55 protein-coding genes, 3 tRNA genes and 1 riboswitch (2 of these 59 only partly in view) are annotated in these 55,503 nt (G+C 69.2%); of the genes, 33 read left to right on the plus strand and 25 right to left on the minus strand.

Going from position 1 to position 55,503, the window contains the following annotated elements; translation table 11 throughout:
• From ACIRP2_RS00460 to ACIRP2_RS00470, 3 genes are all read left to right on the plus strand, one after another.
• Positions 1-280: the 3' portion of a hypothetical protein gene (locus ACIRP2_RS00460; protein WP_404245034.1), read on the plus strand. 98 nt of this gene lie to the left of the window's left edge; 280 of the gene's 378 nt are visible here — the last part of the coding sequence; its start codon lies off the left edge, out of view; its stop codon occupies positions 278-280.
• Between the two features lie 20 nt (positions 281-300).
• The gene (locus ACIRP2_RS00465; protein WP_404245036.1) at positions 301-2,649 is read left to right on the plus strand and encodes a hypothetical protein; all 2,349 of its coding nucleotides are present in this window, start codon (positions 301-303) and stop codon (positions 2,647-2,649) included.
• 80 nt (positions 2,650-2,729) lie between these two features.
• Positions 2,730-3,344 carry a hypothetical protein gene (locus ACIRP2_RS00470; protein WP_404245038.1) on the plus strand — a complete coding sequence of 205 codons (615 nt, stop codon included), beginning with the start codon at positions 2,730-2,732 and terminating at the stop codon, positions 3,342-3,344.
• 197 nt (positions 3,345-3,541) lie between these two features.
• Here ACIRP2_RS00470 and ACIRP2_RS00475 read toward each other — a convergent pair.
• Positions 3,542-3,613 (minus strand) — tRNA-Cys (locus tag ACIRP2_RS00475).
• Between the two features lie 421 nt (positions 3,614-4,034).
• On the opposite strand from ACIRP2_RS00475, the gene ACIRP2_RS00480 reads away from it, so the two are divergent.
• The gene (locus ACIRP2_RS00480) at positions 4,035-4,682 is read left to right on the plus strand and encodes a hypothetical protein (RefSeq protein ID WP_404245040.1); all 648 of its coding nucleotides are present in this window, start codon (positions 4,035-4,037) and stop codon (positions 4,680-4,682) included.
• 355 nt (positions 4,683-5,037) lie between these two features.
• Here the strand turns inward: ACIRP2_RS00480 and ACIRP2_RS00485 are convergent, their stop codons facing one another.
• The 3 genes from ACIRP2_RS00485 to ACIRP2_RS00495 all read right to left on the minus strand — a co-directional run bounded on the left by ACIRP2_RS00485 (position 5,038) and on the right by ACIRP2_RS00495 (position 7,643).
• On the minus strand, positions 5,038-5,610 hold the full coding sequence (locus ACIRP2_RS00485; protein WP_404245042.1) for a hypothetical protein: 573 nt from the start codon (positions 5,608-5,610) through the stop codon (positions 5,038-5,040).
• Between the two features lie 3 nt (positions 5,611-5,613).
• On the minus strand, positions 5,614-7,110 hold the full coding sequence (locus ACIRP2_RS00490; protein WP_404245044.1) for a DUF6571 family protein: 1,497 nt from the start codon (positions 7,108-7,110) through the stop codon (positions 5,614-5,616).
• 458 nt (positions 7,111-7,568) lie between these two features.
• A tRNA-Cys gene (locus ACIRP2_RS00495) sits at positions 7,569-7,643 on the minus strand.
• A gap of 209 nt (positions 7,644-7,852) precedes the next feature.
• On the opposite strand from ACIRP2_RS00495, the gene ACIRP2_RS00500 reads away from it, so the two are divergent.
• The 4 genes from ACIRP2_RS00500 (at position 7,853) to ACIRP2_RS00515 (ending at position 11,885) form a co-directional block, all read left to right on the plus strand.
• Positions 7,853-9,325, plus strand: coding sequence for an MFS transporter (locus tag ACIRP2_RS00500; protein ID WP_404245046.1), 1,473 nt, complete (start codon positions 7,853-7,855; stop codon positions 9,323-9,325).
• A 40-nt stretch (positions 9,326-9,365) separates the two neighbouring features.
• Complete coding sequence (locus tag ACIRP2_RS00505; protein WP_026290595.1) at positions 9,366-9,566, plus strand: ribbon-helix-helix protein, CopG family; 201 nt, start codon at positions 9,366-9,368, stop codon at positions 9,564-9,566.
• Positions 9,563-9,952 (plus strand): type II toxin-antitoxin system death-on-curing family toxin, encoded by a 390-nt coding sequence (locus ACIRP2_RS00510; RefSeq protein WP_404245048.1) that lies wholly within the window; start codon positions 9,563-9,565, stop codon positions 9,950-9,952. Before ACIRP2_RS00505 ends, ACIRP2_RS00510 begins: the two co-directional genes overlap by 4 nt.
• A 151-nt stretch (positions 9,953-10,103) precedes the next feature.
• Positions 10,104-11,885: a DEAD/DEAH box helicase gene (locus tag ACIRP2_RS00515; RefSeq protein WP_404245050.1), complete on the plus strand. Its 1,782-nt coding sequence runs from the start codon at positions 10,104-10,106 to the stop codon at positions 11,883-11,885.
• A gap of 251 nt (positions 11,886-12,136) precedes the next feature.
• On the opposite strand, the gene ACIRP2_RS00520 is transcribed toward ACIRP2_RS00515, so the two are convergent.
• On the minus strand, positions 12,137-12,685 hold the full coding sequence (locus tag ACIRP2_RS00520) for a hypothetical protein (RefSeq protein ID WP_404245052.1): 549 nt from the start codon (positions 12,683-12,685) through the stop codon (positions 12,137-12,139).
• Positions 12,686-12,960: 275 nt separating this feature from the next.
• On the opposite strand from ACIRP2_RS00520, the gene ACIRP2_RS00525 reads away from it, so the two are divergent.
• The 4 genes from ACIRP2_RS00525 (at position 12,961) to ACIRP2_RS00540 (ending at position 18,753) form a co-directional block, all read left to right on the plus strand.
• Positions 12,961-14,577: a hypothetical protein gene (locus ACIRP2_RS00525; RefSeq protein ID WP_404245054.1), complete on the plus strand. Its 1,617-nt coding sequence runs from the start codon at positions 12,961-12,963 to the stop codon at positions 14,575-14,577.
• A gap of 341 nt (positions 14,578-14,918) precedes the next feature.
• Entirely contained in the window at positions 14,919-16,853 is a 1,935-nt protein-coding gene (locus ACIRP2_RS00530) for a hypothetical protein (RefSeq protein WP_404245056.1), read from the plus strand.
• 335 nt (positions 16,854-17,188) lie between these two features.
• On the plus strand, positions 17,189-17,830 hold the full coding sequence (locus ACIRP2_RS00535; protein WP_148838225.1) for an IclR family transcriptional regulator: 642 nt from the start codon (positions 17,189-17,191) through the stop codon (positions 17,828-17,830).
• A gap of 134 nt (positions 17,831-17,964) precedes the next feature.
• Positions 17,965-18,753, plus strand: a complete 789-nt coding sequence (locus tag ACIRP2_RS00540) for a S16 family serine protease (RefSeq protein WP_404245058.1) — start codon at positions 17,965-17,967, stop codon at positions 18,751-18,753.
• On the opposite strand, the gene ACIRP2_RS00545 is transcribed toward ACIRP2_RS00540, so the two are convergent.
• The 8 genes from ACIRP2_RS00545 to ACIRP2_RS00580 form a co-directional block, all read right to left on the minus strand.
• Complete coding sequence (locus ACIRP2_RS00545; RefSeq protein WP_404245060.1) at positions 18,692-20,074, minus strand: MFS transporter; 1,383 nt, start codon at positions 20,072-20,074, stop codon at positions 18,692-18,694. The two genes, ACIRP2_RS00540 and ACIRP2_RS00545, sit on opposite strands and share 62 nt — an antisense overlap.
• Complete coding sequence (locus tag ACIRP2_RS00550) at positions 20,071-20,268, minus strand: hypothetical protein (protein ID WP_404245062.1); 198 nt, start codon at positions 20,266-20,268, stop codon at positions 20,071-20,073. The genes ACIRP2_RS00545 and ACIRP2_RS00550 overlap by 4 nt, the downstream gene beginning before the upstream one ends.
• 212 nt (positions 20,269-20,480) lie before the next feature.
• Positions 20,481-21,089 carry a helix-turn-helix domain-containing protein gene (locus ACIRP2_RS00555; RefSeq protein ID WP_404245064.1) on the minus strand — a complete coding sequence of 203 codons (609 nt, stop codon included), beginning with the start codon at positions 21,087-21,089 and terminating at the stop codon, positions 20,481-20,483.
• 86 nt (positions 21,090-21,175) lie between these two features.
• Positions 21,176-22,156, minus strand: coding sequence for a glycine betaine ABC transporter substrate-binding protein (locus ACIRP2_RS00560; protein ID WP_404245066.1), 981 nt, complete (start codon positions 22,154-22,156; stop codon positions 21,176-21,178).
• 2 nt (positions 22,157-22,158) lie between these two features.
• Complete coding sequence (locus ACIRP2_RS00565; protein ID WP_404245068.1) at positions 22,159-23,058, minus strand: ABC transporter permease; 900 nt, start codon at positions 23,056-23,058, stop codon at positions 22,159-22,161.
• A complete protein-coding gene (locus ACIRP2_RS00570; RefSeq protein WP_404247111.1) occupies positions 23,055-24,254 on the minus strand; it encodes an ABC transporter ATP-binding protein in 1,200 nt (399 codons plus the stop codon). The genes ACIRP2_RS00565 and ACIRP2_RS00570 overlap by 4 nt, the downstream gene beginning before the upstream one ends.
• Positions 24,255-24,348: 94 nt before the next feature.
• The gene (locus ACIRP2_RS00575; protein ID WP_404245070.1) at positions 24,349-24,996 is read right to left on the minus strand and encodes an ABC transporter permease; all 648 of its coding nucleotides are present in this window, start codon (positions 24,994-24,996) and stop codon (positions 24,349-24,351) included.
• Between the two features lie 15 nt (positions 24,997-25,011).
• Positions 25,012-25,485: an Lrp/AsnC family transcriptional regulator gene (locus tag ACIRP2_RS00580; protein ID WP_404245072.1), complete on the minus strand. Its 474-nt coding sequence runs from the start codon at positions 25,483-25,485 to the stop codon at positions 25,012-25,014.
• 132 nt (positions 25,486-25,617) lie between these two features.
• Here ACIRP2_RS00580 and hppD point away from each other — a divergent pair, with 132 nt between their 5' ends.
• Complete coding sequence (hppD, locus tag ACIRP2_RS00585; RefSeq protein ID WP_404245074.1) at positions 25,618-26,763, plus strand: 4-hydroxyphenylpyruvate dioxygenase; 1,146 nt, start codon at positions 25,618-25,620, stop codon at positions 26,761-26,763.
• Positions 26,764-26,879: 116 nt separating this feature from the next.
• Here hppD and ACIRP2_RS00590 read toward each other — a convergent pair whose 3' ends face one another.
• A complete protein-coding gene (locus ACIRP2_RS00590) occupies positions 26,880-28,583 on the minus strand; it encodes a tetratricopeptide repeat protein (protein ID WP_404245076.1) in 1,704 nt (567 codons plus the stop codon).
• Between the two features lie 98 nt (positions 28,584-28,681).
• Here ACIRP2_RS00590 and ACIRP2_RS00595 point away from each other — a divergent pair, with 98 nt between their 5' ends.
• Positions 28,682-30,049: an FAD-binding oxidoreductase gene (locus tag ACIRP2_RS00595; RefSeq protein ID WP_404245078.1), complete on the plus strand. Its 1,368-nt coding sequence runs from the start codon at positions 28,682-28,684 to the stop codon at positions 30,047-30,049.
• Between the two features lie 23 nt (positions 30,050-30,072).
• Here ACIRP2_RS00595 and ACIRP2_RS00600 read toward each other — a convergent pair whose 3' ends face one another.
• On the minus strand, positions 30,073-30,549 hold the full coding sequence (locus ACIRP2_RS00600) for an SsgA family sporulation/cell division regulator (protein ID WP_404245080.1): 477 nt from the start codon (positions 30,547-30,549) through the stop codon (positions 30,073-30,075).
• A 212-nt stretch (positions 30,550-30,761) separates the two neighbouring features.
• Between ACIRP2_RS00600 and ACIRP2_RS00605 the strand changes: the two genes are divergently transcribed.
• Both ACIRP2_RS00605 and ACIRP2_RS00610 read left to right on the plus strand, forming a co-directional pair.
• Positions 30,762-32,393: an RDD family protein gene (locus tag ACIRP2_RS00605; RefSeq protein WP_404245082.1), complete on the plus strand. Its 1,632-nt coding sequence runs from the start codon at positions 30,762-30,764 to the stop codon at positions 32,391-32,393.
• A gap of 191 nt (positions 32,394-32,584) precedes the next feature.
• A complete protein-coding gene (locus ACIRP2_RS00610; protein ID WP_404245084.1) occupies positions 32,585-33,304 on the plus strand; it encodes an RDD family protein in 720 nt (239 codons plus the stop codon).
• An 85-nt stretch (positions 33,305-33,389) separates the two neighbouring features.
• Here ACIRP2_RS00610 and ACIRP2_RS00615 read toward each other — a convergent pair whose 3' ends face one another.
• Positions 33,390-33,755 (minus strand): hypothetical protein, encoded by a 366-nt coding sequence (locus tag ACIRP2_RS00615; protein WP_404245086.1) that lies wholly within the window; start codon positions 33,753-33,755, stop codon positions 33,390-33,392.
• A 371-nt stretch (positions 33,756-34,126) separates the two neighbouring features.
• Here ACIRP2_RS00615 and ACIRP2_RS00620 point away from each other — a divergent pair, with 371 nt between their 5' ends.
• Positions 34,127-36,526, plus strand: coding sequence for an immune inhibitor A domain-containing protein (locus ACIRP2_RS00620; RefSeq protein ID WP_404245088.1), 2,400 nt, complete (start codon positions 34,127-34,129; stop codon positions 36,524-36,526).
• A 124-nt stretch (positions 36,527-36,650) separates the two neighbouring features.
• Positions 36,651-36,986 (plus strand): hypothetical protein, encoded by a 336-nt coding sequence (locus ACIRP2_RS00625; protein ID WP_404245090.1) that lies wholly within the window; start codon positions 36,651-36,653, stop codon positions 36,984-36,986.
• A 51-nt stretch (positions 36,987-37,037) separates the two neighbouring features.
• Here ACIRP2_RS00625 and ACIRP2_RS00630 read toward each other — a convergent pair whose 3' ends face one another.
• Positions 37,038-37,622 (minus strand): isochorismatase family protein, encoded by a 585-nt coding sequence (locus ACIRP2_RS00630; protein ID WP_404245092.1) that lies wholly within the window; start codon positions 37,620-37,622, stop codon positions 37,038-37,040.
• A gap of 187 nt (positions 37,623-37,809) precedes the next feature.
• On the minus strand, positions 37,810-39,138 hold the full coding sequence (locus ACIRP2_RS00635) for a nicotinate phosphoribosyltransferase (RefSeq protein ID WP_404245094.1): 1,329 nt from the start codon (positions 39,136-39,138) through the stop codon (positions 37,810-37,812).
• A gap of 78 nt (positions 39,139-39,216) precedes the next feature.
• On the opposite strand from ACIRP2_RS00635, the gene clpS reads away from it, so the two are divergent.
• The 7 genes from clpS to ACIRP2_RS00670 all read left to right on the plus strand — a co-directional run bounded on the left by clpS (position 39,217) and on the right by ACIRP2_RS00670 (position 44,261).
• On the plus strand, positions 39,217-39,531 hold the full coding sequence (clpS, locus tag ACIRP2_RS00640) for an ATP-dependent Clp protease adapter ClpS (protein WP_093900291.1): 315 nt from the start codon (positions 39,217-39,219) through the stop codon (positions 39,529-39,531).
• 50 nt (positions 39,532-39,581) lie between these two features.
• Positions 39,582-40,166, plus strand: a complete 585-nt coding sequence (locus tag ACIRP2_RS00645; protein ID WP_404245097.1) for a DUF2017 domain-containing protein — start codon at positions 39,582-39,584, stop codon at positions 40,164-40,166.
• Positions 40,167-40,661: 495 nt separating this feature from the next.
• Positions 40,662-42,101 (plus strand): amino acid permease, encoded by a 1,440-nt coding sequence (locus ACIRP2_RS00650; RefSeq protein ID WP_404245099.1) that lies wholly within the window; start codon positions 40,662-40,664, stop codon positions 42,099-42,101.
• Positions 42,102-42,224: 123 nt separating this feature from the next.
• Positions 42,225-42,656 carry a Mov34/MPN/PAD-1 family protein gene (locus ACIRP2_RS00655; protein ID WP_404245101.1) on the plus strand — a complete coding sequence of 144 codons (432 nt, stop codon included), beginning with the start codon at positions 42,225-42,227 and terminating at the stop codon, positions 42,654-42,656.
• Between the two features lie 143 nt (positions 42,657-42,799).
• Entirely contained in the window at positions 42,800-42,925 is a 126-nt protein-coding gene (locus ACIRP2_RS00660) for a putative leader peptide (RefSeq protein ID WP_404245103.1), read from the plus strand.
• Positions 42,926-43,032: 107 nt separating this feature from the next.
• Positions 43,033-43,311 carry a MoaD/ThiS family protein gene (locus ACIRP2_RS00665; RefSeq protein ID WP_404245105.1) on the plus strand — a complete coding sequence of 93 codons (279 nt, stop codon included), beginning with the start codon at positions 43,033-43,035 and terminating at the stop codon, positions 43,309-43,311.
• Positions 43,311-44,261: a cysteine synthase gene (locus ACIRP2_RS00670; RefSeq protein ID WP_361451058.1), complete on the plus strand. Its 951-nt coding sequence runs from the start codon at positions 43,311-43,313 to the stop codon at positions 44,259-44,261. The genes ACIRP2_RS00665 and ACIRP2_RS00670 overlap by 1 nt, the downstream gene beginning before the upstream one ends.
• Positions 44,262-44,520: 259 nt before the next feature.
• Here ACIRP2_RS00670 and ACIRP2_RS00675 read toward each other — a convergent pair whose 3' ends face one another.
• Positions 44,521-45,027, minus strand: a complete 507-nt coding sequence (locus ACIRP2_RS00675) for a type II toxin-antitoxin system PemK/MazF family toxin (protein ID WP_404245108.1) — start codon at positions 45,025-45,027, stop codon at positions 44,521-44,523.
• A 177-nt stretch (positions 45,028-45,204) separates the two neighbouring features.
• On the opposite strand from ACIRP2_RS00675, the gene ACIRP2_RS00680 reads away from it, so the two are divergent.
• Positions 45,205-45,957, plus strand: a complete 753-nt coding sequence (locus tag ACIRP2_RS00680; RefSeq protein ID WP_404245110.1) for an MBL fold metallo-hydrolase — start codon at positions 45,205-45,207, stop codon at positions 45,955-45,957.
• A 102-nt stretch (positions 45,958-46,059) separates the two neighbouring features.
• Here the strand turns inward: ACIRP2_RS00680 and ACIRP2_RS00685 are convergent, their stop codons facing one another.
• The gene (locus ACIRP2_RS00685; protein WP_404245112.1) at positions 46,060-47,325 is read right to left on the minus strand and encodes a PTS transporter subunit EIIC; all 1,266 of its coding nucleotides are present in this window, start codon (positions 47,323-47,325) and stop codon (positions 46,060-46,062) included.
• A 259-nt stretch (positions 47,326-47,584) separates the two neighbouring features.
• Positions 47,585-48,898 (minus strand): PTS transporter subunit EIIC, encoded by a 1,314-nt coding sequence (locus tag ACIRP2_RS00690; protein WP_404245114.1) that lies wholly within the window; start codon positions 48,896-48,898, stop codon positions 47,585-47,587.
• Between the two features lie 222 nt (positions 48,899-49,120).
• On the opposite strand from ACIRP2_RS00690, the gene ACIRP2_RS00695 reads away from it, so the two are divergent.
• The 4 genes from ACIRP2_RS00695 to rdgB all read left to right on the plus strand — a co-directional run bounded on the left by ACIRP2_RS00695 (position 49,121) and on the right by rdgB (position 51,424).
• Positions 49,121-49,354 carry a glucose PTS transporter subunit EIIB gene (locus ACIRP2_RS00695; protein ID WP_014156020.1) on the plus strand — a complete coding sequence of 78 codons (234 nt, stop codon included), beginning with the start codon at positions 49,121-49,123 and terminating at the stop codon, positions 49,352-49,354.
• Positions 49,355-49,544: 190 nt separating this feature from the next.
• A complete protein-coding gene (gene rph / locus ACIRP2_RS00700) occupies positions 49,545-50,282 on the plus strand; it encodes a ribonuclease PH (protein WP_404245116.1) in 738 nt (245 codons plus the stop codon).
• A gap of 125 nt (positions 50,283-50,407) precedes the next feature.
• Positions 50,408-50,800 (plus strand): hypothetical protein, encoded by a 393-nt coding sequence (locus ACIRP2_RS00705; RefSeq protein ID WP_404245118.1) that lies wholly within the window; start codon positions 50,408-50,410, stop codon positions 50,798-50,800.
• Positions 50,801-50,821: 21 nt separating this feature from the next.
• Positions 50,822-51,424 carry an RdgB/HAM1 family non-canonical purine NTP pyrophosphatase gene (gene rdgB / locus ACIRP2_RS00710; protein WP_404245120.1) on the plus strand — a complete coding sequence of 201 codons (603 nt, stop codon included), beginning with the start codon at positions 50,822-50,824 and terminating at the stop codon, positions 51,422-51,424.
• Positions 51,425-51,488: 64 nt separating this feature from the next.
• Here the strand turns inward: rdgB and ACIRP2_RS00715 are convergent.
• The 3 genes from ACIRP2_RS00715 to bcp form a co-directional block, all read right to left on the minus strand.
• Positions 51,489-51,572 (minus strand) — tRNA-Leu (locus ACIRP2_RS00715).
• Between the two features lie 134 nt (positions 51,573-51,706).
• Positions 51,707-53,203, minus strand: coding sequence for a glycine betaine/L-proline transporter ProP (gene proP / locus ACIRP2_RS00720; protein ID WP_404245122.1), 1,497 nt, complete (start codon positions 53,201-53,203; stop codon positions 51,707-51,709).
• A 198-nt stretch (positions 53,204-53,401) separates the two neighbouring features.
• Entirely contained in the window at positions 53,402-53,869 is a 468-nt protein-coding gene (bcp, locus tag ACIRP2_RS00725; protein ID WP_376270455.1) for a thioredoxin-dependent thiol peroxidase, read from the minus strand.
• A gap of 128 nt (positions 53,870-53,997) precedes the next feature.
• Here bcp and ACIRP2_RS00730 point away from each other — a divergent pair, with 128 nt between their 5' ends.
• The 3 genes from ACIRP2_RS00730 to ACIRP2_RS00740 all read left to right on the plus strand — a co-directional run bounded on the left by ACIRP2_RS00730 (position 53,998) and on the right by ACIRP2_RS00740 (position 55,196).
• A complete protein-coding gene (locus tag ACIRP2_RS00730) occupies positions 53,998-54,318 on the plus strand; it encodes a DUF3618 domain-containing protein (RefSeq protein ID WP_404245124.1) in 321 nt (106 codons plus the stop codon).
• A gap of 61 nt (positions 54,319-54,379) precedes the next feature.
• Positions 54,380-54,718 carry a co-chaperone GroES gene (locus ACIRP2_RS00735; RefSeq protein ID WP_030923137.1) on the plus strand — a complete coding sequence of 113 codons (339 nt, stop codon included), beginning with the start codon at positions 54,380-54,382 and terminating at the stop codon, positions 54,716-54,718.
• 47 nt (positions 54,719-54,765) lie between these two features.
• Positions 54,766-54,837, plus strand: a riboswitch (guanidine-III (ykkC-III) riboswitch).
• Positions 54,838-54,875: 38 nt separating this feature from the next.
• Positions 54,876-55,196, plus strand: coding sequence for a DMT family transporter (locus ACIRP2_RS00740; protein ID WP_376208069.1), 321 nt, complete (start codon positions 54,876-54,878; stop codon positions 55,194-55,196).
• Here ACIRP2_RS00740 and ACIRP2_RS00745 read toward each other — a convergent pair.
• A protein-coding gene (locus ACIRP2_RS00745) for a transglycosylase domain-containing protein (RefSeq protein WP_404245127.1) crosses the window boundary here: on the minus strand, positions 55,190-55,503 show its final stretch. It continues 2,146 nt past the right edge of the window; the window shows 314 of its 2,460 coding nt (coding positions 2,147-2,460); the start codon falls outside the window, past its right edge; it ends in the stop codon at positions 55,190-55,192. The two genes, ACIRP2_RS00740 and ACIRP2_RS00745, sit on opposite strands and share 7 nt — an antisense overlap.

Genomic DNA, 55,503 nt, shown 5'->3' on the forward strand with positions numbered 1-55,503 from the left:
TGATGCGTACGGTTTGCGCACCCGGCTTTCCAGGGAGGGTGACCGCGCCAGGCCTACCACCTTCGAGGCGGCGATCGCGCTCACCAATGGCAACTTCTCCAGCGGCTCCGCGTTGCTGAAGGTCCACGACCGATGGAACACGCACATGAAGACACTTCTCGACGCCTGCGCGCAGATTTCTAACCATCTCGATTACAGCAAGTCCGCTCATGCGAAGGATGATGTGCAGATCGGTGGCGATCTGATTTCTGTTTCCAAGCTCAACGAGTATCTGAAGTAGTGCGTGGGGGGAACAGGGACATGCTGAAGTTCGAGGACATAGTCGACGCGCCTGTGAGCAAGCTGAAGACGGCGGCTGACGACTGGGCAAAGATGGTCACCGCTCTGGACCGGATGGCCGAGGACGCCCAGGACGGCATGAAGGCCAAGGCGGACAAAGCCGAGTGGGAAGGCGTCAACGCGGGCGTCACCAAGGGGTTCATCGGTAAGACGGCCAATGAGTTCAAGGACGCCGCTGCCGAGGCCAAGGGTGTCAAGCAGATTCTTGAAGATGCTCACGCAGCCATCAAGAAGGCCAAGGACAGCCTGATCAGCATCCGGGACGACGAGGGGCCGGCGGCCGGAATCCATGTCGACGCCAAAGGTAAGGTGACGGCTCGACACCCGTTGGAAAAATCCGGAATTTCGCCCAATCGGGATCCCGATTATTTTGAAATGCTGAGCCAGCAGAAGAAGGCGATCGAGGCATGGCAGAAGAAGATCGACCTCATCGTCGACAACTGCAACGACACCGATGTTGCCTTCAAGAACGCGCTTGAGGCCAATGTTGCCGAGGGCCACGACTTCAGTGCGCCGAAGTACACGAACCTGGATCAGGAGGAGGCGGCACGCGCCGCCGCGCTCGCTGCCAAGGGCCGCGACATCACGCACACCGAGCTGCAGGCGCTCAACGAGCTGCTTCACGACAACGGAAATTCGCGCGAGTTCGCGAAGAACTTCTACGAGAAGCTGGGCCCGGAGAAGTCGCTCGCGTTCTTCGGTCAGCTCTCGACCGATACGTACGAGTACGGAAAGGTCGACAAGGAGCGGCTGAAGGACGTCCAGGCCCTCCAGAAGAACCTGGGTCTCAACCTGGCCACTGCTTCCCACGACAAGAACTTCACCGCCGAGTGGGGTCCGGAGCTGCGCAAGCTCGGCACGGAGCGCATTCCGCTGGCCAAGAACGACTACAACGGACCGTTCGGCTACCAGCTGCTCGGCGGGATCATGCGGTACGGGAACTACGACGCGAAGTTCCTCAACCCGATAGCCGAGCACGTGGCGCAGCTGCACCAGAAGAACCCGGACATGTTCCGGGGGAACAGCCTGGCAGCCATCCCCGGTAGAAACCCCTTCAACCCGTCCGGGGTGAACGGTTCCGGTTTCGACCCGACCGTTTCCATGCTGGAGGCACTCGGTCACAGCCCGGACGCGGCGAAGCACTTCTTCACCGACACGGCGACCGCGTACAACGAGGACGGCACGGTCAACAAGGACGCGATGGCCAACCTCGGCAAGAAGGATGGCAAGGCCATCGACAACTACCTCGACTTCTTCGGCAACGAGAAGTGGCAGAACTTCGGGGACGTCGACACACACACACCGAAGGAGATGGAGAGATCGCTCGGCTTTATGCCGGACGCGCTGGGACACGCGTTGGAGTCGGCGACTCTCGGCTATCCGTACGACAGCCCGCACGAGGGCGTCACGCGGGACGCGGACAACGCCACAGTCATGCGCAGCGTCATGGAGAAGTACGGCGAGGATGCCGGCTTGCTCAAGACGCAGGGGGCGATTTCCGACAGTCTGGGTGTCATGGCAGCCGGGTACATCGACGACATCAACTGGGCTCTGACCAAGGACGATTCATCGAGTGTCTTTGCGCCAGGAAGTGCTTCGGAAGGCCGCCTCGACTTCTCCGATGTGGAAGGGAGAGACACGAGAGGCATCGCACGTAAATTCCTTACCACCTTGGGCCAGCACCCGGACGCATACGCGACCGTCTCCACTGCCGAGCAGATCTACAGCTCCAACATGCTGGAGCACCAAGTGGGTCCGGACGGCAAGATCCACGAGGGGGATGCACGGGCAGTGGTGCGTACGGGCGCGGAAGTGCAGGGCGTGCTCGACCAGTCCCGTGCGGATCAGGTCGCGGCAACGAACGTGAAGATGCACGAGGATTACGAGAAGGCTGTGAATGCACGGTCTGGTTGGATCCAGTTCGGAGCCGGCGTGGGCGTTGCCGCAGGGGTCGCTTTTCTGCCGGAGGTCGCAGCCGCGGGGGTGGCGGCGACCCTCATCGGGTTGGGCACTGATGCGGGCAGCGGACTCGTGGAAAACGTCGTCGGCCAGTTCATCGGGGATCTGTCCGATAATTCTGTGGATGAGCACAAGGAAAAGATGGAGCAGCTCACCCGGGACGAGAAGACCAAGGTGTACAAGGGCGGCGAGTCCATGGCTGAGTCGCCCATGGAGAATTTCTTGGATCGGCATACGACTGATTCTGATGCCGACAAAAAATTCCGTGAGGATCTGAGGGAGTCGATGCTGATCGGATACGGGGTCGGGAACGCCCGTGCGCAGCAGCAGGGTAACGATCCCCAGACGTGAGACCCGATTCGGTGAAGGGCGCAGGAGGGGTGAGGTGTATGAGGGCGGTTCGATCGAGGCGTGTCTGGTGCGTTGTCGGGGTGGTGGCTGTCGGCGTTGGTGTGGCCGGCTGCGGCGGCGAGGAGGAACCCCCGGACTATGTCGGGGCAGGGCAGGTGTGCGGAGGGCTGTTCGCGGGTCCGCTGGCGAAGACGGTTGAGTCCGTCACGGGTGCGACGTCCTTTGCCTGGAGCGGCACGAATGGTATGCAGCGGGTAGTGGACGGGCTGAAGGCCGGGTATGAGGAGGGGCGCACATTGGCGTCAGGAGGAAGGCTCTGCGAGATGAATCCGAAAGGAGGTGCACTGATAGACCGCTCGAAGATCGATTTCGATATATATCCGCCGCAGGACTTGAACGAAGGTTATTCGAACGATGAGCATTACTACACCATGGGAAAGCGGTCCGGGGCGACCAGCGCAGGGGCATTTCTCTATTTTGAGTGTGTGAGTCCTCAGTTCAAGGGGTCGAAGGAACGCCCGCTCCGTGTCCAAGGCAGCTTTTACCACCCGAAGGCCACCGCGCAGAACACGTCCGAGCACATGGCGGCCAATATGGAGATTCTCCATGCCGCGTCCCTTGCTGTGGCAAAGAAGTTGCAGTGCGAGAAAAACGGCGGGCTGCCCGAGAAGCCTGTGCTGAAGCCCCGGATCTGACACGGGCTGGCCTGTCGACCGGGCTCCCATCGGCGACAGAGGCAGGGCATCGACGCTAGCGAGTGGCGCAAAGCCGGTTTCACGGTGAAGGGCATCGTGGAGGACGCTGTCGGGGGCGCCATGGCCCGCGTGGCCCAGTACGTGAACGGCCGGCCCCACGCCATGGGGACGGCTGTTCACGTATGAGACGTTCGTCCGGGGCGTGACCGGATTCGACCCGGTGTTACTCGAGTTGCAGTCGAGCCCCTGAACCGCTAGGGCATACGGCCGTGTGGTCCTCGTTGTGGTTCGACCGTAGGGCCGGGTGTTCGCGCTGCTCAAGGGTGCGGGGCGGGCCGCAAGGCGACTGCCATACTGCGTTCACGATCGGGGTCTGTCGCCGTCCGCGCGGCATGTCGCGGTCCTACGACTGCCCTGGAGCCACGAGACGCCGGTACCCAGTACCGACACATCCGCCGACGCGCGCATCTTCGCGCACGCGTCCAGGATGTACGCCCCGCGTCCTGATTGTTCGTGGCGAAGGCCGGGGTGCTGAGGTGCTGGACAGGCAGCGAAGGTCCCGTGGTCGTTTCGGGATGGAGCGGCGTGGGGCCGCCATGCGCGGGCGTCGTGCATGGCGGTCGGCCAGCGGCCGACGAATCGGCTGGTGACGAGAAGGGTTACGGGGATGAGTGAAGTGGGTGTGCACGGATGAGGCGATGGCTGACGGCCGTCGGTTTGGTGATGGCCTTGGGCGCCGGGAGCGTGGCATGCGCTGCGGAGAAGAAGGAGGAGAGGACGTTCGTCGGGGCCGCGGAGGTCTGCGGCGACGTGTTCGCCGGTCCCTTGGCGGAGATGGTCGAGAAGGTGACCGGGGACAAACTCTTCTTCGCGAAGAGCCCGAAGGGCATGGAGAGAGTGGTCGCGGCACTCAAGGAAGGGTATGAGTCGGGCCGTCCGTGGGCCGGGGGTGATCAGTTGTGCCGTTTGGATCCGAAGGGGGCCAAGCAGACGGACCACGGGGGAGTGGTGTTTTCCATGTATGCCCCGCAGGATGTTGAGGATGAAGGGCTTCCGGCTGGTCATGAGCTGTACACCATGGGTGTGCAGTCCTCGGTCGGGCGGGGCGGCGCGTCGCTCTATTTCGAGTGCGTCAGTCCCCAGTTGAAGGGTTCGGACAAAACTCCACTGCGCATCCATGGCGGCTTCGGGCGTGGTGAGAGCGATGCACCGGACACACGTGAGTACCGCAACCTGAACATGACCATCCTGCATGCCGTTTCGCTCAAGCTGGTGAAGGAACTCGGCTGCGAGAACAACGGCGGTCTGCCGAAGGCCCCCGTGCTCACGCCGAAGTAGCAGGTTCTGCGTCTGGTCGGACTGAGGTCCTGCTCGATGCGGCGACTGCGCTGACGGCCGGTGATTCGCCAGGGGTTCGGTGTTCCGGACCTACTTCAGACCTGGCCCATGCGGCTGCCATTGGACAGGTCTGGGCATCAGCACGGCCTGCCACGCCGTGGCTGTCTGCTTACCCCGCACCAGCCAGCACGCCTGGCACCTGGCATACGCCCGCCCCGGCGGCCTCTCCTTCGACACGGCCTGGCGCCACACCCGAGTGAGCCTCCACCCCGACGAAGCACTCTCCCGCCAGGTCGGCCACCGCGCTGAGGTCCAGCGGGGGCCGTGGACGACGACTGCCCCGCTGACGTCGGTCCTACGCCTCGCAGTCGTACTTCTTGGCCAGTTTGGCAGCGGCTTCCCGCACCACGGCCGCGCTGTTGCGGAGCGCCGTGTCTCGGTCGACGAGGTCCTTCTTCTCCGCCTGCGAGGGCGCGCTGAGCGTGACGGTGATGTACGGGGCCGTCGAGCCCATGCGGGCGGCGCAGCCGGTGGGCAGCATGGCTTCGGCCTCCTCAGGGAGAACCCAGCCCGTGAATCCGGACCCCAGAGGGACGGAGTCCTTCCTCGGACCGGAGTCGTACCGCTCGTCCGAAATGATCAGTTGGAAGATGCCTCGGGGGTAGTCGCTGTCAGGGTTGGCCCGCAGCACCTGGCACGTCTTGAACACCGCGGTGTCGCCCTTGCCCGGGCTTTCCCACTCCTCCGTGCTGACCTCGCCCCCCTTGCCGTCGTCGATCAATTCTGCGGTCTGTCGGCTGAGCGCCCCGTAACACAAGGTCTGCGGCAGCGGCGGCTTCTCCTCGTTGTCAGGCCAGAGGCTCGCCGTCACCACGGCCACCCCGGCGGCGCCGAGCACGATGGTCAGCGGCAGCCACTTCTTGTCCATCGACTACTGTCCCATCCACTTGTCGGCATCGACCATGCCGTTCTGGTACCACTGCTCGGCGATTGCCTGGAGGTGGTCCTCGTACTCGCCGGGGCTCGCGTCCAGCTCCTTCTCCGACAGCCCGCGTTCTGTAGCCATCCCGCGCAACATGCCGTACATCTGCCGTTGGCCGTCGTCGTAGTGCTTGATCATGTTGTTGCGGGTCTCGGCGTCGACCTTGGCGTTCTCGTTGTTCACGTACTCGCTCAGACCCCAGTCCAACGAGCGTTGGACTGCGTCGCCGGCGACCGGGATGGGAGTCAGCAGCCCACCGACGACGTGGTAGTTGACCATCCTCTTCCAGGCGTTGGCGTCCTTCTCCGCCTGGCCCAGGTCGTAGATGACGTCACCGCGCACGCCGTCGAGGTGACCGAGCACCGAGGCGGACTGCTTGACCCAGGCACGCAGCTCCGGGTCCTCCTTGCGGAAGGAGTCCGCCGGGAAGCGGTCGAGCCCCTCGCTGGTGACCACGCTCTGGGAGGCGTGGATGATCTTGTAGGCGTTGGGGTCCTCCGCTGTGGCGCGGATGATCCGGGTGAGGTCGCCCCGGTCGATCTCGAGGTTGTTGAAGTCCGTCGGCCCGTCCATCTTCTTGCCGAGGATCTGGTGCACGTCGGATCCGTAGTCGGCGATCATGTCGGCCATCGGCAGGCGCATGGAGACGGGGACGGCGCTCTGGTCCTTGTTGAGCGCCTCCGTGTACTCGCCCATCACCCGCTCGAAAATCGCGGTCTCGGCGCCGTCGTGGTGAGCGGGCACCGGGTGCATCGGTGAACCGGGCACGCGGCCGGTGGCTGCGGACTCGAGCGCGAGGCCGAGTTCGGCGCGGGCCGAGGTGTACTGGGTCTCGGCCGGCATCTTGCTCTCGACTTCGCCGCCGGGCCACTCCCGGTCTTCCAGGAAGTACTTGAGGTTGTCGGTGGTGTTCGGGTCGAAGTAGTGGGTGGAGGCGGACGGGTTGCGGCTCATGGCGTTCAGCAGGCCCTTCATCGGGTCCTCCTGCGTGCCCTGCCAGTTCTTCATGACGCCGTCGTAGGCGTCGTCGTTGTTCGTCTCCCACTCACGGATGCTGTCGCCGACCTCCGTCAGGAAGGCCTCGCTGTAGACCGGGTCGCCCTCGTCCTTCTTCCAGGGCGAGGACTTCTCCTTGGGGTCCTTGTTCGGGTCGTACACGGCGTCGTCGCCGGCGTCGGCGGCCATCAGGTGAGTGAGGGCGTTCCAGCCCGAGGCCCCTCCCTTGAGCGCCCCGGGGTGCTGGGCGGGCAGGCCGTTGCCGTCGCGGGCCGTGGCGATGAGCCGGTCGGTCCAGGCGGAGGTGATGCCGCCGGGAGAGCCGATCGGGGAGTCGGGGCCGGTGGCGGTGGCGAGGCTGCCGGACAGAGCCTTGTAGAGACGGGCGTCCGTGGCGGAAACCTGGCCGTCGCGGCCACCGCCCTCCAGGCTGCCGGCGAGCAGCAGCACCGCCTCCCGTCGACACCCCCGTGTCCCTGATCGGAAAACTGCCCCGCGCCACGTTAACCGCGTGATCAACGGTCCACCACAGGTGATCGATCATACGTGCGGGTTCTTCACGCGCGAGCGTGTCGATCCCGGCGGCCCGGAGCAGGCGAGCGAGTACGGCCCTTCCCTGCCGTTCCCTGTCGCTCCGTCCGGTGCCGACGCCGCCTACGTACCGCAGATCGCCCTGCTGCCGCTCGCTCACGAGAACCGCGCCGGGGAAACCGGTCAGCCGACCGCGGCCGGGCACCCGACCGACGGCGACCACGTCGACGGCGCGCAGGTTGCGGATCTTGATCCACGTGTGGGAAATGGACGCCGGGCTCGTGGACGGAGGCGAGCCGCTTCGCGTTCCGTGGCCCGCGCCCCGGACTCGGGAAAGGCGCCCGCCCCGGAATATCCCCGGGGCGGGCGTACGGGCGTGGAGGCCGTGACCGGATTCGAACCGGTGTAACTCGAGTTGCAGTCGAGCCCCTGAACCACTCGGGCACACGGCCGTGCGTTTCTTGCTGTGGTTCGACCGTAGGGGCGGGTGTTCTCGGTGCTCAAGAGCGCGGGGCGGGTTGCCATACGACTGCCATACCGTGTTCACGATCGGGTTCGGCCGTCGCGCGTGCGGCAGGCCCCGGTCCTACGACCAACGGACGAGCGGCGGACCGTCTCGCGACAGGGTCCATATGAGATCTTGCCCCTTACGCTTGGGCTCATGAGTGCCCTGGAACCACGAGACGCCGGTACCGATACCGGCACCGCCGTCCCCGCGGCGGTGTCGACCCCGCCCGTCGAATCCGAAGGCGTGCTCGGGCGTACCTATCGGGCACTCAGTGTCGGCATCGTCTCCGTCGTGTTCCTGATCGCCTTCGAGGCGACCGCTGTGGGGACCGCGATGCCGGTCGCCGCCCGGGAGCTGCACGGCATTCCGCTCTACGCTTTCGCGTTCTCCGCTTACTTCACCACCAGCCTGTTCGCCATGGTGCTCTCCGGGCAGTGGGCGGACCGGCGTGGGCCGCTGGCGCCGCTCGCCACCGGGATCAGCGCGTTCGGGGCGGGGCTGCTGCTTTCCGGCACTGCCGGGACCATGTGGATGTTCATCGCCGGGCGGGCCGTCCAGGGGCTCGGCGGCGGGCTGGTGATCGTGGCGTTGTACGTGGTGATCAGCCGGGCCTACCCGGAGCATCTGCGGCCGTCGATCATGGCCGCGTTCGCGGCGAGCTGGGTGATCCCGTCCGTCGTCGGGCCGCTCGCCGCCGGGAGTGTGACCGAGCACCTGGGGTGGCGGTGGGTCTTCATCGGCATCCCCGTACTGGTGGTGTTCCCGCTGGCGCTCGCGCTGCCCGCGATCCGGCGGCGGGCGTCGGGACCGGCCGATCCCGCCGCACCCGTCGAGCCGTACGACCGGCGCCGCATCGTGCTCGCGCTCGGGATCTCGGTGGGGGCGGGGCTGCTCCAGTACGCGGGGCAGGAGCGGAACTGGTTCGCGCTGCTTCCGGCCGTGGTGGGCGTCGCTCTGCTCGTTCCCGCCGTGCGCGGGCTGCTTCCCCCGGGTACCGGCCGGGCGGCGCGCGGGCTGCCGTCGGTGGTGCTGCTGCGCGGGGTGGCGGCCGGGTCGTTCATCGCCGCCGAGTCGTTCGTACCGCTGATGCTGGTGACCCAGCGCGGGCTGAGCCCGACGATGGCCGGGCTCTCGCTCGCGGCCGGGGGCGGGACCTGGGCCCTCGGTTCGTATGTACAGTCCCGGCCGCGCCTGGAGCCGCACCGGGAGCGCCTGATGGTGGGCGGCATGGTGCTGGTCGCCGCGGCGATCGCGGCCGCGCCGTCCGTGCTGATCGACGCGGTGCCGGTCTGGACCGTGGCCGTGGCCTGGGCCTTCGGGTGTTTCGGCATGGGCATGGTGATCGCATCGACGAGCGTGCTGCTGCTGAAGCTCTCGGCGCCGGAGGAGGCGGGGGCGAACTCGGCCGCTCTTCAGATCTCCGACGGGCTGTCCAACGTCCTGCTGCTGGCCGCGGGCGGGGCGGCCTTCGCCGCACTCGGCGGCGGGACGGTGGGAGCGGTGCACGACGCGGTGGAGGCAGGGACCTCCGGATCCCATCCGGGGGCGTTCGCGGTGGTCTTCCTGCCGATGGCGGGGGTGGCGCTGGTGGGGGCTTGGGTGGCGGGGCGGGTGCGGACACGGTAGCTGGTACCACTCTGGCCCCATCCGGTGGTACCGTTTTGGTATGGCTATGAACCTGCGTCTTCGTGACGATCAGACCGAAGCACTGAAGCAGCGCGCCGAGCAGGAGGGGACCAGCATGCACGCCATACTGCTGCAGGCCGTGGACGACTACCTGGCCAGGACGGCTCAGCAGGCCATCGTCCGCAAGACGGCCAAGGAGCAGGCAGCCAAGTGGAGCGAGCTCATGGAGCGGCTCAAGTGACCTGTGTCTACCTGACCTCCGAGGACATCCTCGTCATCGCCGACCATGCCTGCGCGGACATGCACGTCGTCGTGCGCGACGCCGGGCTCCTCGAATCGGCGGCCCACCGCCCCTCCGCGGCCATGTTCGGTGAGGAGGCATACCCGGATCCGATCGACAAGGCCGCCGCGCTCCTGCAGTCCTTGGCGATCAATCCCCCGTTCTTCGACGGCAACAAACGTACGGCCTGGCTGTCGTGCGTGACCTTCCTCGCCATGAACGGGATCGATCTGCGTCCGGACATCGATGCCGCGGAACGCCTGGTCATCGCGGTGGCCACGGGGGAAATGGACGAGGTGAAAGTGATCTCTCAGGGGCTGCGCGAGCTGGTCGTCGACGACGTGTGACAGCCATCGCAATTCTGTGCGGGGCGGCGTAGTTCGAGGCGGTTCACGCAGCGCCCCCCGGTAGGGTGGCCCGGTTGTCGTATCGCGTACGGGTCCGTCCCGGCCCGTACGGACAGCGCCCCACGTACCCGAGAGACCCGAACCGGAGACCGTGACTACTACCGCCTCCCACCACCTCTCACCCGCCTTCCCCGGCCGCGCCCCCTGGGGCACGGCCGGCAAGCTGCGAGCCTGGCAGCAGGGCGCCATGGAGAAGTACATCCAGGAGCAGCCGCGCGACTTCCTCGCGGTCGCCACCCCCGGCGCGGGGAAGACCACCTTCGCGCTGACCCTCGCGTCATGGCTGCTGCACCACCACGTCGTGCAGCAGGTCACCGTCGTCGCGCCGACCGAGCACCTGAAGAAGCAGTGGGCCGAGGCAGCGGCCCGGATAGGGATCAAGCTCGACCCCGACTACAGCGCGGGCCCGCTGAGCAAGGAGTACGACGGCGTCGCGGTCACCTACGCGGGTGTCGGCGTGCGGCCGATGCTGCACCGCAACCGGTGCGAGCAGCGCAAGACCCTCGTGATCCTCGACGAGATCCACCACGCCGGTGACTCGAAGTCCTGGGGCGAGGCGTGCCAGGAGGCGTTCGACCCGGCCACCCGGCGGCTGGCGCTCACCGGCACGCCGTTCCGGTCCGACACCAATCCGATCCCCTTCGTCGTGTACGAGGAGGGCAACGACGGCATCCGGCGCTCCTCGGCCGACTACACGTACGGCTACGGCAACGCGCTCGCCGACGGCGTCGTCCGGCCCGTGATCTTCCTCAGCTACAGCGGCAACATGCGCTGGCGCACCAAGGCCGGTGACGAGATCGCCGCCCGGCTCGGCGAGCCGATGACCAAGGACGCCATCGGGCAGGCCTGGCGCACCGCGCTCTCGCCCACCGGGGACTGGATCCCCAATGTGCTGAGCGCCGCCGACAAGCGGCTGACCGAGGTGCGCAAGGGCATTCCGGACGCCGGTGGGCTGGTCATCGCCACCGACCAGGAGTCGGCGCGCGCGTACGCCAAGATCCTGAAGCAGGTCACCGGTGAGAAGGCCACCGTGGTCCTCTCCGACGAGAAGGCCGCGTCGAAGCGGATCGACCAGTTCAGCCAGGACGATTCACGCTGGATGGTCGCGGTCCGCATGGTGTCGGAGGGTGTCGACGTGCCGCGTCTGGCCGTGGGCGTGTACGCGACCACCATCTCCACGCCGCTCTTCTTCGCGCAGGCCGTCGGGCGTTTCGTGCGCTCGCGCAGGCGCGGCGAGACCGCTTCCGTCTTCGTGCCGACCATCCCGATGCTCCTCGACTTCGCCAATGAGATGGAGGTCGAACGGGACCACGTCCTCGACAAGCCCAAGAAGGGCAGCGACGAGGAGAACCCGTTCGCGGAGGAGGACAAGCTCCTCGCCGATGCCGAGAAGCTGGAGGACGAGGAGACCGAGGACCAGCTGCCCTTCGAGGCCCTCGAATCCGACGCGGTCTTCGACCGGGTGCTCTACGACGGTGCCGAATTCGGCATGCAGGCGCATCCCGGGAGCGAGGAGGAACAGGACTACCTGGGGATTCCGGGGCTGCTGGAGCCCGACCAGGTGCAGCTGCTGCTCCAGAAGCGGCAGACGCGTCAGATCGCACACAGCCGTCAGAAGCCGGCCGGGGAGGCCGATCTGCTGGAGAAGCCGGCCGAGGCGCGGCCGGTGGTCACGCACAAGCAGCTGCTGGGGCTGCGCAAGCAGCTCAACACCATGGTGTCCGCGTACACGCACCAGAGCGGCAAACCGCACGGAGTGATCCACACCGAGCTGCGCAGGGTCTGCGGCGGACCGCCGAGTGCCGAGGCCACGGCCGGGCAGATCCAGCAGCGGATCAATAAGGTTCAGGAGTGGGCCACGCGCATGACGTGAGCCGACGTGTCAGGGACGTACGGGTGCCGGCCCGGGGCGAGGACAGTGGTCCTCGCCCCGGGCCGGCGTCGTGTCCGCCGATCCGGTGGGGAGCGGATCGGGTGGGAGCGGGGACCCGTGGTCCCCACCCCCGTTCCCGTCCCGCTTCCGCATCGTCCCGTCCTCGGTCGGCGTCGTCCGGGCGGACCGGGTGCGGTCGGCAGCCGGACGGACGTCGGGTGCCGTCGGCTACCGGACGGGCGCCGGGGCGGCTACCAGACGAACGCCGCGGACTGGTCGATCGTCGCCACGCACGGAACCGTGGCCGACGTCGGGGACGAGGCCACGATCTGCAGCGACCAGTTGGTGGCGCTCGGCGGACCGGACAGCACCGCGGAGTTCGTGGTGTCACCCGCTGCCAGGGTCCCGGAGGTCAGCTTCAGCGGTCCCAGGGTGATCGGGTTGGGGCTGATCATGCCGGGGTTGGTCTTCCCGGAGAACTGCACCTGACTGGTGACGCCGCCCGAGGTCTTGGTGAGCTTGAGCGTCGTCGTGATGCTGTTCGGGTCGGCGCTGGTGCCGGGCGGCATGGTGATCGCGTTGGAGTTGATCTTGATGGTCTTGGACGTGCCCGAGTCGGCCGCGGTCAGGGTGGCGAGACCGCTGCCCCAGGTGCCGCAGTCGTAGGTGGCCGTCGCGGTGAGCGGGGCCACCGCCTGGGCCGTCGGTGCCAGGGCGAGAGCCGCGACGACGGAACACGCCGCGGCCGGCGCGAGCAGGAGGCGTCTTCGGTTCGAAGACAGCACTGAGGGGATCGACATGACGGGGAGAACTCCTTCCGGTTGAATTCCACGGATTCGCGGTGAGTGCGGATCTGCGTGCCGGGCCCGGCATGTCGGGTGCAGTGAAACTGTGATCTTCAGAGATGTCAAGAGATGCCAACAGGTGCACTTAAAGTGCCCGCGGAAATGCTTTTCGGGCATTTCAGATAAGGATCAATCAATTCTCTCTTGACTTCTCCGCACGCGACCTCCTCAATGTGCGCAATCAATGGGCCATGGAGGGGTGTCTGGTGATTCGACGACGAAGACCCGGCGTGACCGGTCTGCTCGCTGCCTGCTTCGTACTGTCCCTGAGCTGCGTCGGCGCCACCGCCCAGGCGGCACCGCCGCCCGCGCCGCAGGCCGCCGGTACGGTCGCTCCGACCGTCCACTGCACCCTGCCCGCCGGTCAGGGCGAGGCCACCGGGCCGCAGCAGATGACCGTCGAACTGTCACCCCCGGTCGTCGCCCCGGGTGGCAAGGTGCACGCGAAGGTCACGCTCGGTCCGTCCCCCGCCACCAGCGCACTCGCGCTGGACGACGTGCCGACCATTCCCAGCCTGGACCTCGCCATGTCCGGCGGGGCCACCGGCACCGTCACCGTGCGGGGCGCCGAGTTCACGATGGACATCCCGGCCGGCACGCCCATCGAACTCCCTCCGTACGAGGGGGACTTCCTGGTTCCGGCGGACGCCTCCGGCGAGATCTCCTTCGCCCCGGTCCGTACGCTGACCCAGACGAAGGTGCTCGGTTCGGTCTTCGAGACGCCCTGCGACGTGGTCGACGGGGGCGGCTCCGTCGGCACCGTCACGGCGGAGGGAACCGGCTCCGAGCCCGCGCACCTGACTGCTCCCGGCGACCCCGTACGTCCCAACACCGCCGTGACGCTGGGTGGTTCGGGATGGACGCCGGGCGGCGCGCCCGTCCCCTCGCTCTGTGCGGTGGGCGGTGGCGGCTGCGATCCGCTGAAGTTCAAGAGCCACACCCTCACCATCGACAGCTACGGAACGCTGCACGGAACGGCCACCCTCGCGGAGGCCGGCGCGGTGCCGGACGGCGCGTACGAGGTGAAGGTCAACGACGGTACGAAGGAAGCCACCGCTCCCCTCACCGTCAAGGCCGTCGCGGCCGGCGACCGCGAGATCTCGCTGTCGCGGAGCAGTGGACCGGTCGGCAGCGTGATCACGGTCAGCGGCAAGAACTACAACCCGGACCGCTGGATCAACGTCATCGGTCTCGACGCGACGGGGACCGGGCTCGACGACAGTGCGGTCTACGTCAAGAGCGGCCCGGACGGCACCTTCGCCGTCGAGTTCACCGTGATCTCCGACGCCGTCGTCGCCGTCCAGGCCGACGAGGGCAATGATCCGGCGACCGTACGGACCGCCCCGTTCACCGTCTCCACGGGCGGGGGAGGGGGCGGCGGCAGCGCCGACCAGCGGCTGAACACCTCGGTGCGGGCCGGGACGCTGTCCATGGTCCAGGACGGCGACACCGTCGACTTCGGCACGACGGTCCTGGGCACCGGCAGCGGTGTGCAGCGCTCCCGGCTCAACCGGGTCGAGGTGGAGGACGCCCGAGGCGTCAACAGCGGCTGGTCCCTCACCGCCACCCTCACCGGCTTCACCAGCGCCGACGGGGGCACCATCCCGGCGGACGCCGTCCGGTGGACACCGAGGTGCACGGCGCAGAACGGAAGCGTGGGGGTGCCGGTGGCCGGCTCGCCCGCCGCGCTCGGGAGCGAGGCGGCGAGCCTCTGCCGGATGAATCCGGACGGATCCCGCCCGTTCACGGGCGGCCGGTTCGACGCCGATGCCGACCTCACTCTGACGGTGCCCGGATTCACCCGGCCCGGAGATTACAGCGCCACCCTGACACTCACTCTTCTCTGACGGTCCGTCGAACTCGGAGAACTCGGAGAACTCGGAGAACTTGGAGAACTTGGAGAACTCGGAGAACTCGGAGAACTCGGAGAACCCGGAGAACCCGGAGAACCCGGAGGACTCGGAGAACTCAGGTAACTCGGGGAAGTCAGGGAAAGTACCGGAGACGCCCGCCTGCTCCGTATCGCCATGGAGCAGGCGGGCGCCGCCATTTCGAATGCGAAGAATTTCCGTAGTCGCGAAGGAGTCTCATGTCCGTACGGCCGAGATCGAGAAGACCAGAAGGGCCGGGAAGGCGAGGAGGGCAGGGCGCGGCGTTACGTCGTGCCGTTGCGCTCACCGCGGGGGCCGTGCTCGTCTGGACCGGTGGGACCGTCGTACTCGCCCCCGCCGCCCACGCGGGTACGGTCACCCCGACCGTCCACTGCTCCCTGCCCGCCGGTCAGGGCGAGGCCACCGGGCCGCAGCAGATGAGTGTCGACCTCTCGCCGGCCATCGTCGACCCGGGCGGCAAGGTCCACGCCAAGGTCACCCTCGGACCGTCGCCCGCGACCAGCGGGCTCAGCCTGAGCAATGTGCCCACCACCCCCAGCATCGACTTCGCGATGTCGGGCGGCGCGACCGGCACGGTCACCGTCACCGGACCCCAGATCAACCTCGACATCCCGTCCGGGAAGCCCATCGAGATCCCCCCGTACGAAGGGGACTTCATCATCCCGGCCGACGCGAGCGGGCCGATCTCCTTCACCCCGGTGCGCAATCTGACGCGCACGAAGGTGCTCGGCTCCACCTATGAGACCCCGTGCGACGTGGTCGGCGGGGGAGGCTCCATCGGCACCGTGACCGCCGAGGGAACCGCAGGACATCCGGCCACCCTGACCGCACCCACCACCGCCGTCAGGCCGTCCACGGCCGTCGCCCTGGCCGGCAGCCTGTGGACCGTCGGTGCCACCCCCGTGGCGTCGCTGTGCTCGGCGGACGGCGGTGGCTGCGACACCGGGAAGTTCGTCTCCGGCACCCTGGCGATCAGCAGTTCGGGGGAGCTGACCGGAAGCGCGGTCCTCGCCCCCGCGGGCACGGTGCCGGACGGCTCGTACCTGGTGAAGGTCGGCGACGGCACGAAGGAGGCGACCGCACCCCTGACCGTCAAGGCGTATCAGCCCGGCGGGCCGCGGGCCATCGCGCTCTCCCGCTCCGGCGCGCCGGTCGGCAGCGTCGTCCAGGTCACCGGCAGCAACTACTTCCAGGACCGCTGGATCAACACCGTCGGCCTGGACGCGGGCGGGGCGACGCTCGACGACACCGCCGTCTACGTGAAGAGCACCCCCGACGGCACGTTCAGTGTCGACTTCACCGTCTCCGACCCGGCCATCGCCGCGATCCAGGTCGACGAGGGAAATGATCCGGCCACCGTGCTGACCACGCCGTTCACCGTGACCGACGCCTCCGCGACGCTCTCCGCGGGCGCGGCGAAGGTCAAGCCCGGCGGGACGATCACCGTCTCCGGTGGTGACTGGCCCACCGGCGCCGCACCCGTCGCCGCGCTCTGTGCCGCCGACGGCAGCGGCTGCGACAGCGCGCGGATCAGTGGTTCCACCCTCCGGATCACCGCCGACGGAACGCTCGCCGGCACGGTCACCGTGGCCGGATCCACCCCGCGTGCCGTGTACGCGCTCCAGGTCACCGCCGCAGGAGCGCAGGCGGTCACCCCGCTGACCGTGGCCCCGTCCTTCGTCGTCCTCACTCCGTCGGCCGGTCCGAAGGGCACCGCCGTCACCGTCCTCGGTCAGGGCTTCGCGAAGGTCGCCACCGTGTCCGTCGTCGGTCTGCGGGCCGACGGATCGCAGACGTCCGACCCGGCGAGGACCAAGGTGGTCGGGCTGGACGGGGCGTTCTCGCAGACCTTCACGGTCAACGCCACCGACACCGTCGCGATCCGGGTACGGGAGGTCCTCGTCAACCCCCGTACCGAGACAGCGGCGTTCACCGTGCAGGACGGGAGCGTTCCCGCCGGGCCCTCCTTCGCGCTCTCGCCGCCCGAGGGCCCGGTCGGCACGGCGGTCCAGGTGACCGGGCGGGGCTTCGCCCCCGTTGCCACGGTCTCGGTGACCGGCCGCACCGCGGACGGGAAGCAGACCTCGGACTCGTACGTCACCCGGGTCATCGGACTGGACGGCACCTTCGCCCTCAACTTCACCGTCCGCGACCCGGCGACGAAGGCGATCAGGGCCTGCGAGGTGCTCGTGAACGGAAAAATTGTGCAACAGTCGTTCACGGTGAGCTAACGCCCGTTCACGTCCGGTGTACGAAGCGTCGCCGCGACGTCGGCCGACATGGACGCGCGTAGACGTCCAGGCGTCGGCCGACGCCGCGCTGACCGGCCCTTATGCTTCTTCACCACAACTCCTCTTCCGCTGACGCCCGGATTCTGGACGAGGTCTTCCGCTGAGCGGACTGGCTCGCTACTGTCCCCAAAAATGAACGCCCCGTGGCAATGCCGCCGCGGAGCGCAGCCGGTGCCTTGGCCAGGCCGGCGGCCTCTCCGTGCGTCGCCGCTGGGACCGGCGGCGCACCTTCCGTGGGACCAGCCGCCGCCGCTCACCAAAGAGGAGAGGGCGTCGTGACCGCGGAGACCTCCCAGACGCTCGACCGGGGACTGAGGGTCCTCAAACTGCTCGCCGACACCGACCACGGCCTGACCGTCACCGAGTTGTCCAACAGACTCGGCGTCAACCGAACAGTGGTCTACCGTCTGCTTGCCACCCTGGAACAACACGCCCTGGTGCGCCGCGATCTGGGCGGCCGGGCCAGGGTGGGCCTGGGCGTGCTGCGCCTGGGCCGCCAGGTGCATCCGCTCGTCCGGGAGGCCGCGCTCCCCGCGCTGCGCTCCCTCGCCGAGGACATCGGCGCCACCGCGCACCTCACACTGGTCGACGGCAGCGACGCGCTGGCGGTCGCGGTCGTCGAGCCGACCTGGACCGACTATCACGTGGCCTACCGGGCCGGCTTCCGTCACCCGCTGGACCGGGGCGCCGCGGGCCGGGCGATACTCGCCGCCCGCCAGAAGCCGGTGGGGGAGACGGCCTTCACCCTCACCCACGGCGAACTGGAAGCCGGGGCGAGCGGGGCCGCGGCCGCACTGGTGGGCGTGACGGGGGTCGAGGGCAGCGTGGGTGTGGTGATGCTCGCCGACTCCGTACCCGAACGGGTCGGCCCCCGCGTCGTGGACGCGGCCCGTGAGGTGGCGGACGCGCTCAGGTAGGGCTCCTTGCACCCGTCCGGCGATCCGGACGAGGCGGGCAGCCGGGCACTTCGGCAGTCGGACGAGCGGGTGCGGGCCGGGGCGCCCGCACCGCCCGGCCCGCGCGCGGTCGTCCCGGCGGTTAGATTGGGCGGGTGCTCACTCGTCTCTCGCGCTCCCGCACCCTCGCTCTGTGCGCCCTGCCCGTCCTCGCCCTGTTCGGGGTGGCCGCCTTCGCGCCGCTGCCGTTCACGCTGGCGCAGCCCGGCACGACCGCGAACGTGCTCGGAAACGATCACGGCACGCCGGTGATCAGCATCAAGGGCGCGCCCACCCGCCCCACCAAGGGCGAGCTGCGGATGACGACGATCGTCGCGACCGGGCCCACCGCCGACATCGGCATCGGCGACGTGGTCGACAGCTGGTTCCGTACGGACCGGGCGGTGCTGCCCCGCGAATCCGTCTACCCGACCGGCGGCTCCGAGAAGGAGATCGAGAAGCACAACCTCGAAGACATGAGGAAGTCGCAGAACTCCGCCGTCGACGCGGCCCTGAACTACCTCGGCAAGCCCAAGGGCTCGGTCGACGTCACCCTGCACCTCGCCGACGTGGGCGGCCCGAGCGCGGGACTGTTCTTCGCGCTCGGCATCGTCGACAAGCTCGCCGGCGACGGCTCCGGCGGCGATCTCACCGGTGGCCGCACCATCGCGGGCACCGGCACGATCCAGGCGAACGGCGAGGTCGGAGCGGTCGGAGGGGTGTCGCTGAAGACCCAGGCCGCGCACCGCGACGGCGCGAGCGTCTTCCTCGTCCCGAAGGCCGAATGCAGGGAGGCGGGCGCCGAGCTTCCCCAGGGGCTCCGGCTGATCCCGGTCACGACCCTCAAGAACGCGGTGTCCTCGCTCCGGGCACTGGAGCAGGGCCACAAGGTACCGAGCTGCTGACCTCGGCGGCCGGTGACGGCACGGCGGCGTCCACCGCTTCCGCAACCCCGGACCCCGGCCCTTCTCCGGCCCCGGACCCCACCTCGTCCATCGTGCGCCACACCGGGAACACCACCGGGCTCAGCGTCGCCAGCAGGTACACCCCGCCCATCGCCAGCAGCGCGCCCCGCGCGCCCGCGCTCTCCACCAGCAGGCCCGCCGCGAGACCGCCCACCGGCATGGCGAGTTCGCCGCCCGCCGTGAGGACCCCGGAGACCCGGCTGCGCAGCTCGTCGGGCACGCTTCCGTAGATCACCGTCGTCAGGACCGGGTTCAGCACCCCGCCCGCGATGCCGCTCAGCGCCATGGTCACGGCGAGCGGCAGCGTCGTACCGGTCAGCGCCGCGACGGCGTACCTGGGCGCACCGCACAACAGCACGCACACCGTGAACACGGCCCGCCGCGAGAAACGGTCGCCGAACCATCCGTACAGCAGCGCCCCGGTCAGTCCACCGGCGCCGAACAGCGCGGTGAGCAGCCCGATGTCCCGGGCACCGCCCAGTTCGGCGGAGGCGTGCACCGGCAGCAGGACGGCGTTCCAGCCCTGATCGGTGCCGTTCATGAAGAGGACCATCACCACGACCGCCAGCAGGAGCCGGTTGCCCAGCAAGTAGGCGAATCCCTCGCGCAGTTCGGTGCGGTAGGCGCGCAGCGACACCGGTGCCGCGGCCCTGCGGGGTTCGGCCGCCCGCACCCCGCGCACGCCGAACGCGATGAGCAGCGCGGACGTCAGAAACGTGGCGGCGTCCAGCAGCAGCACGGTCTCCGCGCCGACCAGCGCGATCAGCATGCCGGCCAGCGCCGCGCCGACCATCCGGGCGCCGCGCGAGACGGCGTCGAAGAGGCTGGCGGCACGGGCGAGGGTGGTCCCGGCGTGTTCGGCGAGATCCGGCACGAGGACGTAGCGCGCCGTGTTGCCCGGGGTGTGCAGGAGCCCGCTGACGGCCATCAGCGCGCACAGGGTCCAGAACGCCAGGGCGTCCGCGTAGTACAGCAACGGGACGGCGGCCACGGCGAGGCCGCACACCAGGTCGGAGGCGACGGAGACCCGCCGGCGTCCTGTTCGGTCGATGACGGGCCCGCCGATCAGTGCGGAGACGACGATCGGCAGCGTCGCGCAGAAGGCGACGACGCCGGCCCGCCCCGCGCTGCCCGTGGTCTCCAGGACGAACCACGGCACCCCGATCAGCGTGAGTGAAGTACCGGCCGTGGAGATGGAGTTGGCGGAGAGTACGGCGATGAGCGGGGTGCGGTCGCGACTTCGGTCCCCCCGGCCGCTCATGCCGTACCGGGCGCGACGCCGGGGCGCTCGGGGCCGCGGGGCATGATGCGCAGCCCCGCCTCCACGAGGAGCCAGCCCAGCCGGGCGCGCAGCGAGGCGTGCGGATCAGCCGGAGGGAGGTCGAAATCCGTTGCCCGCCGCCGTAGTTCGGCGGAGCGCTGGTGGTGCAGCAGCAGATGGGTGTCGGGGTGCATGGCGGTGTCCTTCCGGTCGGAGGGGCTCGTTCCTCAGCGACTTCGTTCCTCGGTGACGTCCTCGCACGGCCGGCTCGGTGCCCGGCGGCTTCTCGCGCGGCCGGCCGGCGGCATCGCGCGGTGGTCGCGTCCGCCGGACGGGTCCGTCGCTCTTCGGGCCGTTGCCCGGCGGGATCGTCGCTGGGTGGGTTGTTCGTCGCCCGGTGGCCTCGTCACTCGGCGGGGCGGGGGAAGAGGTGCACATGGCTGCGGACGGTGGCCGAGCCCTCCGTGCCCTCCGGGACCTGGCCCTCGTAGCTCGCGATGAGATCGTGGATCTTCCCGATCAGCTCCCTGGAGAGATCGGGGGTGAGGCGCACCTTGAAATCGCTGACGTCCCAGCCGTGCAGCCACTCCTCGGGCCATTCGTGCATCGTGCCGAGCCAGGTGTTCAGTTCCTGGGCGTGCGCGGTGGCGATCTCGTGGAGTACGACGCCTATGGCGCCGCGCACCTCGGGATCCGGGTGGCCCATGAAGCGGTCGCTGTCGAAGGCGGTGCCCGTGTGGACGGCCCGCCACCAGCGTTCGCGGCCCTTGCCGCGCTCGGGGTCGTCCTCGACGAAGCCGTACGCCGCCAACTGCCTGAGGTGGTAGCTGGTGGCGCCGCTGGACTCGCCCAGCCGGTTCGCGAGACCGGAGGCGGTGGCGGGGCCGAACTCGCGGAGAGCGCTCAGCAGGCGCAGTCGCAGGGGGTGGGCGAGCCCGCGCAGGGTGCGGGCGTCGACCGTGTGGACCTTTTGACCGGTGACGGCGCTCTTGCCGTCGTCCTCTGTTGCGGGCATGGCTCCACCGTAGAGTTGCAAAACTCTCTTTGCAACAGTTTTTTTGCAGCGATTCCTTTGCATCATGTCGGGAAGGCCGCGCCGGCTCACCCCTTCTTGATGAACCCCTCCTGGATCAGCCACTCCTTCGCCACGTCGTGCGGGTCCTGCCCGTCGACGTCCACCTTGGCGTTGAGCTCCTGGGCGACCTCCGTCGTCAGCTTCCTGGTGACCGGGTCGAGCAGCTCCGCGATCTGCGGGTACTTCTCGAAGGTCTTGGTGTGGACGACGGGCGCCGCGTTGTAATTGGGGAAGAAGTGCTTGTCGTCCACGAGTACTTCGAGGTCCATGGCCTTGATCCGGCCGTCCGTGGTGAACACCTCGCCCAGCAGGCAGGAGTCGGACTTCGAGACCTGGGTGTAGATGATCCCGGCGTCCATCTTCTTGATGTTGGCGGCCGGGAGGGACATTCCGTACGCCTTCTCCATGCCCGGCAGCCCGTCGTCGCGCGAGGCGAACTCGTTCTCCACGCAGATCGTCACCGCCGACGGGTTCCTCCCGGCCAGCGCGGCGACGTCGGAGAGCGTCCTCAGGTGATACTTCGCGTTGTTCTTCCGGCTGATGGCGAGCGCGTAGGTGTTGTCGAGGGTGGACGGCGGCAGCCAGGTCACGCCGTTCCTCCGGTCCTCGTCACGGACCGCCTCCCACTGCTTCAGCGGGTCGGCGATCGGCTTCGCGTGGCCCAGATAGGTGATCCAGCCGGTGCCCGTGTACTCGTACATGGCGTCCGCGCCGCCCTTGACGATCGCCTCGCGCGCGCTGATCGACCCCGGCAGGTTCGTCCGGTCCAGGACCTCCGCCCCGGCGGCCTTGAAGACCAGGCCGATCATCTGGCCCAGGACGATGTTCTCGCTGAAGTTCTTCGAGGTGACGGTCAGCGAGGCGCCGGACAGCGGCTTTCCCCGGCCGACGGAGCCCGGCACCACGTCGTCCACCATCGGCGAGCCGCTCTTCAGCCCGCACCCGGAGAGCAGCAGTGCCGGAGCGAGCACCCCCACGAGCCCGGCACACACCTTTCGCGGGCCCATGCTCACCCCACCTCCAGTCCACGCGGCGTCAGCGCCAGCTCGACCAGCGAGGCCAGCCAGTCCACCAGCAGCGCCAGCACCACCGTCAGTACGGAACCGAGCACCAGCACCGGCATCCGCTGGGTCTGGATGCCCGAGGTGATCAGGTCCCCGAGGCCGCCGCCGCCGACGAAGGTGGCCAGGGTCGCCGTGCCGACGTTGAGCACCAGCGCCGTCCGCACACCGGCCAGGATCAGCGGTACGGCGAGCGGCAGTTCGACCTTGGTGAGCGTCCCCATCGCGGACATGCCGATGCCGCGGGAGGCCTCGACCAGGTTCGGTTCGATCGCCTTCAGACCGGCCACCGTGTTCGAGAAGACCGGCAGCACCGCGTAGATCACCATGCCGATGATCGCCGTCGACGGGCCGATGCCCAGCCAGATCACCAGCAGTGCCAGCAGGCCGATCGCCGGTGTCGCCTGCCCGATGTTGGCGATCGCCGTGACCAGCGGGGCGCCCCTGCGCAGCCCGCGCCGGGTCAGCGCGATCCCCAGCGGGACGGCGATGATCAGCACCCAGAACGTCGAGATCGCCGTCAGCCGCACATGCTGCCACCAGCGCAGCTGCACATTGCCGCCGGTGAGCGAGTTCCGCGCGATCGAGTCGAGGTGGACGTTGGTGATCCACAGATAGGTGGCGGCCAGGACGACCGCGAGCGCGAGCGGCAGGAACACCAGCTTGCGCCAGGTGACCCGGCGTCGCGGCCCGGCGGGTGGCGGCGCGGGTTCCTCCTCCTCGTCGCGGAAGGCGTGGCCCCTGACGTCGTGTTCGCCGGGCGGGCGGTCCTTGTCGGACGCGGGTGCCGGGCGCAGGGAGCGCCGGGACCGCCTCGATCCGGGATCCAGCGGGGAGTTGGGAGTCATGTGCCCGCACCGCCCTCCAGCTCCTGTTCGGTCTGGTGGGTGCGGAGCTCCTCCAGGTCGTGCTGGTGCTCGATGGCGGCGAGCCGGTCGGCCTCCAGCAGTTCATGGACGGAGTTCATCAGGGTCTGCATGTCGACGACCCCGATGAACTCGCCGCGCCGCCCCGTCACCGCGACCCGTCCGCCGCTGTCGGTCAGCACCGCCTCCAGCGCGTCGTGCAGTGTCGCGTCGCGCGTCACGGTGTCGTGGACCAGCTGCCCGGCGCGCGCCAGTGAGCCCCGGGCCCGCATCAGGTCGCCGCGCCGCAGCCACTTGTACGGACGGTTCCTGCGGTCCAGCATCAGCAGCTCGTTGTGCGTGCCTCCGCGGAGCCTGTTGAAGATCGACTGGAGCGGGTCGTCGACCGTCACCGTCGGGAACTGTGCCATCTCGACATCCCGTACGCGGGTGAGGTTGAGCCGCTTCAGCGCCGCCCCGGCACCGACGAAGCCCGAGACGAAGTCGTCCGTCGGGTTGGTGAGGATCGCCTCGGGGGTGTCGAACTGCGCGATGTGCGAACGCTCCCGCAGCACGGCGATCCGGTCACCCAGCTTGATCGCCTCGTCGAAGTCGTGGGTGACGAAGACGATCGTCTTGTGCAGCTCGTGCTGGAGGCGGATCAGCTCGTCCTGGAGGTGGTCGCGGGTGATCGGGTCGACCGCGCCGAACGGCTCGTCCATCAGAAGCACCGGCGGATCGGCCGCCAGGGCCCGTGCCACGCCCACTCGCTGCTGCTGTCCGCCGGACAGTGCCCGCGGATAGCGCCCGTGGAACTCCCGCGGATCCAGGCCGACCAGATCGAGCATCTCCTCGACCCGGTCCTTCACCTTCGACTTCGACCAGCCGACCATCCTCGGTACGAGGGCGATGTTCTCGGCGACCGTCATGTGCGGGAAGAGCCCGGACGACTGGATCGCGTATCCGATCTTGCGGCGCAGCTTCACCGGGTCGATGTCGGTGACGTCCTCGTCGTTGATCCTGATCCGCCCGGACGTCGGCTCGATCAGCCGGTTGATCATCTTCAGGGTGGTGGACTTGCCGCAGCCGGACGGGCCGACGAAGATCACCGTCTCGCCGGCCCTGATGTCCATCGAGACGTTGTCCACCGCCGGGTTCGGGTTGCCCGGGTAGCGCTTGGTCAGGTTGTCCAGGTGGATGGTGGCGCCGGACGTGGTCCGTGTCGTCGCGGCGTCACCGGCGACCGTGCTCCCGTGGGCGGTGGCGGAGCCGGAGGGCCCGGAGCCGGCGGTCTCAGACACGGATCCCCCTGGGGATGGTGAGCCGCCCGAGCAGTACGTACGCGGCGTCGAAGAGCAGGGCGAGGACGACGATGCCGAGCGTGCCCGCGAGCACCTGATTGATCGCGTTGGCGCTGCCCAGCGAGGCGATGCCGCGGAAGATCTCGTTGCCCAGGCCGGGGCCCGAGGCGTACGCGGCGATGGCGGCGATGCCCATCAGCATCTGCGTGGAGACCCGGATGCCGGTGAGGATCGGCGGCCAGGCGAGCGGCAGTTCCACCCGGCACAGCCGGGCCGCCCGGGACATCCCGATGCCCCGTGCCGCGTCGACCAGCGCCGGATCGACGCCGCGCAGCCCCACGATGGAGTTGCGGACGATGGGCAGCAGCCCGTACAGCGTCAGCGTGATCACCGTGGGCGCGACCCCCAGCCCGACCAGCGGGATGAGCAGACCGATCGCGGCGAGCGAGGGAATGGTGAGGATCGTCGCCGTCGATGTGATGGCCAGCGACCCGGCCCATCCGCTGCGATAGGTGACGACGCCGATCAGGACGCCGAGCAGTGTGGCGATGACCATGCACTGGAACACGGCGCTGACGTGCTGGTACGCGTCGGTGAGCAGCTGTTGGTGCCGGTTGCCCAGATACTCCCAGAAGCTCACACGTCACTCCTCGGCTCAGTCGTCGTCCCCCGCGGCCTGCTCGACGAGCGGGATGACGCGCAGTGGAACCGGGTTCTCCATGACGATGGCCGTGGAGGCCCGGACGATGCCATCAAAACCGACAACCCGGTCGATCACCCGTTGAAGATCGGCGTTGGAACGCGCGACGAGACGGCAGAGCATGTCGCCGTGCCCCGTGGTCGTGTGCAGCTCCAGCACTTCCGGAACACCGGCCAAGTGGGCCCGCACGTCGACCCCTTGACCCTGCTTGATCTCCAGGGTCGCGAACGCGGTGACGGGGTAGCCGAGCGCCGCCGGATCGACGGTCGGGCCGAATCCGCGAATGACTCCATTCGACTGAAGCCGGTCGAGGCGGGCCTGCACCGTCCCGCGCGCCACGCCGAGCCGGCGCGATGCCTCCAGGACGCCGATACGGGGTTCGCGGGCCAGCAGTACGATGAGCCGCCCGTCCAGTCGATCGATCGCCATGGTCCGCCTCCGGGGTCGCTGTGATGGTCATCATGTACAGATAGCCCGGCCATCGTCCGTTTCGGCTGGGCATATTGCCCAGTGAATTCGCGAACTGTTGCGCACCTTGCGAAGCGGCGAGAGCCTTCGAACATGACTGAGACTCTGCACACCACCCCCGACACTGCCCGGCAGGCCGACCCCTTCCCGGTCAAGGGAATGGACGCGGTCGTCTTCGCCGTCGGCAATGCCAAGCAGGCCGCGCACTACTACTCGACGGCCTTCGGCATGAAGCTGGTCGCCTACTCCGGACCGGAGAACGGCAGCCGCGAGACGGCGAGTTACGTCCTGACCAACGGGTCCGCCCGTTTCGTCTTCACCTCCGTCATCAAGGCGTCCACCGACCACGGCCGCTTCCTCGCCGACCACGTCGCCGAGCACGGCGACGGTGTCGTCGACCTGGCCATCGAGGTCCCGGACGCCCGAGCGGCCTACGCGTACGCGGTGGAGCACGGCGCCCTCGGTCTCACCGAGCCGCACGAGGTCAAGGACGAGCACGGCACGGTCGTGCTCGCCGCCATCGCCACGTACGGCAAGACCCGTCACACCCTCGTCGAGCGCACCGGCTACGACGGCCCCTACCTGCCCGGCTTCGTCGCCGCGACCCCGATCGTCGAGCCGCCCGCCAAGCGCTTCTTCCAGGCCATCGACCACTGCGTCGGCAATGTGGAACTCGGCCGGATGAACGAGTGGGTCGGCTTCTACAACAAGGTCATGGGCTTCACCAACATGAAGGAGTTCGTGGGCGACGACATCGCCACCGAGTACTCCGCGCTCATGTCCAAGGTCGTCGCCGACGGCACGCTCAAGGTCAAGTTCCCGATCAACGAGCCGGCCATCGCCAAGAAGAAGTCCCAGATCGACGAGTACCTGGAGTTCTACGGCGGCGCGGGCGTCCAGCACATCGCGCTCGCCACGAACGACATCGTCGCCTCGGTCCGCGCGATGCGGGCGGCCGGCGTCCAGTTCCTGGACACCCCCGACTCGTACTACGACACCCTCGGCGAGTGGGCGGGCGAGACCCGGGTCCCGGTGGAGATCCTGCGCGAGCTGAAGATCCTCGTCGACCGCGACGAGGACGGCTACCTGCTGCAGATCTTCACCAAGCCGGTCCAGGACCGCCCGACCGTCTTCTTCGAGATGATCGAACGCCACGGCTCGATGGGCTTCGGCAAGGGCAACTTCAAGGCCCTGTTCGAGGCGATCGAGCGCGAGCAGGAGAAGCGCGGCAACCTCTGATCCCCGGGGCGTGACGGCGGGGCCTGGGGCGAGACCGGGGCCCCGCCCCTGGTACGGCCCCACCGGGCGGGCACGCCCCGGTCCCCGAGCGCGGGCGGATCGTCCCCGGCGGCCTGTCAGCGGCTGCCCGGGGCGTGGGTGCCGGGGCCGGGCGCCCCCGCTGCGGGCCACAGGTCCGGATCCGGCGGTCTCGGCCCGGCGGTGCCCGGTGCGCTCGGCTCCGCCGGCGGGGCCGGGGTCCTCGCGGAGGCCTGCCGCTGCGGCGTCGGCGCGGGTGCTTTTGGCCCGGCCCACGCAGCCGGCTCGGGTTCCGGGGCGGGCCGCATGTCCTGCGGTCCGCCCGCCGTGAGCCGGGCCAGCGAGTCCAGTGCCTCCTGCGAGGCCGGGGCCTCCAGCGGTGAGAAGTGCGGATTGGTGCGCAGTGCCGCCGCCAGGTTGCGGCGCGCCGGACCGTAGTCCTTCAACGCCTGCTGAATCGCGCCCAGGTGGGACATGTACGAGGCGTTCTGCCCACCCGTGTCGACCGCCTGCGTCGCGTACTGCAGCGCGGCGGACGAGTCGCCGGAGCGGTGCAGCGCCCAGCCCAGCGCGTCCGCCACGGCCGCGCTGCGGTGCGATCGGCCCCACTCCGTCCGCAACAGCTCCACCGCCACCGCCGCATCCCCGTGAGCGGCCTCGAAACGGCCGCGCAGCAGCGCGTTGTCCACTCCCTGGGCGTCGCCGCGCGCGAGAGCCTCACCGAGCTGTCCGTACTGGCTCCGGGCATCGTCGTCCCGGCCCAGCGACTCGTACAACTCGCCCAGTTCGAGCATGTACTCGGGCCGGGGGAGGAGAGCCAGCGCCGCCCGGTAGTCGCGCAGCGCCTCGTCCGTACGGCCGAGCGCGGCCAGCGCCCTGGCCCGGCCCGCGAGCGACCCGGGGTGGGCGCGGTCGGTCCGCAGCGCCGCGCCGTACTGCGCCACCGCCCCCTCGGGCTCGCCCCGCTCCCAGGCCAGTTCGCCCAGCAGATACAGGCATTCCGCCTTCTGCGCCGGGGCCGTGGCCCGGTCGGCCGCCGCCTGCGCGTTCGCCAGAGCGGCCTCCCGCTGCCCGCGGTCCCGGTACATCCGCGCCGTACGCAGCAGCGCGGCGTCGCCGGGGCGCAGCGCCGCGAACCTCTCCACCGCCGTGCGCGAGGCCTTGTAGTCACCGAGGCCGTTGTACGCGTCGATCAGGGGCGGGTAGGCCGTCCACTGCTTCGGCTCCCGCGCACGGACCTTCTCGCCCCACTTCTTCGCCGCGCCGAAGTCGCCCCGGGCATTGGCGAGCGTCGCGAGTCCCACCCAGGCCGCGGTGTTCCCGTTCTCACCGGGCCGGACGTTCAGCGAACGCTGCAGCGCCTGCTCGGCCCGGCCGTAGTACGACTCGTCCGCGGAGCGCTGCCCCCACTCCACGTAGGACGTACCGAGCAGGGCCCACGCCCCCGCGTCGGAAGGATGCGTGCCCACCCACTGCTGCCGGTCCCCCATCAGCGCCGTCAGATCGGAGAGCGAGGCGGGACGGCCCAGGCCCGTCGCCTCCAGAGCCCGCGACACCGGACCCGGCGCAGGCGGCGGCGCGGACTTCTTCTCGTCCTCCGGCACGGCCACCACCGCACCCGCCACCAGCACCGCACCCGCCACCATGCCCATGGCCGCCCTGCGCAGCGTCTTCCGCAGCGACAGGGGCGGCAGCTCGTCCGACGCCGCCGGGTCCGGCGGTACCGGCCGGGTTCCGGGGGGCTCCAGGGGAGGCTCGGTCGAATCGGGGGACTCCGGAGGCTGCTGCGGCATGACATCCATGCCGATCACTCTGCGTCAGTACGAAGAGCACACCGCTCCTTGCGGAGGCAGCCGCAAACGGGTTCACACCAATGGGCCCCGGGTGCCACGCTCAGATCATGAACGGTCTTCTCGAACGACTGCGTGCGGGGCTGCCCGACGAGGCCCTGATCACCGATCCCGACATCACCGCCTCGTACGCCCACGACATGGCGAGCTTCTGCGACGCGGGCACACCGGCCGTCGTGGTGCTCCCGCGCACGGTCGAGCAGGTCCAGCACGTCATGCGCACGGCCACGGCCCTGCGCGTCCCGGTCGTCCCGCAGGGGGCCCGCACCGGCCTGTCGGGCGCGGCCAACGCCTCCGACGGCTGCGTCGTGCTGTCCCTGGTGAAGATGGACCGGATCCTGGAGATCAGCCCGGTCGACCGGATCGCGGTCGTCGAACCGGGCGTCGTCAACGCGGTGCTCTCCCGGGCGGTCGACGAGCACGGTCTCTGCTATCCGCCGGATCCCTCCAGCTGGGAGACATGCACCATCGGCGGCAACATCGGCACCGCGTCCGGCGGTCTGTGCTGCGTGAAGTACGGGGTCACCGCGGAGTACGTGCTCGGCCTGGACGTCGTCCTCGCCGACGGGCGGCTGCTGACCACCGGCCGCCGCACCGCGAAGGGCGTTGCCGGCTACGACCTCACCCGGCTCTTCGTGGGCTCGGAGGGCAGCCTCGGCATCGTCGTCAGGGCCGTGCTGGCGCTGAAGCCCCGGCCGCCGCGGCAGCTGGTCCTGGCCGCCGAGTTCCCGAGCGCGGCCACCGCCTGCGACGCGATCTGCCGGATCATGGAGCGTGGTCACACCCCGTCACTCCTCGAACTGATGGACCGTACGACGGTCCGTGCCGTCAACAGGATGGCCTCCATGGGCCTCCCCGACACCACCGAGGCGCTCCTGCTCGCCGCCTTCGACACCCCGGACCCCTCGGCCGACCTGGCCGCCGTCGCCGAGCTGTGCACCGCCGCGGGCGCCACCGAGGTGGTCCCCGCGGCGGACGCCGCCGAGTCCGACCTGCTGCTCCAGGCCCGGCGGATGTCGCTCACCGCGCTGGAGACCGTCAAGTCGGCCACGATGATCGACGACGTCTGCGTACCGCGCTCGAAACTCGGCGCGATGCTCGAAGGCACCGCCGCCGTCGCCGAGAAGTACGGCCTCACCATCGGTGTCTGCGCGCACGCGGGTGACGGCAACACCCACCCCGTCGTCTGTTTCGACCACACCGACGCCGACGAGTCCCGGCGGGCCCGTGCGTCCTTCGACGAGATCATGGCGCTCGGACTGGCGCTCGGCGGCACGATCACCGGCGAACACGGGGTCGGGGTCCTGAAGAAGGAGTGGCTGGCGCGCGAGCTCGGCGAGGTGGGCGTCGAACTGCACCGGGGCATCAAGCAGGCGTTCGACCCGCTGGGGCTGCTCAACCCGGGCAAGGTGTTCTGACGGCCCGCCGGCACCGCGGCCGTTCACGCGTCGCCGTCCTGCGAATCGTCCGGCCCCCACGGGTCGCTCAGCCACAGGTCGTCGGCCGGCAGCGGCGCGAGCAGCTCGGCGAGACCCTCGTCGATGCCCAGCCGCTCGGACTCCGTGCCCGGCGGGACCAGCCGCAGCGTCCGCTCCACCCAGGCGGCCACCGTGGCGGACGGCATCTCCAGCAGCGCGTCGCCGTCCGGCGAAGTCAGCGCCACGAAGATGACGTTGTGGACGTCGACCTTGGTCGGCCAGATCCGTACGTCCCCGTGGCCGCACGGCCGGAACACGCCCTCGACCAGCAGTTCGCGGGCGAACGTCCAGTGGACGGGGTACTCGGAGCCGATGTGGAAGGCGACGTGCACGGCGTACGGATCCTCCGTGCGATACGTCAGCCGGGCCGGGACGGGGATGCTGCGCTCGGGCGACAGAACCAGCTTGAACTCCAGCTCGCGTTCCACGACGGTGTGCATGAGTGCGTCCTTCCAGTGCCTGTGGGCCGGTCCCGTGACCGGTCCGCACTGGGAGAGAGCGCCCTCCCCGCCACCTATGACGCGACTTCGGGAAAGAATTTCCGGGTGACCGGAAAGTGGCCCAATCCCCTGGAGCCACCCAGGGGCAGGCGGGCGTCTGATAGATGTGGACCCGTTGAATTGCGGCCTCGAAGAGATACGGGACCACGGTGATGAGCGCCCCAACCCCGGCACCCGGTGACGAAAGCCCCCGCGAGGGGTACTACCCCGACCCGTCCATTCCCGGATACGTCCGGTACTGGAACGGCGCTTCGTGGGTGCCCGGCACGAGCCGGCCCGCCCCTCAGCAGGGCGATCCGGCGCCCGCGGCACCCGCCGGAGGGGCGGGTGGACCGCAGTCGACGGCCCCGGTGTCCGCGTCGGCCGACGCACCGGTGGACGAGACCGGTCCGGTCTTCCTCGACGAGGAGCCCTTCGCGGACAACCGTCCTGAACCGGCCACCGCCTGGCAGGCGGACGCGTCCCGGCAGACCGGCTTCGGCGGAGAACACGACCGGCGGGTCTCCTGGGGCGGCACCGGACACCCCGGCGCGCAGGACCCACGCGGTGAGCCGAGCGGGCCGTCGGGGCCGGAGGCCGGCCGGGACCGGGCCGACCGTCTCCCCGCGGTCCGGGCGCCGGGCGGCCTGGTCCCGGCCGATCGCGCCCCCGCGGTCCGGACGCCCGTCGACCGTGCTCCCGCGGACCCGCGCCGGCCCGCTTCCCCGGACCCGGCGGGCGGTGCGCTGCCCATCGTGCGCGACGGCGGCGGGGCACCCGAGAACACCGTCGCGATCCGGGGCGACCGCACGGGCCGTCCCGGTGGCGGCGGTACGGGCAGCGGCGGCGACGCGGGAGGGCCGCCCACCGACGGGACGGTCGCGATCCGCGCCGTGGGCCCCGGTACCCGTCCGCCCGCTCCCCGGACGACGGAACAGCCGCCCGCGGACGGGACGATGGCGATGCGCGCGCTCTCCCCGGGGACCGGCCAGCGGCCTCCCGCGCAGACCCCGGCGCAGCCCCCCGCCCCGGCTCCGGACCCGCGTCCCGCGCCTGCCCCGGCCGCCCCGGCCGCCCCTGCCCCAGCCGGGCCCCACAGCCCTCTCACGGCGGGTCAGGGCGGTGGCGCCGCCTCCTGGGCGCAGCAGGTCCATCAGCTGGCCCACCCCGAGCAGGCCGCCCACCCCCAGCCCCGGTTCCCGCTCCAGGCGCAGCAGCCCCAACCGCAGTTCGGTGGGCGGGGTGGACAGCCGGATCAGCCCGTCGTGCCCTGGAAGCCCCCGGTCGAGGACCCCTTCCAGCAGCTCGCGCAGGCCCAGGCATCGGCGAGGCCCGCCGGACTCGGCAAGCGGTTCGCCGCCCGGCTCGTCGACACGGTGGTGCTGGCCGCGCTGGTCGGCGCGATCGGGTTCCCGCTCGTCTCGCGGGCGATGGACCACATCGACGAGAAGATCAGCGCGGCGAAGCTGTCCGGCGAGACGGTCACCGTCTGGCTGGTGGACTCCACCACGGCCGGTCTGTTCGGCGCGGTGCTCGGCGCGTTCCTGGTGCTCGGCGTCCTGCTGGAGGCGCTGCCGACCGCCAAGTGGGGCCGTACGCTCGGCAAGAGGCTCTGCGGGCTCGAAGTACGGGACATCGAGTCCCACGAGGCCCCGGCCTTCGGGGCCGCGCTGCGCCGCTGGCTGGTCTACGGCGTGCTGGGTGTCCTGGTGGTCGGGGTGGTCAATGTGCTCTGGTGCCTGTTCGACCGGCCGTGGCGGCAGTGCTGGCACGACAAGGCGGCGCACACCTTCGTCGCGGGCTGACACCGAACGCCGGCCTGTCGTACCGACAGGACGGGTCGGCCGCGCGGCATCGGGGCCGACCCGTCCGGGGGAGCCGCCGAGCGCACTCGTCCGGCTGACGGCCCATCGGGTGAGGGTCTCGGAGGAGACCCCGTTCCCCCGAACGCACCTGAGCCGTTGCGGGCGCCCGTGGGCCGGGATGCACTGCCCCCATGAGCAACGATCAGCCGACGTCCGGTGAGCCACCCGAGGACGACCCGTTCCTCAAGAAGCCGCAGGGGTCACAGGGACCGCAGGAGCCGCAGGGTCCTCAGGGTCCCCAAGGGCCTCAGGGGCCGTCCTCGGGTTCGCCGTACGGCGGCGGTCCTCCGCCACCGCCTCCTCCTCCGCCGCCGTACGAACCCGGTCCCTATGGCGGCGGCCCGTACGGGGGTGTCGATCCGCTGGCCGGTATGCCGCCGCTCGGCGAGCCGGGAAAGCGGATTCTGGCCCGGCTGATCGACTTCCTGATCATCTCGATCCCGCTGTACCTGATCTCGTTGCCCTGGGGCGGCGCGGTCGAGGTGTCGAACGACAACACCGGCAACAACGGTGTCGGCAACGTCTTCAGCCAGACGTACAGCGGGCACCAGCTGCTCTGGTCACTGATCGGGCTGGTGGTCTACGTCGCGTACGACACGTACTTCACGCACAAGGACGGCCGGACCATCGGCAAACGGCTGCTGAAGCTGCGGGTCGCGATGCTCAACGACGGCCGGGTGCCGGACACCGGGGCGGCGTTCCTGCGGGCTGTGGTGCTGTGGCTGCCGGCGCTGCTGTGCTGCCCCTGCCTGTGGTGGCTGATCAACATCGTCCTCATGTTCACGGACAAGCCCTACCGGCAGGGCCTGCAGGACAAGGCGGCGAAGACGGTGGTCGTCCAGACCAACTGATCCGGGCACTCACCCGCGCCACGAAGGCCTCGGTCTCCGTACGGGTTCGGTCGTCGAACCCGTACGGAGACCGAGGCCTTCGAGCTCAGCGCCGCAGGGAGTGCTCGTTCAGGCGAACGTCCGCACGCGCCGCTCCGCGCTGCTCGGCGGCGCGGGCCGCCGGGCTCGGGGCCTGGGCCCCGTCGCGGGCGAGGCCCTCGGCCTCGACGGCGGCGGAAACCACGTCCTGGTTCGCACGGGCTGCGGCCCCGGCCCTCGACGGCTTCGCTGTTTTCGCCCGGGACGGGAGGGGTACGGTCACGGCCACCAGCAGACCGAGCGCGAGCGCCGCGGTCCCGATGACGGCGATGCCGAGGCCCGAACCCGTACGGGAGAGCAGCAGCATGGCGAGGGTCGAGAAGACGACGGTGACCGAACCGTAGGAGAACTGTGCGGCAGTGATACGCGGCATGGCGGTATCCGTCCTCGGGGCATCGGATGGGCAATCTCTCAACACGGTCGCACTGTCAAGCGACTCTACGACGGTGGATGCCCGAGAGGAGCCGGTAGTAAGCGTGACCTAACCCACGGTACCGGTGCATGGGGGGCGCACGGAGTCATTCCGTGCTTCGGGCTTGGGCTGTGACGCGCTGGTTGCCTGCGTGGTGAACGTCCGGATAACGGAAATGTGCTCCTGCATAGTGCACTTGGCCTGTTCAAGTCAAGATCTGTCTTTTCTCTCGTAACTCCGGTCGAATGTCGTCACTTGTGACGCGTATCCGCGCGCGGCCCCCACCACACCACCCCAGGCCGCAGCCGCGGGCGCGGGGAGGACTGCATCAAGTGACCACTCACAGACGGGCGCTTCGCGCCGCAGCGGTTGTCGTGGCCATGGCCGCCACGGCTGCCACGGCGTCAGCTTTCGCCACCGCTCAGGCGGATGACCATGCATCAGGGGCCAAGGGCTCCGCGGTCGAGCGCCGCGACCCGGGCTCGGCCAAGGGCAACGAGCACGATCTGAAGGGCCCCTTCAGCGAGCAGCAGGACGCGCAGCGTCAGGCCGCCCTGGAAAAGGTCATATCGGGCGACAAGAAGATATCGAAGCGGGACGGCTCCCAGGTCGTCAAGCTCGACGACAAGAAGTACGTCGAGCTCGGCCGTGAGAAGACCGACAAGATCTTCACGATCCTGGTCGAGTTCGGCGACAAGGTCGACAACACGACCATGTACGACCCGGACGGCGACGGCCCCGAGCCGGCCGTTCCGAAGTACGGCGGCACGCCCGGCCCGGCGCACAACACGATCGCCAAGCCGGACCCCAAGAAGGACAACAGCACCGCCTGGCAGGCCGATTACAACCAGGCGCACTTCCAGGACCTCTACTTCGGTACGGGCGCCGGCAAGAACTCGCTGAAGACCTACTACGAGAAGACGTCCTCCGGGCGCTACTCGGTCGACGGCCAGGTCACCGACTGGGTCAAGATCCCGTACAACGAGGCCCGTTACGGTTCCAACTACTGCGGCTCGACCAACTGCGCCAACGTCTGGGACATGGTCCGCGACGGCGTGAACGCCTGGGCCGCCGACCAGAAGGCCAAGGGCCGTACCACGGACCAGATCAAGGCCGATCTGGCGCAGTACGACCAGTGGGACCGCTACGACTACGACAACGACGGCGACTTCAACGAGCCGGACGGCTACATCGACCACTTCCAGATCGTCCACGCCGGTGAGGACGAGTCCGCGGGCGGCGGCGCGCAGGGCACCGACGCCGTCTGGGCGCACCGCTGGTACGCCTACGGCACCGACGCCGGCGCGACCGGTCCGGCCTACAACAAGGCCGGCGGCACCGAGATCGGTGACACGGGCATCTGGGTCGGCGACTACACCGCGCAGCCCGAGAACGGCGGCCTGGGCGTCTTCGCCCACGAGTACGGCCACGACCTGGGCCTGCCCGATCTGTACGACACCACCAACCGCGCCGAGAACTCGGTCGGCTTCTGGTCCCTGATGTCGGCCGGTTCCTGGCTCGGCACCGGCAAGAACCAGATCGGTGACCTGCCCGGCGACATGACCGCCTGGGACAAGCTCCAGCTGGGCTGGCTCAACTACGCCGAGGCCAAGGCCGCGACGGACTCCACGCACAAGCTGGGCGTGTCCGAGTACAACACCAAGGACAAGCAGGCGCTCCTCGTCACGCTGCCCGACAAGCCCGTCACCACCCCTGTCACGAAGCCCGCGGAGGGCTCCAAGCAGTGGTGGAGCGACATGGGCGACAACCTGAACAACACCCTGTCCCGTTCGGTCGACCTGACCGGCAAGTCCAAGGCGTCCCTGGACCTCGCGGGCTTCTGGGACATCGAGAAGGACTACGACTTCCTCTACACCGAGGTGTCGGAGAACGGTGGCACCAGCTGGACCGCGATCGACGGCACCGCCGACGGCAAGGCGCTCCCGCGCGACGCCAGTGACAAGCCGGCCCTGACCGACGTCTCCGGTACGTACCAGAAGCTCTCCTACCCGCTGGACGCCTACGCGGGCAAGAAGATCGACATCCGCTTCCGTTACGCCACCGACGGCGGTGCGGGCGGTGTCGGCTTCGCGGCCGACACCATCTCGATCACCGCCGACGGCGCCGTGATCTTCTCGGACAACGCCGAGGGTGACGACAACGGCTGGACCGCCAAGGGCTTCTCCCGCGTCGGCGAGTCGTTCACCAAGGACTACCCGCAGTTCTACATCGCGGAGAACCGCCAGTACGTCAGCTACGACCAGACCCTCAAGGTCGGCCCGTACAACTTCGGCTTCTCCAAGACCCGTCCGGACTGGGTCGAGCACTACCCGTACCAGAACGGTCTGCTCATCTGGCAGTGGGACACCTCCCAGAAGAACAACAATGTCTCCACCCACCCGGGCAAGGGCCTGATCCTGCCGATCGACGCGCACGCCAAGCCGCTGAAGTGGGCGGACGGCACGATCATCCGCAACAAGATCCAGCCCTTCGACGCACCCTTCAGCCGGTACGCGACCGACGGCTTCACCCTGCACAACGCCGATGTGCCGGTGCAGATCAAGCCGCAGCTCGGCATCCCGGTCTTCGACGACCACAAGGGAACCTACTGGTACGCGGAGAACAAGACCGGAAGCGTTCAGGTCGCTGACACGAACACCCGGATCACGGTCGTCAGCGAGCCGCGCGACGGCTCGACGATGATCGTCAAGGTGGGACCCTCGCACAAGTAGTTCCACATCACCGCAGGTCAGAGCTTGATCGGCCGTCGCCCTCTAGCGGGCGGCGGCCGATCGTGTTTAGGTGCCTCTTGTTCAGATCCTTATTGACATGACGTCTCACGGGGGAGCGCGGAGCATGGCAGGCGGAGGGTTCAGCAAGTTGCCGAACGGCACGGTGGTGGTGGCGATCACCCTGACCGGTCCGGCGGACGGAACAGGTCCGGGTACCCCGGTCCGGGTCCTGGTACACGCGGCCAACCGGGCCAGGGCGCTGACCCGGCTGCGCAATCTGGGCCTGCGCGCGGTCTATCTCCGCGGCAACGCGGAGCCGCCCACGCCCGACGAGATCACCGCCGTGCTCCACCACCCCGACGGGGTGCTCTGGCGGGCCCGGCCCCAGCGGGCGCAGGAGCTCTGGCATCCGATCCGAGCGCTGCTCCGTCCGTCCGTACCGGCCCGCCGCCCGGCCTGAGGCAGGGGCGACGGGGGAGCGACGGGGTGGGGCCTCGACCGACCCGCCCCGCTACACCACGGGCTTGCCGGAGAGCTTCACGCCTGCCCTGCGGAGCTCCTCCAGCGCCCGTTCCGTGGTCTCCTCGGCGACCCCCGCGGTCAGGTCGAGCAGCACGTGCGTCGTGAGGCCGGCCCGGACCGCGTCCAGCGCCGTCGCCCGCACGCAGTGATCGGTCGCGATGCCGACCACGTCGACCTCGGCGATCCCGTGGTCCCGCAGCCAGTCGGCCAGCCCCACACCGTTCTCGTCGAGGCCCTCGAAGCCGCTGTACGCAGCGGCGTAGGCCCCCTTGTCGAACACCGCGTCGATCGCTCCCGAGGCGACCGCGGGAGCGAAGTTCGGGTGGAATCCCACCCCCTCCGTGCCGGCGACACAGTGGGCGGGCCAGGAGTGCTCGAAGTCCGGCTGTGCGGAGAAGTGGCTGCCGGGGTCGATGTGGTGGTCACGGGTGGCCACCACATGGCGGTACCCGGGCTGGGCCTCGCCGATCAGGTCGGTGATGGCGGCGGCGACATCGGCGCCCCCCGCCACGGCGAGGCTGCCGCCCTCGCAGAAGTCGTTCTGGACGTCCACGACGATCAAGGCGCGGTGCATGACGGGTGTCCTTCGGTGGGGGACGGGTCGGCGGTCATGAGGGACGTGTTCGAGCCTAGAGACTCGGGAGCGGTTCAGGGAGGGGACGGTGTGCCGGCAGCGGGTTCAAGCGCTGCCGGGCCCGTTCGGCGACGGGGGACGGCACGGCCGCCGGGCGGGCCCGGTCACCTTCCCCGTGCCCGCACCCTCACGCGTACTCCGTGGGGATCACCGGTTCCCCGCGGGACAGCTGCATCGCCGACATCGGCAGCGCCGCCCGCGCCGTCATGTGCCGCGCCCGCGCCGCGTCCAACGGCTCGCGGGCGATCACCTCACCGCCCCTGACCAGCTCGGCCAGCAGCTGCCGGTCGGCCAGCTCCGGGGGCACGGGACCGGTGCCGATCACCTCCGCCTCGGCCACGCCGTTCGAGTCCAGCCGGCGCGCGGCCCACTTTCGACCGCCCATCGACGACTTCGAGCCGAGCGACTTCTTCGCGACCGGGCGCAGCGGCTCCGCGGGGTCGGCGGAGCCGGCGCGGGCGACCAGCTTGTACACCATCGAGCAGGTGGGCTGCCCGCTGCCGGTCACCAGCTGCGTGCCCACCCCGTACGCGTCGACGGGCGCCGCGGCCAGCGAGGCGATCGCGTACTCGTCCAGATCCGACGTCACCACGATCTTCGTCCCGGTGGCGCCCAGCTCGTCCAGCTGCTGCCGCACCCGGTGCGCGACCAGCAGCAGGTCCCCGGAGTCGATGCGTACGGCACCGAGGTCGGTTCCGGCGACCTCGACCGCCGTACGGACCGCCTCGGCGACGTCGTACGTGTCGACCAGCAGCGTCGTCCCCCGGCCCAGCGAGTCGACCTGGGCCCGGAACGCGTCGCGCTCGGTGTCGTGGAGCAGGGTGAAGGCGTGGGCGCTCGTCCCGACGGTCGGGATGTTGTAGCGGAAGCCCGCGGCCAGGTCGGAGGTGGTGTCGAAGCCGCCGATGTACGCGGCACGCGCCGACGCCACCGCCGACAGTTCATGGGTGCGGCGTGCACCCATCTCGATCAGGCCGCGTCCGCCCGCCGCCGCGGACATCCGCGACGCCGCCGCGGCGATCGCCGAGTCGTGGTTCAGGATCGAGAGGATCACCGTCTCCAGCAGCACGCACTCGGCGAAGGAGCCCTCGACCCGCAGGATCGGCGAGCCGGGGAAGTACACCTCGCCCTCCGGGTAGCCCCAGATGTCGCCGTTGAAGCGATAGTCGGCCAGCCAGGCGAGCGTGGGCCCGTCGACGACGTCCTGTTCGCGCAGGAAGGTGAGCATCTCGTCGTCGAAGTGAAAGTTCTCCACCGCGTCGAGCACCCGTCCGATGCCCGCGACGACGCCGTAGCGCCGGCCCTCCGGCAGCCGGCGGGTGAATGCCTCGAAGACCGAGCGCCGGTCGGCCGTGCCGGCCTTCAGCGCGGCCTGCACCATCGTGAGCTCGTACTGGTCGGTGAAGAGTGCCGTCGACGGCACACCGACCCGTCGCCCAAGGTCCGCAGAGTTCATGCTCCGGATGCTACCCCTATTTCGTCAGAGTGACGAGATCTCGGGTCGTTTGTGCGATGACCCCTCCCGAGTGGCAGCATGGGGTGGGTGAGCGTCGCCCCCACAGAGATCGAGCGTCCCGAATCGGCCGAGGAGAGTCTCGTCGTCCCCGAGCCCGACGTCCCCTGGGTGACGCTGGTCCACAACGACCCGGTCAATCTCATGAGCTATGTGACCTATGTCTTCCAGGCCTACTTCGGCTACTCCAAGGACAAGGCCCACAAGCTGATGCTGGACGTCCACCACAAGGGCCGCGCCGTCGTCTCCAGCGGCAGCCGCGAGGAGATGGAGCGCGACGTCCAGGCCATGCACGGCTACGGACTGTGGGCCACCCTCACGCAGGACCGCAACTAGAACGATCCGTTCCCTCACTGCCCCGCCCGACCCACCATCGGAGAAAACCCATGGCCGGCCACTTCGAGGCCACCCCCGGCGGCGGCGCGGCCGTCGCGCTCGACGACGTGGAGGTCGCGATCCTGCGCTCCCTCGCCGTCCAGCTGCTGGAACTGATCGGCCCCGGCGACGAACCCGCCGACGGCGAGGACCCGCTGGCCGCCCTCTTCGCGGAAGGGCCCAGCGAACCGCCCACCGACCCCGCGCTGGCGCGCCTCTTCCCCGAGGCGTACGGCGACGAGGACAGCGAACTGCGTGCCGCGTCCGCGGAGTTCCGCCGCTTCACCGAGAACGATCTGCGCGCCCGCAAGCGTGAGGACGCCCTCACCGTCGTACGAACCCTGGACGCCCTGTCCGTCGCCGAGGACGGTGGCGCCGTGCTCAAGCTCTCCGGCGACGAATGCCGTCACTGGCTCGGCGCCCTCAATGATCTCCGGCTCACCATCGGCACCCGTCTGGAGGTGTCCGACGACGACGAGGGCGAGGCCGGATCGCTCTACCGGCTTCCCGACAGCGATCCGCGCAAGCCGATGGTCATGGCCTATCTCTGGCTCGGCGCGCTCCAGGAGACCCTGGTGGAAACCCTGATGCCGTAGTTCCCGGCATTCCGGTCCCCCGGCCTCCGGGCCGCTATTCCGCGCGCTTCTCGAACGGTCCTGGTGTCCGTGCTTCCCGGCCCCGGTCCAGGTCCCGGCTTCCGTGCTTCCGGGCCCCGATTCGGTCGCGGCTTTCGGGCTCTTCGGGCCCGATCCGGGTTTCCGGGATTCCCGCGTCCCGATTCCTTGATCCCGGACGAGGAGCGTTCGCTCAACAGACGCTCAAATCCGAATAACGATCCCGTCACCTGAACGGTCGCTTATGCGGCGACTGAAAACCCTTGTCCGCTTTTTCCTGTGCTGTGCGACACATGGGCTCCGGTGATTCACCCGTGTGCCTGTGATAAATCTTCACGACCACTCGGGGACGCCACCCTTGTTCCCGAGGGCGCTACAAGCCGGCGACCGCCGGTGGCACTCCATCCATATCCGGGGGGATCAGGACCTGGTCCGCGGCTTCGACGGCGCGGACCGGCGTGGAGAAAGGCGCAGCACATGACATCGGCGCAGGTCGACAAGGGACAGAGCGGCCGACCGGCCGCACCGGCCGCGGATGCCGGCGCGACGGGCGAGGGGTACCAGCGGGCCCTCGGCGCCCGTCAGATCCAGATGATCGCCATCGGCGGGGCCATAGGCACCGGCCTCTTCCTCGGCGCGGGAAAGGCGATCTCCAAGGCCGGCCCCAGTCTCGTCCTGGCTTATGCCGTCGCGGGCCTGGTGATCTTCTTCATCATGCGCGCCCTGGGCGAACTTCTCATGTACCGCCCGGTGTCGGGATCCTTCTCGGAGTACGCCCGTGAATTCATCGGGCCCTTCGCAGGTTTTGTCACCGGCTGGACCTACTGGCTGTTCTGGGTCGTCACCGGAATCACCGAAGTCACTGCCGCCGCCCAGTACATGACGTTCTGGTTCGACATCCCGCAATGGGTGTCGGCATTGGTCTTCACGGTCATCCTGTATGGCGTGAACCTGATCTCCGTAAAGCTCTTCGGGGAGCTGGAATTCTGGTTCTCGATGGTCAAGGTGACGGCGATCGTCGGCATGATCCTCATCTGCGCCGGAATTCTCACCCTCGGCTTCTCCGACGCCGGGGACACCGCGTCCGTCGCCCACCTCTGGGACGACGGCGGTTTCTTCCCGCACGGCATCAAGGGCACCCTGATGACCCTGCAGATCGTGATGTTCGCGTTCCTCGCCGTGGAGCTCGTCGGCGTCACCGCGGGCGAGTCCAAGGACCCGAAGACCGTCCTGCCCAAGGCCATCAACACCGTGCCGTGGCGCATCGCGGTCTTCTACATCGGCGCCCTCGTCATGATCCTCTCCGTGGTTCCGTGGGCCGAGTTCCAGCCCGGCATCTCACCGTTCGTCGCCTCGTTCCGGAAGATGGGCCTCGGTATCGGCGCCGGCATCGTCAACTTCGTCGTACTGACCGCGGCCCTCTCCTCCTGCAACTCCGGCATGTACTCCACCGGCCGCATGCTCCGCGACCTCGCGCTCAACGGACAGGGCCCGAAGTTCTTCACCCGTCTCACCAGGAGCGGTACCCCGCTGGTCGGCACCACCTTCTCCGCCGCCCTGATGCTCGTCGGCGTCTGGATCAACTACCAGTGGCCCGGTGACGCCTTCACCTACGTCGTCTCCTTCGCCACCATCTCCGGCATGTGGGCGTGGATCATGATCCTCGTCTGCCAGATCCGCTACCGCCGCCTCGCCGACCTCGGCGTACTCCCGCGATCCGGCTTCCGGGCCCCCGGCGCCCCGTACACCAGCGTCTTCGCACTGGCCTTCATCGGCCTGGTCCTCGTGATGATGGGCATCGACAAGGACACCAGGGTCTCGCTGTACTGCGCCCCGTTCTGGGCGGCCGCCCTCGGTGTCTCGTACCTGGTGCTCAGGGCCCGCAACCCCGAGAACAAGGCCTTCGCGAAGAGCTGAGACCACGTCGCGCGGACCCCGAACCGTCCCCGGCGACCGCCGTCCCGACGGCCGCGTCCACCATGCGGGCCCCCGCGTACCACTCCTCGGTACACGGGGGCCCGCCCGCCTATCCTGGGCGCCATGCTGACCATCACCCAGGCGCTCTACGACCAGATCGTCGCGCACTCCCGCGCCGACCACCCCGACGAGGCGTGCGGCGTGGTCGCGGGCCCGGCCGGAACCGGCCGGGCCGAACGGTTCATCCCCATGCTCAACGCCGCCCGCTCGCCCACCTTCTACGAGTTCGACTCGGGCGACCTCCTCAAGCTCTACCGCGAGATGGACGACCGCGACGAGGAGCCGGTGATCGTCTACCACTCCCACACCGCGACCGAGGCCTACCCCTCCCGCACCGACGTCACGTACGCCAACGAACCCGGCGCGCACTACGTCCTCGTGTCCACCGCGGACACCGACGACGCGGGCCCCTTCCAGTTCCGCTCCTACCGCATCGTGGAAGGCGAGATCACCGAGGAGCCCGTCGAGGTCGTCGAGGCGTACGAGCCCGCCTGACCCCCTTGCCCCGCCCTGCCCCGTCGCCCCGTGGGCCGGGCGGGGCCGGGCCGTTCGCGGCCCTGTCCGCCTGGCGAACGTCAATCATCCACCAGGTGAGATCACACTCCGGATCACGGACCGGGAATCGATACGATGACCGCATGGTTCCCCATGACGTGAGCGAGAAGACGCCGGGCATGCTGCTCGTTGCGCGGCTGCACGTCGACCTGTGCAGGCTCTCCAGCGCGATCTGTACGAGCCGCCTGCCCGCCGGCCGCCGGGCCTGAGCCGGGCCCCGAGGCCCGAGCACCCGTCCGAAACGCACCAAACCCCTGCGCGGGGGCAGAGCCGCGCGCCCCACGCCACCTCTCCGCATCCGACAGGAGCCCACGCCATGGCCATCGAGGTCCGCATCCCGACCATCCTCCGCACCTACACCGACGGCGCCAAGGCCGTCGAGGGCGACGGAGAGACCCTCGCCGACCTCTTCACGGATCTGGACAGCCGCCACAACGGGATCCGCGAGCGCATCGTCGACGGCGGCGAAATCCGCCGCTTCGTGAACGTCTACCTCAACGACGAGGACGTCCGCTTCCTGGACGGCATCTCCACCAAGCTCAGCGACGGCGACAACGTCACCATCCTCCCGGCCGTCGCCGGCGGCATGAACTGATGCGGTACGACAGCCCGCTCGCCGCGGTGGGCAACACCCCGCTCGTCCGCCTGCCGCGGCTGTCGCCCTCGGCCGACGTCCGTATCTGGGCCAAGCTGGAGGACCGCAATCCCACCGGCTCGATCAAGGACCGCCCCGCGCTCCACATGGTCGAACAGGCGGAGAAGGACGGCCGGTTGACCCCCGGCTGCACCATCCTGGAGCCCACCAGCGGCAACACCGGCATCTCGCTCGCCATGGCGGCCAAGCTCAAGGGCTACCGCATCGTGTGCGTCATGCCGGAGAACACCTCCCAGGAACGGCGTGACCTGCTCGCCATGTGGGGCGCCGAGATCATCTCCTCCCCGGCGGCCGGCGGCTCCAACACGGCCGTACGCGTGGCCAAGGAACTGGCCGCCGAGCACCCCGACTGGGTGATGCTCTACCAGTACGGCAACCCCGACAACGCGGGCGCCCACTACGCCACCACCGGCCCCGAGATCCTCACCGACCTCCCGTCCGTCACCCACTTCGTGGCGGGCCTCGGCACCACCGGCACGCTCATGGGCGTCGGCCGCTACCTGCGCGAACACAAGCCCGACGTCAAGATCGTCGCTGCCGAGCCGCGCTACGACGACCTGGTCTACGGGCTCCGCAACCTCGACGAGGGCTTCGTGCCCGAGCTGTACGACGCCTCGGTCCTCACCACCCGCTTCTCGGTCGGCTCCGCGGACGCCGTCACCCGTACCCGCGAACTCCTCCAGCAGGAGGGCATCTTCGCGGGCGTCTCCACCGGCGCCGCGCTCCACGCCGCGATCGGAGTCGGAAACAAGGCCGTCAAGGCGGGGGAGCAGGCCGACATCGTCTTCGTCGTGGCGGACGGCGGCTGGAAGTACCTGTCGACGGGCGTCTACACCGCCCCGACGACGGAAGCGGCCATCGAAACGCTGCACGGCCAGCTTTGGGCGTAAGGGCTGCCCCGTCATCCCTGGCGGGCGCCCGACCAGCTACGTCACCTCGCCGCGTTGTCGGAACATCCGCATACATCCAGTATGCGGATGTTCCTTCGCCTTGCGACGCACCGCATCCGACGCCGCGCGCTCCTCCACCACGGATTACGGGGCAGCCCTTGGCCCCCGTACCCGATCACCGGACGAGCCGGACGGGCCGGCCCGTCCGGCGGGCGGGACCGTCCCCCGGGCCGCACCGCGGGCGCCTCGCGCCCCGGCCTCAGCCGAGCCCGCGCACCCGCTCCCACACCGCCGGGTCCACCACGCCCACCCGCCGTCGGAACCCCCGCACGGCGACCTCCCGCAATTCGTCCGTCTCCAGGAAACTCGCCCTCTCCCGCGCATCCCCCACCGTTCCCGCGGGCAGCGCGATCACCCCGGGCCGCTCCTGGTGATGTTTGCTGGTGATCTTCGCGACGCGCGCCGAGCCACCCCGTACCGACAGCACGAGACAGGGCCGGTCCTTCGCCCCGGGCCCGTCCTCGTAGGGCACCTCGGCCCACCAGATCTCACCCGGACGCGGCTCGCGCTCCGGCCCCGGCCCACGCCCCGGCCCCGCCGGCGGGCGCGTCCGCCCGCCCGGACGCCCGCCCGAGCGCGCCCCGGCCGACCTGCCGGAACGCCCGCCGGGCCGCCGCCCTCCCCGCCCCCGCCCATCGGCGAGCGCCGCCACGAGCGCGAGCAGCACGACAACAGCGAACGCGATCCACCACCAGGACATGTCCATGTCCCGACCGTACCGGCGTTCCCACCTCTTCCATCGAACCGGTGACAGAGCAGGTGAGTTCCCCCACAACGGACGGCCGTGGAGGAGCGACCGGCTGTTTCGCGCTTTACGCTCGACAAACCGCTCAACACACCGCACGAACCCTCCCCGTTCCCACGTCTCGGAGGTTCACGCTCCATGAAGCTCACCGTCGTCGGCTGCTCCGGCTCGTTCCCGTCCCCGGGATCGGCGTGCTCGAGCTACCTCGTAGAGGCCGACGGCTTCAGGCTGCTCCTCGACATGGGCAACGGCGCCCTCGGCGAGCTGCAGCGCCATGTCGGTCTCTACGACCTCGACGCCGTCTTCCTCAGCCACCTCCATGTCGATCACTGCATCGACATGTGCGCCTACTTCGTCGTCCGTTACTACCGGCACGACGGAGGCCCTGCCGGCCCCCTCCCGGTCTACGGTCCCGACGGCACCGAACAGCGGCTGACCATCGCGCACGGCGACACCCCGTCCGAGCGGGCGATGAGCGAGGTCTTCGACTTCCACACGCTGAAGCCGGGCTCGTTCGAGATCGGCCCCTTCTCGGTCCGCACGGAGAAGGTCTGCCACCCCATCGACTCCTTCGCCATCCGGATCGAGCACGGCGGCCGCTCGCTCACGTACTCCGGCGACACGGGTGCCTGCGAGGCCCTGGACGAGCTCGCCGAGGGCGTCGATCTGTTCCTCTGCGAAGCATCGTTCATCCATGGCAAGGAGGACATTCCGGACCTCCACCTCAACGGCCGCGAGGCGGGCGAGATCGCCGCCCGTGCCGGAGTGGGGCGTCTCGTCCTCACCCACATCCCGCCGTGGACCGACGCCGACCGCAATCTGGCCGATGCCCGCATGTTCTTCGACGGACCGGTCGAGGTGGCGGCGCCGGGCGCGGTCTACGAGATCTGAGGCCCGAGACCGGCACCGGGGACACGACGAAGCCCTCACCTCCCGTCGGGGAGGTGAGGGCTTCGAGCCGTTATGGCGTACGGGCCGGGCCCGGGCCGAGGGTTACTTCGCCTCGGCCTTGAGGAGCTCGGCCAGTTCCTCGTCGGACTCGCGGCCCGGGGTCGGCAGGTTGAACTTGGTGATCGCGAAGCGGAAGACCACGTAGTAGACCACCGCGAAGCAGAGACCGACCAGTACCAGCAGCCATGGCTTGCTCGCGATGCCGAGGTTCAGGAAGAAGTCGACCGCACCGGCGGAGAAGCCGAAGCCGTCCTTCATGCCGAGGCCCCAGGTGAGGGCCATCGAGACACCGGTGAGCACCGCGTGGATCGCGTACAGCGCCGGGGCGATGAACATGAAGGTGAACTCGATCGGCTCGGTCACACCGGTGACGAACGCGGTGAGAGCGAGGGAGAACATCATGCCGCCGACGACCTTGCGGCGCTCGGGGCGGGCGCAGTGGACGATCGCGAGGCAGGCCGCCGGGAGGGCGAACATCATGATCGGGAAGAAGCCGGTCATGAACTGTCCGGCCGTCGGGTCGCCGGCCAGGAAGCGGTTGATGTCGCCGCTCTTGCCGTGGTACTCACCGGCCTGGAACCACGGGAACGAGTTCAGCAGGTGGTGCATGCCGACCGGGATCAGCGCACGGTTGGCGACACCGAAGATGCCCGCGCCGACCGCGCCCGAACCGACCAGCCACTCACCGAAGTTGTGCAGTCCGGTGCCGAGCACCGGCCAGATGTAACCGAAGACGATGCCGATGACCAGGCCCGCGAAGGCGGAGAGGATCGGGACCAGGCGGCGGCCGCCGAAGAAGCCCGCCCAGGCCGGCAGCTTCGTCCGGTAGAACCGCTGGTAGAGCAGCGCGACGACGATGCCCATCACCACACCGCCGAGGACCTTGGCGTCCACGGGGGCGTCCGTCATGACGACCTTGCCGTCGACGACCGTCGCGACCTGCGGCAGGTTGCTGTCGGTGAAGGTGGCGAGCACCTTCTGGAAGACCAGGTAGCCGGTGACGGCGGCGAGGGCGGTCGAGCCGTCCGACTTCTTGGCGAAGCCGATCGCGATGCCGACGGCGAACAGCAGCGCCATGTTGTCGAGGATCGCGTTGCCGCCCGCGGCCATGAAGCTCGCGATCTTGGTGATGAAGCCCGGGAACGAGTCCCTGCCGAGCATGTCGTCGTTGCCGAGACGGACCAGGAGCGCGGCCGCGGGCAGCACCGCGACCGGCAGCATGAGGCTGCGGCCGATGCGCTGCATGACCGCCATCGCGCCGGCGCCCTTCTTCTTGGTGACCGCGGGCGCGGTGTCTGCCGTGGACATCAACTTCCTCCATTGGACAAGGCGCCGCCCAGGTCGATGAGGGGGGAGGCGGCGACTCGAAGAACGCGGCAGATCGCCACGTGGTCTGAACCACTCAGTGGTGTAGACCAGTTGTAGCACGGTGTGGGCGAGATAAGGAACCTTCACGATCCGACTACTTCGCATGAGCTATCGTCCACGCTCGGTGACATGGCGAAGACCCCCGGAACCAAGGGTTCGAGGGCCTCTGCCGATGGGGTCGAAAGACCCGTCTGATCTGCTATTTCGTGAGATCCCTCTCGATCTCCTCCTCCAGCTCGTCGGGCTCTCGGCCCGGTGTCTGGAGATTGAATCGGGTGATCGCGAACCGGAAGATCGCGTAATACGCGGCAGCGAAGACCAGGCCGATCGGAATGATCAGCCATGGTTTGGTCGCCAGGCTCCAGTTGATGACGTAGTCGATCAGGCCCGCGGAGAAGCTGAAGCCGTCCTTGACTCCGATCGCCCAGGTCACCGCCATCGAGACACCGGTGAGCACCGCGTGGATCGCGTACAGCAGCGGCGCGACGAAGAGGAACGAGTACTCGATCGGCTCGGTGATGCCCGTCACGAACGACGTCAGCCCGACCGAGAGCATCATGCCGCCGACCGCCTTGCGGCGATGCGGCTTGGCGCAGTGGTAGATCGCCAGCGCCGCCGCGGGCAGGGCGAACATCATGATCGGGAAGAAGCCCGAGGTGAACTGACCGGCCGTCGGGTCGCCCGCCAGGAAGCGGTTGATGTCACCGTGCACGACCGTGCCGTCCGGCTTGGTGAAGTCGCCGAACTGGAACCAGACGAACGTGTTCAGGAACTGGTGGAGACCGATGACCAGCAGTGCGCGGTTGGCGACACCGAAGATGCCGGAGCCGGCCCAGTCCAGGTCCACCAGCCACTTGGAGAAGCTGGTCAGACCGTCGCCGATCGGCTGCCAGAGCCACGCGCACAGCGCGGCGAAGAGCAGGCCGACGAACGCCATGATGATCGGGACGAGTCGGCGGCCGTTGAAGAAGCCGAGCCAGTCCACCAGCTTGACCCGGTGGTACCGCTGCCAGAACCAGGCGGACAGCAGGCCCATCACGATGCCGCCGAACACCCCGGGGTTCTGGTACTGCGCGGCCGTCACCTTGGCGTTGCCGGTGACGCAGGTCCCGAACCAGGTGCCGCCCGAGGTGAACGTCGAACCGGGCGCGCAGTCCACCGGGAAGGCGTGCAGCACCGCGTAGTAGACGAGGAAGCCGGCCACCGCGGCGAGTGCGGTCGAACCGTCCGACTTCTTCGCCATGCCGATCGCCACACCGACGCAGAACAGCAGCGGGAGGCCGAGCCCCGAGTCGAGCAGCGCACCGCCCGCGGCCTCGAACACCTTGGCCACGTTGCCCCAGCGCAGGCCCTCGTCGCCGAATACGTCCGGCTGGCCCAGCCGGTTGAGAATGCCTGCCGCGGGCAGGACGGCGATCGGGAGCTGAAGGCTGCGGCCCATCTTCTGGAGGCCTTGGAAGAAGCCGTTCCACCATGTCCTCCGTGGCGCTGCGGCGCTGCTCGTCGAGCTCATCGGCGTCCTCCCGGAACACGGTGCGGTCGGCGGTCGTTGCACACTGGTGTAGACCAGTTGGGGTACGGTGCGTAACCCGCCTGGAAGACAGGGCACCGGTGATCGTCATCATTGAGGACGGTCCAGACACTCGCTCGCGAAGCTGGGCCAAACGTGCGTTACGGTGACGAAACGGACCCAGGGTGGGCCGTCGCACGCATGTGAACAACCAGGGAGAAGGCCATGGCCAGCAAGGCTGAGAAGATCGTCGCCGGGCTCGGCGGTATCGAGAACATCGACGAGATCGAAGGCTGCATCACGCGCCTCCGCACCGAGGTCCACGACCCCAGCAAGGTCGACGAAGCCGCGCTCAAGGCCGCCGGAGCCCACGGCGTCGTCAAGATGGGCACCGCGATCCAGGTCGTCATCGGCACCGACGCCGACCCCATCGCCGCCGACATCGAAGACATGATGTGACCGGCCGTCGAACCCTCCGCATAACCCCCCGCTGAGCCGGACCGCTCAGCGCCACGCAGGCCCCGCCCGCCCGGACGGGGCCTGTGCCGCAATCGAACGGACACCACGCCGGACCCCGCACCGCATCGCTCCGGCAGCCGCCCCGGGCACCCGAACGGCCGCCCTCCCCGCACCGGATACAGTCGACGCCATGTCTCGTATCGACGGCCGCACCCCCGAACAGCTCCGCCCCGTCACCATCGAACGCGGATGGAGCAAGCACGCCGAAGGCTCCGTACTCATCTCCTTCGGCGACACCAAGGTCTTCTGCACCGCCTCCGTCACCGAGGGCGTCCCCCGCTGGCGCAAGGGCAGCGGCGAAGGCTGGGTCACCGCCGAATACTCCATGCTGCCCCGTTCCACCAACACCCGCGGCGACCGGGAATCCGTACGCGGCAAGATCGGCGGCCGCACCCACGAGATCAGCCGGCTCATCGGCCGCTCCCTGCGCGCCGTCGTCGACTACAAGGCCCTCGGCGAGAACACCATCGTCCTGGACTGCGACGTCCTCCAGGCCGACGGCGGCACCCGCACCGCCGCCATCACCGGCGCCTACGTCGCCCTCGCCGACGCCGTCACCTGGGCCCAGCGCAAGAAGCTCGTCAAGCACGGCCGCAAGCCGCTGACCGACACCGTCTCCGCGATCAGCGTCGGCATCGTCGACGGCATCCCCCTCCTCGACCTCTGCTACGAGGAGGACGTCCGCGCCGACACCGACATGAACGTCGTCTGCACCGGCGACGGCCGCTTCGTCGAGGTCCAGGGCACCGCCGAGGCCACCCCCTTCGACCGCAAGGAACTGGGCGTCCTGCTCGACCTCGCCACCGCAGGCTGCGCGGACCTCACCGTCTTCCAGAACGACGCCCTCGCCCGCACCCTCGGCGAGTGACCACCCCCGCGAGGCGCAGGTAAAGAAGCAACCAAATACGCACCACAACGCGTCGTTACGAACACGGGCGCACGGGTCGAACCGTGCGCCCGTCCGCGTATCCGCACCCGGGGAGGAACCGCACCATGGCCAAGGCCGCCCGCCACCGCCGCATCACCCTCGCGCTGACCCTGACCGCCCTCACCCTCACCGCGGCAGCCGGTTGCGGCGCGGTGGACAAGGCGCTCGACTGCGTGCGTACCGCCGACGCCATCGCCACCGGCGTCGACAACCTCCAGCAGGCCGTCTCCAACGCCTCGAACGACCCCACCCAGGCGTCCGAAGCCCTCGACGACATCGAGAAGGAGCTCGCCGACCTCGGCGACAAGACCGACAACGCCGACCTCGGCAAGGCCGTCGACGACCTCCGGTCCGGCGTCGGCAATGTCCGCGACGCCATCGACAAGGGCGACGCCACCCCCGACATCACCCCGGTCACCGACGCCGCCCAGGAGATGGGCAAGGTCTGCACGCCCTGACCACCCCCGATACTGGGTGACATGACCCGCCTCATCCTCGCCACCCGCAACGCCGGGAAGATCACCGAACTCCACGCGATCCTCGCCGACGCAGGCCTCGACCACGAACTCGTCGGCGCGGACGCGTACCCGGACATCCCCGACGTCAAGGAGACCGGCGTCACCTTCGCGGAGAACGCCCTCCTCAAGGCCCATGCCCTCGCGAAGGCCACCGGCCACCCCGCCGTCGCCGACGACTCCGGCCTCTGCGTGGACGTACTCGGCGGCGCCCCCGGCATCTTCTCCGCCCGCTGGGCCGGCACCCACGGCGACGACCGGGCCAACCTGGACCTGCTCCTGGCCCAGCTCTCCGACATCGACAACCCGCACCGCGGCGCCCATTTCGCCTGCGCGGCGGCCCTCGCCCTCCCCGACGGCACGGAACGCGTGGTCGAGGGCCGCCTCCTGGGCACCCTGCGCCATGCCCCGTCCGGCACGAACGGCTTCGGCTACGACCCGATCCTCCAGCCGGAGGGCGAGACCCGCACCTGCGCCGAGCTGAGCCCGGCGGAGAAGAACGCGATCAGCCACCGCGGCAAGGCGTTCCGGGCACTGGTGCCGGTGGTGCGGGAACTGCTGGGGTGACGGTCTCTCGGTGAACGTGACAGGCCCGGCGCGCTGCAGAAGCGATCCGGGCCTGACATCGGGGTGCGCGAGGAGGGACTCGAACCCTCACGCCACTAGGACACTGGTACCTAAAACCAGCCTGTCTCACCAATTCCAGCACTCGCGCGTCTCCGGCAGTCTACAAGGGAAGGCTGCAACGGACCCGAAGACCTGTACGGCGGCCCCGGTTTGTGCGTGTTGACCCTTGGGGCCCGAGAACCAGGGTCGTCGGTGCGATCGCTCCGGGCTCGCGCACCTGCATCAGAACCTCGGATCCGGTGTCCGGGCCGCGGCCAGTTCCGCCGCCTCCTCCTCCGTCTCCACCGACGGCGGGGAGCCGGCCAGGGGCTGTTGGGCGGTCTCCTTCATGCAGGCCACGGCGATCACGCCGACCAGGGCCGCCGCCATCGCGTAGTAGGCGGGCATCAGGTTGGTGCCGCTCCAGCTGATCAGGGCCGTGATCACCAGCGGGGTCGTGCCGCCGAAGAGGGAGGCCGAGAGGTTGTAGCCCACGGAGAGGGAGCCGTAGCGGACGTGGGTCGGGAAGAGCGCGGGAAGAGCGGCGGACATGGTGCCCAGCATGCAGACCAGTGAGAGCCCCAGCATCAGCATGCCGGTCGTGATCGCGGGGATGCCGCCCTGGCGGATGAGGAGGAAGGCGGGGAGGGAGAGGAAGAAGAAGCCGAGCATCCCGGTCATCAGCAGCGGCCTGCGGCCGAAGCGGTCGGAGAGCTTGCCGACCTGACTGATGATCAGCATCAGGAAGAGCATGACGACGAGCAGGACGAGCAGGCCGTGCGTCTCGCTGTAACCGAGTTCGTCGGAGAGATAGGTCGGCAGGTACGACAGCAGCATGTAGTCGGTGATGTTGTACGCGCCGACCAGGCAGATGCAGAGGATCAGCGTCGGCCAGTACTGCCGGAAGATCTCGGCGAGGTCGCCCTTGGTGGTGGTCTCGACGCCGTCGGCGGCCTCGGTCGCGTGCGCGGTGCCGCCCTCCAGCTTCTGGAAGGCGGGCGTCTCGTCCAGGCGCAGTCGCAGGTGGAGACCGACCAGGCCGAGCGGACCCGCGACGAGGAACGGGATGCGCCAGCCCCAGGCCTCCATCTGGCCGGAGTCGAGTATCGCGGTCAGAGCGGTGACAAGTCCGGCGGCGCCCACGTAGCCGGCCAGCGTGCCGAATTCGAGGAAGCTGCCGAAGTAGCCGCGGCGTTTGTCGGGGGCGTACTCGGCGATGAAGGTGGAGGCGCCGCCGTACTCGCCGCCGGTGGAGAAGCCCTGGACCAGCCGGAAGAAGATCAACAGGGCGGGGGCCCAGAGTCCGATGGTGTCGTGAGAGGGGATGACTCCGATAGCGAAGGTGCCGACCGCCATCATGATCATGGTGAGGGCCAGGACCTTCTTGCGGCCGATCCTGTCGCCCATGGGGCCGAAGAACATGCCGCCGAGGGGTCGTACGAGGAACGCGACGGCGAAGGTGGCGAAGGAGGAGAGGAGCTGGGTGGTGTCGTTCCCGGACGGGAAGAAGACATGACCGAGGGTGACGGCCAGGTAGGAGTAGATGCCGAAGTCGAACCACTCCATGGCGTTGCCGAGAGATGCCGCCTTCACCGCCCGCTTGACCGCCCGTTCGTCGGTGACGGTGATGTCCGTCCGGCGCAGCTTCGGGTTCTTTCGCTGCCGGATGGCGCGGAACAGGGTGGGGTGGCGTTTGACCGCTTCCGGATCGGCCGCCTGGTGGGGGTCGGGGGCCGCCATGGTCGGGTCCTTTCCTCGGGTGGGTGTTCAGGAAAGGCTTCTGCGCGGCCATGGCGGTCGCAAACCGGATCGGTGGCCGAATGGGATGTCCCTCACATCCCTCCGGCCCGTCCGGGGGCTCCTGGGCTCTCTCCGGCGGTCGGGGAGCCGGCGGTCGGGGGGTCAGGCGGCCGCAGGAGCCGTTCCCGGCCGGGCGGGTCAGATGCCGAGGTCCTTGATGATCTTGGCTACGTGGCCGGTGGCCTTGACGTTGTAGAGGGCTCGCTCGACCTTGCCCTCCTCGTCCACGACGATCGTGGAGCGGATGACGCCCGTCACCGTTTTGCCGTAGAGCTTCTTCTCGCCGAAGGCGCCGTATGCCTCAAGGGTCTCCTTGGAGGGGTCGCCGACCAGGGTGACCTCGAGGTTCTCCTTCTCGCGGAACTTGGCGAGCTTCTCGGGCTTGTCGGGAGAGACGCCGATGACGTCGTATCCGGCGCCGGCGAGCAGCTCCAGGTTGTCGGTGAAGTCGCAGGCCTGCTTGGTGCAGCCGGGGGTGAGGGCGGCCGGGTAGAAGTACACGATGACCTTGCGGCCCTTGTGGTCGGCGAGCGAGATCTCGTTGCCGTCGGCGTCGGGGAGGGTGAAGGCCGGGGCGGTGTCGCCGGGCTGGAGTCGCTCGCTCATGGTTCTCCTCAGGTGGCACGTGGGGTGTACGGGACCGAGCGTAATAGGGGTGCCGCCGGGTGCGTGGGCGGTGGAGCTGACAGACTGTCGATGAAGGTTTACCGGACGAGGACCACGGAGGCGGCGCGGTGTCGGATGCCAGGACCCCTGCGCAGATCGAGGCGGACATCATCAGCAGGCGTGAGCAGCTTGCGGTGGTGCTCGATGAGATCGGGGTGCGGGTGCACCCGAAGACGATCATGGGTGACGCGAAGGCCAAGGCGGCCGAGGCCGTGGACCGGACGGCGGGGCGGGCTTTTGTCGCGGTGAACCGGACGGTTTCGGACGTGAAGGCGCAGTTCGTGTCCGAGGACGGTGCTCCGCGTCTGGAGCGGGTGATCCCGGCGGCATTGCTCGCGGTGGGCGTCGTGGGTCTGGTCGTGGTGTCGAAGCGGCGCAGGAAGAAGTGATGCCGCGATCCGCGTACCCCGGGGGCGTGCGGAGCCGCGGCGGGCAGGTAGGTTGCGGGGCGTGAGCGAGAACACCGACGACAAGCTGCCCATCCGCATGCTGCACGACCGTGTGCTGGTCCGGTCCGATACGCCGGAGGGCGAGCGGCGCTCGGGCGGCGGCATCCTGATTCCGGCGACGGCCGCGGTCGGCCGTCGGCTGGCCTGGGCCGTCGTGGTCGCGGTGGGGCAGAACGTGCGGACGGTGGAGCCGGGTGACCGGGTGCTGTACGACCCCGAGGACCGTGCGGAGGTCGAGGTGCGCGGTGTGGCGTATGTGCTGATGCGCGAGCGGGATCTGCACGCGGTGGCGGCGGACCGGTTCGAGGGGTCGGTGGATTCCACCGGGTTGTATCTGTAGACCGTGGCAGTCGCGAGTGGCCTGGTGACCGGTGTCACCAGGTCTTTTGCTTGTTCTTTGCTACGGTGGAACCACCCCGACGAGACGCGCCGTACCGGGTTTCGCAAAGACGACGCACCCCGTGTTGTTCGCGTTCTGTCTTGTCGGAGGTGCCGTCATGGCGTGGGTTCTGCTGGTTGTCGCCGGTCTGCTGGAAGTGGCCTGGTCGATCGGGATGAAGTACACCGAGGGGTTCACCCGGTTGTGGCCGAGTGTGTTCACGGGGCTCGGGATCGTGGCGAGCATGGTGATGCTGTCCCATGCCGCGAGGACGCTCCCCATCGGTACGGCGTACGGCGTGTGGGTCGGTATCGGGGCGGCCGGTGCGGCGGTCCTCGGCATGGTGGTGCTGGGTGAGCCGGCGACCGCCGCCCGGATCTTCTTCGTCTGTCTGCTGCTGGTGGCCGTCGTGGGGCTGAAGGCGACCTCGGGTCACTGACGCGGCGCCACCGGAACCACGGGTGCCGGAGGTGCCGGGGTTGTCGGGGGTGCCGGGGGTGCCACGGGTGCCGAGGGGGCGGGGGTGCCCGGGGCGCCCGGGAGCAAGTCGTAGTCGTCGCCGGGGCCGTCCGGGCCGCCGATGCTCCCGTCGCCGTTCGCCGCGCCGCCGCCGGCCGGGCTGCCGGTCTCCGTGTCGCCGGTGACGGGTCCGCCGGTTCCGGGGCCGGGCGGGCCGCTGGGCGAGATGCTTCCGGTGGTGCCGGGCGGAGTGCCGGTGGGGGGCGCGGACGGCGTCTCGGTGCTGC

The sequence above is a fragment of the Streptomyces sp. NPDC101194 genome (genome assembly GCF_044767885.1).
Classification (GTDB): domain Bacteria; phylum Actinomycetota; class Actinomycetes; order Streptomycetales; family Streptomycetaceae; genus Streptomyces.

Coding starts and splice junctions, on each gene's coding strand:
- ACIRP2_RS00465 (WP_404245036.1), top strand. CDS start 301: ATGCTGAAGTTCGAGGACATAGTCGACGCGCCTGTGAGCAAGCTGAAG.
- ACIRP2_RS00480 (WP_404245040.1), top strand. CDS start 4,035: ATGAGGCGATGGCTGACGGCCGTCGGTTTGGTGATGGCCTTGGGCGCC.
- ACIRP2_RS00485 (WP_404245042.1), bottom strand. CDS start 5,610: ATGGACAAGAAGTGGCTGCCGCTGACCATCGTGCTCGGCGCCGCCGGG.
- ACIRP2_RS00500 (WP_404245046.1), top strand. CDS start 7,853: ATGAGTGCCCTGGAACCACGAGACGCCGGTACCGATACCGGCACCGCC.
- ACIRP2_RS00505 (WP_026290595.1), top strand. CDS start 9,366: ATGGCTATGAACCTGCGTCTTCGTGACGATCAGACCGAAGCACTGAAG.
- ACIRP2_RS00520 (WP_404245052.1), bottom strand. CDS start 12,685: ATGTCGATCCCCTCAGTGCTGTCTTCGAACCGAAGACGCCTCCTGCTC.
- ACIRP2_RS00545 (WP_404245060.1), bottom strand. CDS start 20,074: ATGAGCGGCCGGGGGGACCGAAGTCGCGACCGCACCCCGCTCATCGCC.
- ACIRP2_RS00550 (WP_404245062.1), bottom strand. CDS start 20,268: ATGCACCCCGACACCCATCTGCTGCTGCACCACCAGCGCTCCGCCGAA.
- ACIRP2_RS00555 (WP_404245064.1), bottom strand. CDS start 21,089: ATGCCCGCAACAGAGGACGACGGCAAGAGCGCCGTCACCGGTCAAAAG.
- ACIRP2_RS00560 (WP_404245066.1), bottom strand. CDS start 22,156: ATGGGCCCGCGAAAGGTGTGTGCCGGGCTCGTGGGGGTGCTCGCTCCG.
- ACIRP2_RS00565 (WP_404245068.1), bottom strand. CDS start 23,058: ATGACTCCCAACTCCCCGCTGGATCCCGGATCGAGGCGGTCCCGGCGC.
- ACIRP2_RS00580 (WP_404245072.1), bottom strand. CDS start 25,485: ATGGCGATCGATCGACTGGACGGGCGGCTCATCGTACTGCTGGCCCGC.
- hppD (WP_404245074.1), top strand. CDS start 25,618: ATGACTGAGACTCTGCACACCACCCCCGACACTGCCCGGCAGGCCGAC.
- ACIRP2_RS00590 (WP_404245076.1), bottom strand. CDS start 28,583: ATGGATGTCATGCCGCAGCAGCCTCCGGAGTCCCCCGATTCGACCGAG.
- ACIRP2_RS00595 (WP_404245078.1), top strand. CDS start 28,682: ATGAACGGTCTTCTCGAACGACTGCGTGCGGGGCTGCCCGACGAGGCC.
- ACIRP2_RS00600 (WP_404245080.1), bottom strand. CDS start 30,549: ATGCACACCGTCGTGGAACGCGAGCTGGAGTTCAAGCTGGTTCTGTCG.
- ACIRP2_RS00605 (WP_404245082.1), top strand. CDS start 30,762: ATGAGCGCCCCAACCCCGGCACCCGGTGACGAAAGCCCCCGCGAGGGG.
- ACIRP2_RS00610 (WP_404245084.1), top strand. CDS start 32,585: ATGAGCAACGATCAGCCGACGTCCGGTGAGCCACCCGAGGACGACCCG.
- ACIRP2_RS00615 (WP_404245086.1), bottom strand. CDS start 33,755: ATGCCGCGTATCACTGCCGCACAGTTCTCCTACGGTTCGGTCACCGTC.
- ACIRP2_RS00625 (WP_404245090.1), top strand. CDS start 36,651: ATGGCAGGCGGAGGGTTCAGCAAGTTGCCGAACGGCACGGTGGTGGTG.
- ACIRP2_RS00630 (WP_404245092.1), bottom strand. CDS start 37,622: ATGCACCGCGCCTTGATCGTCGTGGACGTCCAGAACGACTTCTGCGAG.
- ACIRP2_RS00635 (WP_404245094.1), bottom strand. CDS start 39,138: ATGAACTCTGCGGACCTTGGGCGACGGGTCGGTGTGCCGTCGACGGCA.
- clpS (WP_093900291.1), top strand. CDS start 39,217: ATGGGGTGGGTGAGCGTCGCCCCCACAGAGATCGAGCGTCCCGAATCG.
- ACIRP2_RS00645 (WP_404245097.1), top strand. CDS start 39,582: ATGGCCGGCCACTTCGAGGCCACCCCCGGCGGCGGCGCGGCCGTCGCG.
- ACIRP2_RS00650 (WP_404245099.1), top strand. CDS start 40,662: ATGACATCGGCGCAGGTCGACAAGGGACAGAGCGGCCGACCGGCCGCA.
- ACIRP2_RS00655 (WP_404245101.1), top strand. CDS start 42,225: ATGCTGACCATCACCCAGGCGCTCTACGACCAGATCGTCGCGCACTCC.
- ACIRP2_RS00660 (WP_404245103.1), top strand. CDS start 42,800: ATGGTTCCCCATGACGTGAGCGAGAAGACGCCGGGCATGCTGCTCGTT.
- ACIRP2_RS00665 (WP_404245105.1), top strand. CDS start 43,033: ATGGCCATCGAGGTCCGCATCCCGACCATCCTCCGCACCTACACCGAC.
- ACIRP2_RS00670 (WP_361451058.1), top strand. CDS start 43,311: ATGCGGTACGACAGCCCGCTCGCCGCGGTGGGCAACACCCCGCTCGTC.
- ACIRP2_RS00675 (WP_404245108.1), bottom strand. CDS start 45,027: ATGGACATGTCCTGGTGGTGGATCGCGTTCGCTGTTGTCGTGCTGCTC.
- ACIRP2_RS00680 (WP_404245110.1), top strand. CDS start 45,205: ATGAAGCTCACCGTCGTCGGCTGCTCCGGCTCGTTCCCGTCCCCGGGA.
- ACIRP2_RS00685 (WP_404245112.1), bottom strand. CDS start 47,325: ATGTCCACGGCAGACACCGCGCCCGCGGTCACCAAGAAGAAGGGCGCC.
- ACIRP2_RS00690 (WP_404245114.1), bottom strand. CDS start 48,898: ATGAGCTCGACGAGCAGCGCCGCAGCGCCACGGAGGACATGGTGGAAC.
- ACIRP2_RS00695 (WP_014156020.1), top strand. CDS start 49,121: ATGGCCAGCAAGGCTGAGAAGATCGTCGCCGGGCTCGGCGGTATCGAG.
- rph (WP_404245116.1), top strand. CDS start 49,545: ATGTCTCGTATCGACGGCCGCACCCCCGAACAGCTCCGCCCCGTCACC.
- ACIRP2_RS00705 (WP_404245118.1), top strand. CDS start 50,408: ATGGCCAAGGCCGCCCGCCACCGCCGCATCACCCTCGCGCTGACCCTG.
- rdgB (WP_404245120.1), top strand. CDS start 50,822: ATGACCCGCCTCATCCTCGCCACCCGCAACGCCGGGAAGATCACCGAA.
- proP (WP_404245122.1), bottom strand. CDS start 53,203: ATGGCGGCCCCCGACCCCCACCAGGCGGCCGATCCGGAAGCGGTCAAA.
- bcp (WP_376270455.1), bottom strand. CDS start 53,869: ATGAGCGAGCGACTCCAGCCCGGCGACACCGCCCCGGCCTTCACCCTC.
- ACIRP2_RS00740 (WP_376208069.1), top strand. CDS start 54,876: ATGGCGTGGGTTCTGCTGGTTGTCGCCGGTCTGCTGGAAGTGGCCTGG.